Consider the following 55,897-nt stretch of genomic DNA (forward strand, 5'->3'; position numbering starts at 1 on the left):
CGGCGGGCCGGAGGCCGTCCGGGTGCTGCGCGCCGGGCAGTTGAGCAAGCGCGCGCTGCTGCTGCTCGCGCTGCTCCGGGCGGCGCCGGAGCACGAGGGTTACCGCGAGGCGTACGGGCGGGTGCGGGTGCTGCGGCGCGAGGACCGGGCGCGGTGGGAGGAGGTGCTGCTGCGGCCGGAGTTGGACGCCTGGGCGGCTGACTGCCTGCGTGCTGTCGCGGGTGGCACGGACGGTCCGTCGGGAAGGGCTGGTGAGTTGGGCGGCCTGGGGGAGTTTCTCCGGGCGGATGGTGGCCGGGCGCTGGTGCTGGAGTGTGACGGGCTGCGCTGGGCGCCGTCCGTCGACCATGCCGGGCCGCGCCGGGTGGACTACGGGCGCCCTCCGGCCGGGCCGTTGTCGGAGGCCGAACTCGCCTGCTGGGAGGAGCGGTTGTCCGAGGCCTGGCGGATCCTGGTGCGCCGCCACCGGCGCCACGCCGAGGCGGTGGCGGCCTGCGTCGCCACGGTCGTCCCGCTGCGCCCGGCCCCCGGTGGGGAGGCGGTCAGTGCGGCGGCCCGGCGGGCGTACGGGGCGGTGGCGGCCTCGCTGCCGGACGATCCGGTGTTGCTGGCGCTGGCGTTGGTCCACGAGTTCCTGCATGTCCAACTCGGCGCGCTGCTGGACCTGGTGCCGCTGCACCGGCCCAACGGCCCGGCCGTCTACCACGCCCCCTGGCGGCCCGACCTGCGTCCGGCGGGCGCGCTGTTGCAGGGCACGTACGCGCACCTGGGCGTCGCGGACTTCTGGTGCGCGGAGGCGGCCGCCGGCGCGGGTGGGGCGGGTCGTGCGGAGCGGGAGTTCGTGCGCTGGCGGGCGCACACCCTGGCGGCCGCCGGAACCTTGCTGGAGTGTGGCGAACTGACGGCGCAGGGGAGGGAGTTCACGGAGGAGTTGGTTCGTTCCGTCCGCGAACTGGGTGGTGGGGGGCGGCGTGGTTGAGCCGTTCGGGGGAGGGCCGTCGCGCCCCGGCGGGTGTGGATGAGGGGAATCTACCGGGGGATTCGTACGCTGACCCGGGTGGCGGCCCCGGCGCTCGGCCCGGTGACACGCTTCGGCGCGCGCCACGGCGAAGTGCGCGACCGCTGAACGGGTGAATTCTCGGGGGTTCTGCGGGCCGTCGTGCGACGTCGGCCGCCCGGGGAGCCCAACTTGAGTCCGCAAGGTGCCGCGCGGAGTCTTCGCGGGCACTACATTTGGTCTCAATCGGGTGGGCTTACCCGCCCTCGGCAGGTCCTAACCGCGCCTAAGGAAACGAATATGACACCGGTAACCAGCACCAAGCCGGCCGGCAAGCTCACTGACACTCAGGAGACGCCGGAACGCCCGTCCCTCGCCGACCTCGCCGCCCTCGGAGCGGGGGAACTCGCCTCCCGCCTCCAGCGCGCGCTCCCCGGCGCGGATTCCGGCCTCGTGCCGGTAGCGGCCTTCAACTCCTCGATCTGACCCGGCCCGGACCACCGAGCCGCGCCCAGACCGAGCCGATCCGAACGGATCTCCGAACAGTTCCATGACGACGTCAATTCCGCTGCCCCTGACGCAGTTCGTGGTCAAGATGCACAGCAGGTGCGATCTCGCCTGCGACCACTGCTACGTCTACGAGCACGCGGATCGCAGCTGGAGCTCCCGCCCGAAGGTCCTCGCGGACGGGATCCTGGCCAAGGCCGCCGAACGCATCGGCGAGCACGCGGCCGCCCACCGGCTGCCCGCCGTCCGGGTCGTCCTGCACGGGGGAGAACCCCTGCTCGCCGGCCCGGACCGCTTGCGCCGCGCCGCCGAGGCGTTCCGCGCGGCGCTCCCGCCCGGCTGTGCGCTCGACCTGCGCATCCACACCAACGGCGTGCTGCTGAGTCGCGCCTTCTGCACGCTGTTCGCGGAGCTGGACCTCAAGGTCGGCATCTCGCTGGACGGCGACAGGGCCGCCAACGACCGCCACCGGCGCTTCGCCGACGGCCGCACCAGCCATCCGCAGGTGCTGCGGGCCGTCGCACTGCTGAACGAACCCGAGTACCGGCACCTCTTCGCCGGGCTGCTCTGCACGATGGACGTCGAGAACGACCCGGTGGCCGTGTACCGGGCGCTGGCCGAACTCCGCCCGCCCGCCGTGGACTTCCTACTCCCCCATGCCACCTGGGTCGAGCCGCCCAAACGCCCCGAAGCCCTGGGCGCCACCCCGTACGCCGACTGGCTGCTGACCGTCCACCGGCTGTGGGAAGCGGACGGCCGCCCGTTCGCCGTACGGACCTTCGAATCCGTGCACCGGACCCTGCGCGGACTCTCCAGCCTCACCGAGTCGCTCGGGCTGGAGCCCTCGGACCTGGCGGTCCTTGAGACCGACGGCACCTTCGAGCAGGCCGACAGCCTGAAGACCGCGTACGACGGTGCGCCCGCCACCGGGATGAACGTTTTCGCGCACAGCCTCGACGACCTCGCCCGCCACCCCGGCATCGCCGCCCGCCAGTCCGGCCTGGCCGGACTGAGCGAGGCCTGCCGCGCCTGCTCCGTGGTCCGCTCCTGCGGTGGCGGGCTGTACGCCCACCGCTTCCGGAGCGACGATGGGGGAGACAGCTTCGACCATCCCTCCGTCTACTGCGGTGATCTCATGGCGCTCATCAACGGTCTCGCGGGGAGCGGCCCTTCGGCTGCCGTGCCGGTACGGGCGGGTGAACCGCCATTGCCCGCGGCCGAGTTGTTGCCACCCGGTGCCGAGCCGTTGCTGCCGGGCGCGCTCACGTCGTCGCAACTCGACGAACTCGCGCGCGGGTACGGCGGCGCGGACACCGTCGCCGCACTCGGCCGCTCCCAACTCGCTCTCACCCGGGCGATGCTGGCCGCCGCCTGGGACGCCTCCGGACAGGGGCGGCCCGAGGCGTGGGCCCTGCTGTCCGCACTGGACGTCGAAGCCCCCGCCGCTGTCGACGCCGTCCTCACCCACCCGTACGCCCGCGCGTGGGCGGCCCGGCGGCTCGCCGGCGACCTCCCGGTCGGGCTCGGCCCGCTGGCCGCGCTGGCCGCAGCCGCGGCGGTGCGGGCCGGGCGGGGGGACGCGGTGCCGGTGCCCGTGCGAGGCGGGTGGCTGCACCTGCCGACGCTCGGGCGGATCGCCGTACCGGACGGGGAGGTGGTGGTCACCGGTCGGCCGGACGGCTTCGAGGTACGGGCCTGCGACGGCTCGGTGCGCACGGGGCTGGACGAGCCGCTGCGACGGATCCGGCTGGCCGGCGGGTGGACCCTCGCCCTGGAGGACACCGACCCGCTGCGCGACTGCCACGACCACCCGGTCGCGGACCGGCTGCCCGGCGGCGAACTGCTCGACTGGACCGGCGCGTTGCGCGAAGCCTGGGAACTGCTCGGGCGGGACCTGCCCGCGTACGCGGAAGGCATCCGGACCGGACTGGCGACGGTCACCCCGTTGCGGCCGGGCCCGGCAGGCCGGGACGTCAGCTCGGCGGCCCGGCAGGCGTACGGCGCCGTCGGCATCGCCCGGCCGGCCACCGCGCCCACCCTCGCGCTCCTGCTCGCGCACGAATTCCAACACGTCAAACTCGGCGCCGTACTGGACCTCACGGACCTGTACGACCGCGACGACACCACGCTGTACTTCGCGCCCTGGCGGCCCGACCCCCGGCCGCTCGAAGGGCTGCTCCAAGGCACGTACGCCCACCTGGCCGTCACCGAGTACTGGGGCACCCGCACCCTCGCGTACGACGGCCTGCCCGGCGAAGCCGCCGACCGGACGCGCGCACAATTCGCGCTCTGGCGGCAGTACACCGCCGAAGCCGTGGAACGGCTCGCCGAGTCCGGAGCCCTGACCGGGACCGGCTTGCGCTTCGCCGACGGCATGCGTGCCACCGTCACACCCTGGCTCGCCCTGTCGCTGCCCGCCGCCGCCGAGCACGCGGCCGACCGGGCACGACACGAACGGGCCGGGGTCTGATCTCCCACTCCGCCCGCCCCCGGACCTCCCTCGCCCGGGGCCCTCAACCCCGGGGAACCGTCATCCTCACCGAACCCCGTGTCGGCAGCGTCGCCGTCGCCGACCCTGTCCGCTCCCACGTCCGCCCACTGCGCCGCGCATTCGCCGACCTCGGGGTCCGCCCGGGCATGGTGCTGCACGTCCAGGCGTCCCTGCGCACCCTCGGCCCGGTGCCGGGCGGGGCCGCCGGCGTGATCGACGCCCTGCTGGACATCCTGGGCCCCGACGGCACCCTGGTCGCCTACACGGCCACCCCCGAGAACTCCGCCACCTCACGCATCCACCAGGCCGCGGTGGCCGGACGCTCCCCGGAGGAAGTCGCCGACTACCAGGCCCGGATGCCGCGCTTCGACCCGTCCACCACCCCGGCGTCGCCCACCATGGGCGCCCTGTCGGAGGCCATCCGCACCCACCCCGGCGCGCTCCGCAGCCGCCACCCGCAGACCTCCTGGGCGGCGCTCGGCCGCCACGCGCAGGAGATCACCGGCCGACACCCCGACGAATGCCACCTGGGCCTCGACTCCCCCCTGGGTCGGCTCTACGACCTGGACGCCCGGGTCCTGATGATCGGCGTCCCGATCGACCGCTTCACCGCCTTCCACCTCGCCGACCTGCGGCTGCCCGACGTCCCCGTCCGCGAGTACCGCTGCGTGGGGGAGGACGGCTGGACGGCCTTCAAGGCACCGGACTTGGACGACCTCCACTTCGGCGGGCTGGGCGCCGAGGTCCTGCGCCTCGCCCACGGCATCACCACCGCCCACATCGGCGGCGCCACCTGCCGCCTCGTCCCGGTCCGGGAGGCCGTCGACTTGGCGGAGCAGATCCTCCGTCGCACCCGCACCACCTGAACCCGCCCGGTCGCCCGTCGCCCCGAACCGCCGTGCGCAGGAAGTCGGCCAGGCCGACTTCCTGCGCGGACCGAAGCCATCGGCCGAGGTGACCGACCAGGCCGGACAGAAGTGAGGCGCCCGATGACTTCCCCACCCCCGGTAGTACCGAGCGCGCTCACCGGCCGCTATCGGGCAGTGCGGCCCCGCGTGGACAACGGTCCGGGCCACCCCCCGGCCGAGAACGTGGAGACCGCCGTCGAGTTCGCCTTCCGGGCGCCGTCGCTGTGGCGGCTCGACTTCGGCGGTCGTGTCGTCGTCCACGATGGCAACCACGCTCCGTGGGTGTCGCCGGGGCTTTCCTTTCCCGGTGCCGGCTGGCCGTGGAGCTTCGACCCCGACCCTGCCCGGCTCGTCCTCCCCGTCCCGTCCGATCTTCGGGTCGGCCGTCGGATCCGGACCAACGGGCGGGAGGCCGTCCAGGCGGAGACAGCCGGGCCCGGGGGCGCGCGGCTGCACCTGGTGATCGACAGCGACACCGGCATGGTCCTGCGGGCGAGTGCCCCGGGTACGGCCTACACCGAGGAACTCACCGACCTCGGATTCCCCGGGTCGTTGCCGGACGAGCCGTTCGTCCGACCCGAGTACGACGAGGACCAGCCTGGTCGGTGGGAACGCATCCGCGAGTACTGCCGCACCCGGCCGCTGCCTGTGCCCGCCTCCTGGCCCGGCCCGCTCGGTCGTCCGTCGCCGATCGACGGGGACCCTGGCACCGGCTTTCTCGTCCTGGATCTCGATGCCCGGCCGTCGCCGGGCGCCCCGACGGCGGCCCAGCTGGTTCGCCAACCTCTGGACGACCCGCCGTACCTGTCCGGTTGGGCCCTCGATCCCGGTCACCACCTCCAGCGCTGGCGTGACCCTCACTGGCAGTGGACCCTCGTCCTCTCCGACCATCCGCTGACCGCCGGGCAGTTGGGCCGCATTCGTGAGGAACTGGCGGGCGCCGGTTAGGCACTCCGCGCCCGGGCGGTCAGGCCACGGGCACCTCGTCCCGCTCGGGGAGCTGCGTGCGTGGTCCGAAGAGCTGCTTGTCGTGGCCGGCCACAGTCAGTGTGCACTGGCCGTCCTCGCAGGAGCGCTGGAGGCGGCCCCGCGAGACGGTCTGCACCAGTCCGATCGCCCAGCACATCGGGCAGCCGCGCAGGGCGAGCAGACCGACCGGCAGCAGAACCAGGCTGAGCGGCCCGACCAGCGGCAGGAGGACGACCGAGCCGACCAGCGAGCCGAACCCCACCACACCGCGCACGAGATGCTCGGACAGGGACGTGCTCGCGAAATCGGGGCCCTCAGGCTTCGTGCCGGTCATCGTTCCCTCCAGAGACTGTGACGGGGGTGGCCTGCAGCGCCCGTTGGAGCGCCGTACGGGACCGGTGCAGACGGGACTTCATTGCGGCCATACTCAGGCCCAGCGCATCGGCGGCCATCCGGCCGCTGTAGCCCTGGACGTCCCGCATGATCAGCACGCGGCGCTGGTCCGGGGGCAGGGCGGCGACCGCAGCCGCCACCCTGGCCGCTTCCAGGCGTTGCAGGACCTCGTCCTCGGCCGAGGCCACCGGGGTGTCCTGCGAAAGGGGCACGGTGCTGTCCCGCAACCGGGCCCGCGCGCGCCGGAGGCACTCGTTGCGCACGATGCGGAACATCCACGACGCCAGGGCGCCGGAGGCCCGCAGCATGCCGATCTTGCGGTACAGGATGATCAGGGCCTCCTGCGCCGCGTCCTCCGCGTCCTCCGGGGAGGCGCAGAGGGATCGGGCGAACCGCTGCACGTTCGGGTGCGAGCCCGACACCAACGCGGCGATCGAGTCGACGTCGCCGCCCTGCGCTGCGGTGACCAGTTGCTCACCCGGCCAGGACGAGTCAGCCACGCCCGGCTCGCTTGCGCTTCACGACGAGCATGCAGGTGCAGAGCAGCACCAGGACGACGGTGATACCGATTCCGATGACCACGACTACCTCCGGTTTCCGTGCCCGACGTTTGCCGGCACGTCCATAAGAGGCGCGGGCCACCGAAAAGGATTCAGCCGATCAGCACCGTGCCCCGGCGGTGGGCCGCCGGGGCACGGGGATGCGGGTCTGGCGTGGCGGATCAGGAGGCGAGCCGCCAGAGGTGGTCGTCGAAGCCGGAGATGTAGCCGCCGGTCCACGAGCTGTTGTAGCAGGGGTACACGGTCAGGGGAAGGTTGTCGGCCCGGTCGCTTCCGTCTCCGGCCACGCCGGAGACGTCGAGGCAGAGACCGTCCTTGTAGTTGACGATCTCGTAGTCCTGGTTGCCGGTCACGTCGACGAAGTACCACTCCTGGTTGTCGCCCGCCGGGTTGGAGGCGCAGTTGTAGGTGTACAGCCGCGTGCCCGCCGGGTCGGAGCCGTAGTCGGGGAGGTCGAGGCAGTAGCCGCTCTTGGTGTTGACGAACTGGTACAGGGAGAGTCCGTTGACGGTGCGGGTGGACTCCAGGCTCCACATCTGGTTGTCGGCGGCGCCGAGCGTGCAGCGGAACTGGGTGACGGGGGTGTTCAGCGGGTTCGAGCCGTAGTTGGGCAGATCGGCGCACTTGCCCGTGGTGTCGTTGTAGAGCGCGTAGGTGCCGACGTAGGTGGCCGCGTGCGCGCTGGAGGCGAAGGCGAGAGGGGCGAGCGCCGCGACGCCGGCGACGGCGAGGAGGCGGGCGAACCTGGACTTGAGCATGCGGATTCCCCGATCGTGGGAGGGAAGGGCTGGGATTGCCGTGCCGGTTTCCGTGCGTGCGTGCGTGCCGGGCGCGGATGGCGCCGTGGTCGGGCACGGGATTCAGCGAACCGGATGACGTGCACGCCGTCGAATGATTCGATTCCGTTCGAAGACGATCGCGCTGCGGGAGGTTTTCGTGATCCGGATCAACCTGGGCGCGCGCGGTCTGGGCATGGTCAGGTTCGCCCTGTCACCCTTGGACGCGACGAATGATCTGCTCTTCGCCCTCAGCAAGTCGCCGCACCTGCTGGACGCGACCTGGCGAACCCAAGCCGTGCAAGCACTGTCGGAGCATCGGCTGGGTCTGTTGGCCGTAGTCGCCGGCGGCGGCCCGCTCGGCTACGCCCCGGACTTCTTACGGCCCGAACCGGCCGGATTCCAGGTCTGTCCGGACAGCGCGCTGCACCAGGTGGCCACCACACCGGCGGAGCGGGTCCGCTACGAGATGACGGGGGCCGTCGGCGGCCACGCATGGGACCAGAGCGTGGCCCGCAGGCCGCCCCGGATGCTCCTAGAGGCCATGGACCGGGGCGAGGAGTACCTGGCCCAGCGGATGGCCGTGGAACTCGAGCAGTTCTGGCATGCCGTCCTCGCGCCGCACTGGCCCGGTATGCGCGCCCGGCTGGAAGGCGATGTCGCCACCCGGGCTTCCGCGATCGCCCGGCACGGGATCGCGGATGCCGTCAACAATCTCGCCCCCAATCTGCATTGGGACGGTGGCGCGCTGAACGTGGGCCTTTCCGCCACCAGTTCCCACCGACTGAGTCTCGACGCCGACGGCACGATCCTCGTACCCAGCCTCTTCGCTCGCAGGGCGATCTTCTGCGCGGCCGAACCCCCGGGTGCGCCGGCTCCCCGCACGCCCCTGATCGTTTATCCGGCCGTGCCCGGCGACTGTCTCCCGCCCACGAGCAGCGAAGAACTGATCGGTACGACGCGCTTGCGACTACTGGCCGAACTCATCCAGCCCCGCGCCACCGGAGAGCTCGCCGGCCTCCTGCACCTGAGCCCCGCGACCGTCTCCTACCACCTGCAGATCCTCCACCGCGCGGGGCTCGTGCAACGCACCCGCCGATCGCGGACCGTCCTGTACCAAAGGCTCGCGGCGAAGCCCGGCTACACCGGTGGCCTCGGATGACCTGATCCCCGTGCCCCGGCGGAGGGCCGCCGGGGCACAGGGGATGGGGTCAGGCGACGAAGTGGTCGAACTCGCCGGCCTTGGCACCACGGATCCAGGCATCGAGCTTGGTGCGGGTGGTGGTGACGACGGTGGTTGGGGCGTCGGACTCGCGGATGTGGACGAGGTCGCCGTCGGAGGCGATCTCTACGCAGTTGGCCTGGTCGCCGCTGAAGCTCGACTTCTGCCAATTGAGCTGGCTCATGGTCACCTTCCTTGGACCTTGTAACGGATGTGCTGGATCAAGCCCATCGAGTCACGATAGGTGGCGGATGGTGCCGGCGTGGAAGCGGATAGGGGAGGAAGCGCCAGGCCCCTGATCCGGTCGAACTTCTGGTCAAACGCTGCCACGGACTCAGGATCTCCTACGAAGGTAGAGCCATGCGGGTGTTCGAGCAGAACCGTGTGGAGCCGGCTGTGCTGTCCTCGGACAAGCATGAACGGGGTATCGGTCGACGCATAGGTAGTGCAGTCGAACGGAAAAATCTGGATCGTCACGTTGGGCAGCCGACTCATCTCGATCAGATGGGTCAGCTGGTCGCGCATGACGGTCGGACCCCCGTACATCATGTGCAGGGCTGCCTCGTGGATCACTGCACGGAGCGGACGGGCGTTCTCGCGTGTCAGTAGCGCCTGGCGCTGGAGGCGAAATTCGACCTTCCTCTCGCTGTATCCGAGGATGACCTCGCTGTATGCCTTGGTCTGCAGGAGGCCAGGGATCAGAAGAGTCTCGTAGCTATCCAGGCTCGTGGCGCTCGCTTCCACCTCGGCCAGATCGAGGGCTGGAACGGTCACGTCGTGCTTGTACTCGGTCCACCAACCTTTCCCCGGGCTCTCGCTCATGGCGACGAGGCCGGCGCGGTACTCGGGGTCCGTGATGTTGCAGAGGTCGAGCCAGGCATTCAATCGCTCAAGATTGAGGCCAAGCCTGCCCGCTTCGGTGTGGCTGATGTTCGGGCCCTTCACGCCCAAGGCCTCGCCGATCTCCAAGGCTGAGAGGCCTGCCGCGTCTCGAACACGGCGAAGCTCCTCGCCGAAACGCCGCTGTCGTTCGCTGATCCCAGTCCTGAACCCCATGGACATGCCCTTCCCGCGATCTATGCCTACGCAAAGTGTAGAGGCATGTGCGGAACGTGTTGCAGAGTTGAGGCGGATTCATCTACAGTCCAATAACGCATCGTCAGCAGTGCCTGTCTGCACGGCACTCCTCTGCACCGCTGGGAGATTCCCCATGTGTGACCCCATGCTCAACACCCCCTCCCTCACCGTCTCGCGCGAGGTGTTGCGCGACGCCATGGTGCGCGCCGGGTACTCGGACCCCTCCATCGGGGACGCCGAACTCGCGCTCATGGAACTGATCGTGAACGCCTGGCGGCACGGGCTGACCGACTCGCCCGTCGTCACGGTCGTGTACTCCGACAGGACCCTCCGCGTCACGGTCGCCGACCGGAGCTCCGAGCTGCCGCAGCGTCAGAAGCCGACCGAACTCGCCGAGTCCGGGCGTGGACTGCAGCTGGTCGAGGCATTCACCCACCGGTGGGGCGTCGAGCCGCAGAAGTTGGGCAAGCGGGTCTGGTTCGAGTTGGACGGCGTCGCGTGAACGCGCTCCACCCGATCCACCCGGCCGATCCGGCCCTGGGGCATCTCGCCGGTCGGGACATCACCGAACTGATCGTGGAACTCCGCACCGAGGGGCGCGAGTTCGGTTTGCTCTGGCCGTCCGCCAAGCCTGGGGAGACCATTCTGGACGGCCGGGTCCTCGTCTCCCTCGGCAATGTTCCGGCCAGCACCGTCATCAATCTCCTGGCGCTGCTGCGCGAGTTCAAGCGCCACCGGGGGTAAGGCGCTCAGGCCGCCGCGAGTTCGCGGACCGTCGTGGCGATGGTGGCGAAGTCCTTGCGCAGGATCTTGGAGTGGTTGCTCGGGACCTTCGCGCTGACCTTGATGTTCGGGTTGCGGGCGAGCACCGGGTCGAGGCCGGCGCGGATGCCCTCCATCACCTTCGCGTCCCCGCCCAGATTGCCGCCGGTGGCGAGGACGTACCGGGTCGGTACGGCGACGCGGTCGAAGACCGGGTCGAGGAGGGCGGGCGCGCAGAGTTCGTTGAGTTCGATGTTGATCTCGGCGTGCTGGGTGGCGCTCATCCGGGCGGCCAGGCCGATGCGGCGGCAGATCGGAAAGAGTGGGCTCAGGAGCCGGAACAGCTTGCGGATCCGGGCCCTCGTGGCGTCGTCCAGCCACTCGTGCGCCATCGCGCCGTCCACGGAGACCACCGCCGCCACGCGGTCGGGGTGCCGGGCGGCCCAGTGGATGGCGAGCATGGCGCCGTAGGACCAGCCGACCAGGATCGGCCGCTCGATTCCCCGCGCGGCGAGGACGGCGTCGAGGCTGCGGACGGACGATTCGAAGGAGTAGTCGGAGGAGGTCCCGGACTTGCCGCGGGCGCGTTCGTCGAAGGTGATGTGCCGGTAGCCGTCGCCGAGTTCGGCGATGACGTGCTTCCAGTGCGACTGGTCGGCGTAGGAGCCGTTGAGGTAGACGATCGCCTGGCCGGGGCCGCCGGTGTCGGTCACGGCGAGGGCGGTGTCGTCGACCGGGACCCTGCCGGTCCAGGAGGAGTGCTTGATGCTCATGGCGTCCCTTTCCGGGGTTCGGGGGCTCAGAGGCTGCGGGCGGTGATGTCGCCCTGGGAGGTGGTGGCGCGGATGTCGAGTCCGGTGGTGCCGTCGTTGCGCAGGGCGTTGCTGATGCGGCCGTAGGCAGTGGCGGCGTCCAGGGCGGCGGAGACTCCGGGAGCGGCGCCGACGGTGATGTTGCCGGACTGGGTGCTGAGCACGACGGTTCCGCGCACGGCCTGGGTGATGCGGATGTCGCCGCGGGCGGCGGTGATCTCGGCGGGGCCGTTGAGTCGGCCGATCTCGATGTCGCCGTCAGTGGCGGTGAGGCGGACGCTCTCGGCCTCGTCGATCTTGATCTGGCGGTAGGCGCCGTCGAAGGCGAGGTCCCCGAGGCGGCCGACGACGCGCAGCTCGCTGGCGGCGGCCTTGCCCTCGACGCGGGAGCCGGCCGGCAGCTGGACGGTGACCTCGACCGAGCCGGCGCCGAAGAGCCCGCCGGTTTCGGGGGCCTGGATCCGCAGGACGCCAGCGGCGTAGGAGGCGGTGGTCTGCTCGGCGGTCTGGACGTCGCGGTTCTTGGCCGGGTTGGCGGGCCGGATCTCGACGGTGGTGTCGGTGCGGTCGGTGGCGATGAGCTGGACGCGGCCGGCCGGGATGTCGAGGACGGCGGTGATCGCGGCGGGGGTGTCGAACTTCTGCATCGTGCTCTCCTTCGTGAGGCGGCGGGCGCTCCGTGCGCCCGCCGTTTCTGACGATGGAAAAGCTACGTTGCGTTCGATGATCAGGCAACGCACTCGTTGCGCAAAATATGCATCGCTGCAGGTAGTTGCCGGGAAATCATTGCAATAGGCCTGCAGCTAACGCAACGTCATGCGTCTTCTTCATTGCAATGGCGTGAGGATGAACGCTATACGGGCTCCAGTCGCAGCCGCCGGAACGGCCAGGGGGCCGGTTCGGCGGGGCCGAACCAGACGCGGACGTCCTCGCCGGTGCGGACGGGCAGGGCGGGGAAGCCGTTCTCGGCGTGTTCGGTGCGGTGCAACGCGTGGGCCGGGGCGAGGTGCCGGGCGGCGTAGGCGTCAAAGGCGGCCGCGTCGGCGGGGTGGCAGACGGTGGCGAGCACCTCGCGCGCGCCCGGACGCGGGGCGAAGCCGGGGCCGCGCAGCAGCAGGACGTCATCGCTGTCGACCATGGTGGCGTTGGCCGCCTCGCGGTGCTCCCGCCAGACCGGGCCGTAGTAGAAGGCCTCCAGCGCGCGGCGGCGCTCGGACATGGAGGGGAAGGCCCGCAGCCAGACGAAGCGGTCCGGGTCGTCCAGGTCGCGGAAGCGGCCGCCGACGGCGATGCCGACCGCCTCCTGTCCGGTCACGAACTCGCGTTCGAAGAGCTCGATCAGGGTCTCCCGGGCGCCGGGGCGCAGGGTGTACTGGCGCAGTTCGACGATGCTCATGCGTCGAGACCGTCGAGACCGTCGAGACCGTCGAGACCGCCGAGGTCGCCGAGGCCGCCCACGGCCGGTCCGGTACGGGTGAAGTCCATGGTCCAGTTGTGCTCCCAGGTGCGGCCGCCGTCGGCGGAGAACTCCTGCTCCCAGCGGGCGGCGTCCGGGCCGAGCCGGTGCCAGGTGAAGTGCACCCGGATCGGGCGGCCGGCGTAGGTGTCCTCGCCGTGGAAGTCGCCTCGGTCGCTGGTGAAGCCGCCGACCACCGGGGGATCCAGCTGTCCGGTCCGACTGTCGGACCAGTAGATCGACCACTGCTCCGTCTCGCGGTCGAAGAGCCGCAGGGTCACGCCCTGGCGGCCCAGGGTGGGGAAGGTGATCTCCTCGATGTTCCCCGCGCCCCCGAACAGCGGCCGGACCACCGTGTGACCGGGGAACTCCTCCCAGGTGCCGTTGTCCGCGTCGGCGAGCGGGGTGGTGAGGCGGCGGTTGGCCACGCTCCAGGAGCCGTGAAAGAAGTCGAAGTCGTCCATGCGCCGCAGGTTAGGGGCACTCCACTGACACCCACTGTCAGTGGAACCAGGGGATACTGGGCGGCATGCGCGCGAGTCGGCTGGTCACCCTGCTCCTGCTGCTCCAGAACCGGGGCCGGATGACGGCCGAGCAGCTGGCCGGGGAGCTGGAGGTCTCGGTCCGTACGGTCTACCGGGACGTCCAGGCGCTCGCCGCCGCCGGCATCCCGCTGTACGGCGACGCCGGACACGCCGGCGGCTACCGGCTGGTCGACGGCTACCGCACCCGCCTCACCGGGCTGACCGCCGACGAGGCGCAGGCCGCCTTCCTCGCCGCGCTCCCGGGCACGGCCGCCGAACTCGGACTCGGCGAGGCGCTCGCCGCCGCCCAGCTCAAGCTGAGGGCCGCTCTTCCGGCCGAGCTGCGCGAGCAGGCCGGGCGGATCCAGGAGCGCTTCCTGCTCGACGCCCCGGGCTGGTACGGCGACGCGGACGACACCCCACACCTGGCCGCCGTCGCCGCAGCGGTGTGGGCGCGGCGGGCGGTGGTCCTGCGGTACCGGCGCTGGCGGGCGCCGGAGGAGGTCGAGCGGCGGGTGGAGCCGTACGGGCTGGTGCTCAAGGCCGGGCGCTGGTACCTGGTCGCCGGCGGGCCGTCCGGGATGCGGACCTACCGCGTCGACCAGATCATCGAACTCGCCATGACCGAGCAGGAGTTCGAAGCCCAGGGCGACTTCGACCTCGCCTCGCACTGGGCGGCCTACCTCGCCGACTTCCGGGCCCGGCTGCACACCGGCGAGGCGCTGGTCCGGCTCACCCCGGAGGGCGCCCGCCGCCTCGGCGTGACACCCACGGACGACGGTTGGACGGAGGCCCGGGTGCCCATCGAGTCGGTCGACCACGCGCACGGCGAGTTCCTGCGGCTCGGCGCCGACGTCGAGGTACTGGAACCGGCCGAACTTCGCGACCGCGTCGCCGCGACGGTACGGGCACTGGCCGCCCGCTATCCGGGGTGATCCTCAGGCGACGAAGTGGTCGAACTCGCCGGCCTTGGCGCCCCGGACCCAGGCGTCGAACTTGACGCGGGTGGTGGTGACGATGTGGGTGGGGTTGTTCGATTCGCGGATGTAGACGAGGTCGCCGTCGGAGGCGATCTCCAGGTAGTTGGCTTGGTCGCCGCTGGTGCTGGACCTCTGCCACTCAAGGTGTTCCACGGTTGCCTTCCTCGGGTCCTGTGGTGGACGTGCTGACAATATCCGCGAGCAGAGCGGCATGGGATTGGGAAGCCACTACGGTTTACCCGGACATCACACGGCGGCGGGGGTTGTCGATGCAGGGCGCGGTGATCGGTGGGCGCTACCGGATGGGCGAGCGCATCGGGTCGGGCGGCATGGGCGAAATCTGGAGCGCCCACGACACCAGGCTGGCCCGGGATGTCGCCGTCAAGCTGATCCTGCCGCGCTTCGACGGCATGGACGACAGTGCGGAGCAGGCCCGCTTCCAGCGGGAGGCGCGGCTCACCGCCCGGCTCCACCATCCGAACATCGTCGGTGTCCACGATTGCGGGATCCACCTGGAGGCCGGGCTGCCGATGCCTTTCGTGGTCATGGACCTCCTCGCCGGGCAGTCGCTCGCCGCGCTGCTGAAGTCCGGCCGGCGTCCTGGCGTCGCGGAAGTCGTGGACTGGGGCATGCAGGTCTGCGGGGCGCTGGCTGTGGCGCACCGCGAGGGCGTCGTGCACCGCGACATCAAGCCCGCCAACCTCTTCCTCACCCGCCGTGTCGACGGTACCGAGGCTGTCGTCGTCCTCGACTTCGGCATCGCGGCCTACCTGCAGGGGAACCACACCCAGCTCACCCCCGACGGATACATGATCGGCACCGCCGCCTACATGGCCCCCGAGCAGGCCAGGCGCGAGAGCGTCGACGGCCGTGCGGACCTGTACGCGCTCGGCTGTGTGCTGTACGAACTCCTCACTGGTGCGCCGCCGTTCGGCATCCATGCGAATCCGGGTGCCCTCGCGGCCGCCCACATGTACGAGCCGCCCGTGCCGCTGCGGCAGCACCGGCCCGACCTGCCCCACGGCCTCGACCGGTTACTGCTCCAGCTCCTCGCGAAGAGCCCGGCCGGCCGCCCCCCGTCGGCGCTCGCTGCCGCCGAGGCCCTCGCGGGCGCCACCGACGACCGGCTCCCCACCGCGGGGGAACTGACCGCGACTTACGACCTGGCCAATTCCCTCGGTCGGCTGGGGCGCCACGGGGAGGCGGCGGCGTTGCTGGACGGGTTGGCGGCGGACCGTGCTCGCGTCCTGGGCGCCGACCACCCGGACACCATCAAGGCTCGGCACAACCGCGCGTACAACCTGGGTGAGGCGGGGCGCCACCTGGAGGCGGCGGCGCTGCTGGAGCGGGTGGTGGCCGACCGGGCGCGCGTCCTGGGTCCTGATCATCCGCACACGCTCACGGCCCGCCACAACCAGGCCTACTACTTGGGTCAGGCAGGGCAGCATGCTCGGGCGGCGGCGCTGCTGGAAGGGGTGGTGGCCGACCGGGCGCGTGTCCTGGGTCCTGATCATCCGCACACGCTCACGGCCCGCCACAACCACGCGTGCAACCTGGGCGAGGCGGGGCGCCACCTGGAGGCGGCCGGTCTGCTGGAGCGGGTGGCGGCCGACCGGGCGCGCGTCCTGGGTCCGTCCCATCGGCTCACGGTCATGTCCCGCAGGAGCCATGCGGTCTACGCCGAGCGGATCGGGCGGTTCGGTTGACCGTCGGCCCGATCGGCCTCGTCAACCGGCCGTCGGTCGACTGCCGCGGCGGCATCGTTTCGGTCATGTCAATTCGTGCGAGTCGTTGTGCTATTCCATTGGGGTGTCAGTCGTTCCTACACTGAAGCCCCGCCGCACGGGGGCTGCGGGAGGCAGGTTGCCGACGGGCCCGGGGGAGGCGCGTGTGACTGACCGGGGCTGGGACGAGGACGACACCCGGCCGTACTTCTTCCTCTCCTACGCGCACACCCCGAAAGCCGGTGCGCGTGGCGCCGGCGACCCGAACCACTGGGTCCGGCAGCTGTACCGGGACCTCTGCGAGGCGGTGCTCCAGCTGACCACCGCCCCGGACGGGGTGCCGGTGGGCTTCATGGACGAGTCCATGCACCAGGGCGAGTTGTGGGCCGATCGGCTGTCCGACGAGTTGGCGAGCTGCCGGGTGTTCGTCCCGCTGTACTCCCCCCGGTACTTCAACAGCGTGCCGTGCGGTCAGGAATGGCACGCCTTCACCCGCCGTCCGGTCTATCCGGCGAACCTCGACTCGGAGCGCACCAGCGGCATCGTCCCGGTGCTGTGGGCGCCGATGAGCCGTTACCGGCTGCCGAAGGTGGCCAGTGAACTCCAGTTCAACCACGCGAGTTTCGGGCCCGACTACGCCACCGAGGGCCTGTACGCGCTGATGAAGCTCACCTACTTCCGTTCCGCGTACGAGCTGGCCGTGCACCGCCTGGCGGCCCGGATCGTGCAGGTGGCGGAGGAGACGGTGATCCCCGTCGGGCGGCGTCTCGAATTCAACACCCTCCCCAGTGCGTTCAATGTGACCGCCCCGACCAGGCAGCTGCGGATCTCGGTACTCGCCTACCACCAGGGCGAGTTGCCGGATGGCCGCAACCCCGACTACTACGGCGAGCGGCGCACCGACTGGCATCCGTACCGGCCGGTCGGCTCGCCCATCGCGCAGCACGCGGTGCGGCTGGCACGGCAGTTGGGGTTCCAGCCGACCGTGCACGAGTTCGACGACGAGGCCGCGTCGATCATCGAGGGCAACGCCGAGGCCCCCGGCCTGCTGCTGCTCGACCGGTGGGCGCTGCGCGATCCGCGCCGGCGCGAACTGGTGCGGCGCTTCGACCGCTCGGACGCCACCTGGGTGAGCGTGCTGGAGCCGTGGAACGCCGACGACCCGGAGTGCCAGGAAAGCGCGGGCGAGCTGGGCGACCTGAGCGACGACACGCTGCGCATCACCCGGCGGGCGGGCCGTCCGAGCTTCCTCGGCGCGACCGGCCCGGCCCGCGCGACCGGGCTGCATTCGCTGGAGGACTTCGACGACGCGCTGCCCCGGGCCGCGATGAAGGCCAAGTACGCCTTCGAGGGCCGTACCAGGGCCGAACCGGAGGAACCTCCGCCACCCCGGCCGAGTCTGCGGGACGCGTTCCGGCGCGGGGGAGGCGGGCCAGGGCCGGACGGCTCGGGCGAGGACCCCTTCGCCCAGGACGAGAACAACGGCGGCGACCGGAACAACGGCGGCGACCCGCACCGCGAGCGCGACCGGAACAACGGCGGTGACCCGCACCGCGAGCGCGACCGGAACAACGGCGGTGACCCGCACCGCGAGCGCGACCCGTACCGCGAGCACGACCCGTACCGCGACGACGGCGATGACCCCGATGACGGGATGGCGCCCCTGGGAGGACGAGGAAACCGATGACCGAGAACCGCACCAGGAACCTCCGCCTCGGGGGCCTCGCCGCCGCCGATCTGGTCGCCCAGCGCGAGGCCGAGCGGCGGGCCGCGGAGCAGGACCGCAACGGCCGGATCATCACCTTCTACTCGTACAAGGGCGGCACCGGCCGCACCATGGCCCTCGCCAACACCGCGTGGATCCTGGCCGCCAACGGCTTCCGCGTGCTCACCGTGGACTGGGACCTGGAGGCGCCGGGCCTCGCCAAGTTCTTCCACCCCTTCCTCGACCCGGCCTCCCTCGCCGGCACCACCGGGATGATGGACCTGATCGCCGAGTACCGCGAGGAGGCGCTGCGCCCGGTCGAGCACGCCGAGGGCTGGCACCTGGACTTCGCCCGGGTGCACCCGCACGCGCTGTCGCTCACCTGGCCGCACTTCCCGTCCACCGGCAGCCTGGACTTCCTCTCCGCGGGCCAGTTCAACCGGGACTACTCCGAGGCCGTCACCCACCTCGACTGGGACATCTTCTACGACCGCTTCGACGGCGGGCAGTTCTTCGACGCCCTCAAGGCCGACATGGCCAAGCGCTACGACTACGTGCTGATCGACTCCCGCACCGGCCTGTCCGACATCGCCGAGATCTGCACCGTGCAGATGCCCGACGACCTGGTGGTCTGCTTCACCCTGAGCGACCAGTCGATCGACGGTGCCTCCCGGATCGCCCAGCACATCCACGACCGCTACCGCGAGCGCGGCATCCGCATCCTGCCCGTCCCGATGCGCATCGACGAGGGCGAGAAGGAGAAGGCGGACGCGGGCCGGGCGCTCGCCCGGGTCCGCTTCGACGGCCTGCCCGCCGGCTTCAACGGCGAGGAACTCGCCGCGTACTGGGGCTCGGTGGAGATCCCGTACCGGCCGTTCTACGCCTACGAGGAGATCCTCGCGACCTTCGGCGACCAGACCGGCACCCCGACCTCGATGCTGGCCGCCTGCGAGCGGCTGACCTCCATGCTCACCGACGGCCGGGCCCCCGGCCTGCCGCCGATGGACGAGGCGGTCCGGCTGCGCTACGTGGACGCGTTCACCCGCCGCCGCCCGTCCGTCCCGGCCGACCTCTACCTCTCCTACGTCCCCGAGGACCGGATGTGGGCGGACTGGATCGAGTCCGTCCTCACCCGGGCGGGCTTCCGGGTGCTGCCCCGCGACCTCAGCGCCGGCACCGACCCGCGCGAGGAGACCGAGCGCGGCATCGACTCGGCGTTCCGGACGGTCGCCGTGCTCTCGCCCGCCTACCAGCGCTCCCCGCAGGCCCGGGCGCTGTGGGAGTCGGTGGTCAGCTCCGACCCGTCCGGGACCAGGCGCCAGCTGCTGCCCGTCCGGGTCGGGGACGTGCGGCTCACCGCGCCGTTCAGCAACCGCAACCCGGTCGACCTGGTCGGCCGCGACGAGACGCAGTCGATCCAGAGCCTGCTGCGCGCCCTCGGCCGCGGCGACGTCCCGCTCGAGGACGCGCCCAACGGCGGGCCGCGGTTCCCCGGCAGCAAGCCGTCGGTGTGGGACGTCCCGCCGCGCAACCCCTCCTTCACCGGCCGCGCCGCCGTCCTGGAACAGCTGCGCAACCAGCTGCGCGGCGGCATGGCGGCCGTCCTGCCGACCCCGCAGACCCTGTACGGGCTCGGCGGCGTCGGCAAGACCCAGGTGGCGCTGGAGTACGCCCACCGCTTCATGTCCGACTACGACCTGGTCTGGTGGATCGACGCCGAACAGACCGAGCTGGTCGCCCCGGCCCTCGCCGAACTCGCCCGCCGGCTCGGCCTGCGGGTCGGCGACTCGGTGACCGAGGCCGCCGAGGCCGCCCGCGAGGCACTGCGCCGCGGCGTACCCACCTCGCGCTGGCTGCTGATCTTCGACAACGCCGACGAACCCGCCGAGATCCGCCGCTTCTTCCCCGGCGGCTCCGGCCACATCCTGGTCACCTCCCGCAACCAGGCCTGGACCGGGCACGCCGAGGCCCTGGAAGTCGACGTCTTCACCCGCGGCGAGAGCGTCGAACACCTGTGCCGACGCGCCCGCAGCCTCTCCCGGCCCGACGCCGACCGGGTCGCCGAAGCCGTCGGCGACCTGCCGCTCGCCGTCGAGGTGGCCGCCGCCTGGCTGGACACCACCGGCACCCCGGTGGAGACCTACGTCACCCAGCTGCACGCCGAAGCCGCCCGCGCACTCGCCGTCGGCCGCCCCGCCGACTACCCCACCCCGGTCGCCGCGACCTGGAACGTCTCCATCGGACGGCTGCGCCAGCAGTCCCCGGCAGCGGTGCGACTGCTGCAACTGTGCGCGTTCTTCGCACCCGAGCCGATCTCGATGAACCTCTTCTACAGCGACCAGATGATCCGGGCGCTGGTGAAGTACGACGCCGACCTCAGCGACAAGTTCATGCTGGGCAAGGTCATCCAGGCGATCGGCCGCTACGCGCTGGCCAAGGTCGACGCCGGCAGCAACAGCTTCCAGGTGCACCGCCTGGTCCAGGCGGTGATCCGGGCCGGCATGACCGCCGACGAGCAGGAGATCGCCGTCCACGAGGTGCACCGCATCCTCACCGGCGCCCGACCCGTCCTCGGCGACACCGACGACCCGGCCAACTGGCCCGCCTTCGACGAGATCTGGCCACACCTGTCGCCGTCCAGGGCCCACAACTGCGACGAGGCCGACACCCGCCAGCTGCTCATCGACCGGGTCCGCTACCTGTGGAAGCGCGGCGAACTCGACCGCGCCCGCGACCTCGGCCACGCCCTCGACGCGGAGTGGACCAGCAAACTCGGCGAGGACGACCGGCAGACCCTGCTGCTGCGCTTCCAGCTCGCCAACGTGCTGCGCTCCCAAGGCAACTACGCCGAGGCGCTGGCCCTGGACGAGTCCACCCTGGAACGCCAGCAGGCGCTGCTCGGCGAGCACCACCCGTACACCCTGATGACGGCCGGCTCGCTAGGCGCCGACCGCCGGGCCCTCGGCCGGTTCCAGGCCGCACTCGACCTCGACCGCGAAATCCTCGACCAGTTCCGCGAGTTGTTCGGCGACGACAACCCGCGCACGCTCTCCATGGCGAACAACCTGGCGATCGACTACCGCCTGGTCGGCGACAGCGAGGCCGCCCGCGAACTCGACCAGGAGACCCTCGACCGGCGCACCGCCGTCCTCGGCCCCAAACACCCCTACACCCTGTCCACCAAGTCCAACCTGGCCCGCGACCTGCGCGAACTCGGCGACTACCGGGGCTCGGTGGACCTGCTGCAGGAAGTCACCTCCGACCTCGGCGACGTCCTCGACCCGGACCTCCCGGAGAACCTGCGCAACGCCAAGTCGCTGGCCGTCTCGCTGCGCCGCATCGGCCAGCTCGCCGAGGCCCGCCGGATCACCAAGGAGACCTACGAGCGCTACCTGGAGCGCTACGGCGCCGACGCCCCCGACGCCCTCGCCTGCGCGCTCAACCTGGCCGCCGACCACAGCGCCTCCGGCGACAAGGAAGCCGCCCGCGACCTCTGCTCCACCGTCTTCGAAGGCCACCGGAGGCTGTTCGGCGACGAACACCCGTTCACCCTGGCCTGCGCCAACAACCTCGGCATCTACCTGCGCGGCAGCGGCGACGTCCAGGGCGCCATCGAGCGCGGCCGGCTCACCGTCGAGGGACTGACCCGCTCGGTCGGACCGGAACACCCCTACACCCTCAACGCGATGATCAACCTGGCCAACGCCTACGGCGACGACGGGCAACTGGCGCTCGCCGAACAGCTCGGCCGGGCCGCCCACCAAGGGCTGTGCGAGCGCTACTCGGGGCAGCACCCGGACGCGGTGGCCTGCGAAGCCAACCTGGCCGTCACCCTGCGGACGGCCGGCCGGCACACCCAGGCCGCCGAGCTGCGGTCGCGATCGATCGCCGAGCTGATCCGGCAGTTCGGCGAGGAGCACCCCAACACGGTGTCGGCGCGCGGCTGGAAGCGGATCAACCGCGACCTGGAGCCGCAGCCGGTGTGAGTCCGCTCCGGACAGGGGCGGGGTACGCTGCCGAGCCATGGCCACCACCCCGCCCCCGGTCCTGGTCACCCGGCGCCTGGCGCCCGGTGTCATCGAACGGCTCACCGCCCGCCACGCCGTCACCCGCCACGACTCCGACCAGGCGATGGACCGGGCCGAGCTGCTCGCCGCCGTCCGCGGCCGGCAGGCCGTGCTCACCACCCTGGACGACCGGGTCGACGGCGAGTTCCTCGACGCGGCCGGCCCCGGGCTGCGGATCGTCGCCAACCACGCGGTCGGCTACCACAACGTCGACCTGGCCGCCTGCGCCGAGCGCGGGGTGCTGGTCTCCCACACCCCCGGCGTGCTCACCACCGCCACCGCCGACATGGCCTGGGCCCTGCTGCTGGCCGCCACCCGCCGCCTCGGCGAGGGCGAACGCCTGCTGCGCTCCGGCACGCCCTGGACCTGGGCGCCCACCTTCCTGCTCGGCCTGGAACTGGCCGGCACCCCGCTCGGCGTGCTCGGCATGGGCCGGATCGGCCAGGCGGTCGCCCGCCGGGCCCGCGCCTTCGACATGCCGGTCAGCTACCACAACCGCCGCGAACTGCCGCCCGAGCAGGCCGAGGGCGCCGACTGGAAGCCGCTGGAGGACCTGCTCGCCACCTCCACCGTGCTGGTCGTCACCTGCCCGCTCGGCGACGCCACCCGGCACCTGCTGGACGCCCGCCGGCTGGCCCTGCTGCCGCACGGCGCGGTGGTCGTCAGCATGACCGCCGGCGTGGTGGACGAGGAGGCGCTGGCCGCCGCGCTGGAGTCCGGCGCACTGTTCGCCGCCGCCGTCGACAACTTCGAGCACGAGCCCGCCGTCCCGTCCGCGCTGCTCGCCCAGGAGCGCGCGGTCCTGGCCCCGCACCTGGGCAGCGCCACCGTCGCCACCCGACAGGCGATGGGCGGCCTGGCGGTGGACAACATCCTGGCAGTGCTCGACGGCGAACCGCCGGTCACCCCGGTGCGGCCCTGAGCCGGTAGGGCTAACCCGCTGCCCAGGCCAGGGCGGTGGTCATCACCCGGAAGGCTCCGAAGTGCGCGGCGCCGGGTTCCAGGAAGAGCTCGGCGTCCGGGATGTGGTCGGCCAGCCAGCGGGAGTGGTCGACCGGGGAGAACTGGTCGTCGGCGCCGTGCCAGAGCCAGGTCGGCACCCGGACGGACCCGACGTCGAAGCCCCAGTCGGCGGTGAAGGCCAGCACGTCGTCGATCCAGCCGTCCGCGCCGTGCCGGAACGCCTCCCGGTAGTTGCTCTGCAGCATCCGCCGCAGTCCGCTGTCGGCCACCACCGCCCGGTCGGCGGGGGAGAGTTCGGTGCGCAGCCCGTTCAGCAGCCGGACCGGGTCGTCCTTGATCTGCCGGGAGCGGAACTCCATCGCGTCGGCGATCCGGCCGTGTCCGCGCTCGGCCTCCTGGTACGCGCGGACGTTGGACGGGGTCATCCCCGCGTACCAGTCCAGGCCGGCCGCGTCGCGCGGCGCGAGGCCCACCAGGACCGCGACCCGGCTGACCCGCTCCGGCAGCAGCGCGGCGCAGGCCAGCGCGTGCGGGCCGCCGCCGGAGCGGCCGAGCACCGCGAAGCTGTCCAGCCCGAACTCGTCCGCGATGGCCCGTACATCGGCCGCCGCCGCGTTCACCCGGCGGCCGAACAGCCGGGTCGAGTCGCCGTAGCCGGGCCGGTCGTACGAGATCAGCCGCACGCCCAGCCGGTACAGCACGGTGCTGCGCGGGTGCGGGCCGACCCGGCTGCCGGGCATGCCGTGCAGCAGGAACACCGGTCGGCCGCGTGGGTCGCCGAGGGACTCGACCGCGAGGGCGCGGTCGTCCGCGGTCTTGACCATCCGTAACGACACCTGCGGCCTCCTCAGTGTTCCCGGTCGATTCGGTGCTCCGGGGCGGGTCGGTGCTCCGGGTCGGTCCCCTGCCCCCGGTGGTGCTCGTGCTCCCGGTGGTCCTCGTCCTCCCGGTCGTTCTCGTCCTCCCGGTCGGTGGTGGTGCGGACCTCCCGGCGGGCCTGCCAGGTGGTGTGCTCGCGGGAGATCGCGTCCTCGGCGTCCCGGGCCAGCCGGGCCCAGATCTCCTCGGCCTCCGGCGCGTCGAGGTCCAGCTCGGCGAGTTGGCGCTGGATCTGGGCCAGCTCCTCGGCGGCCAGCGCGTACGCGGCGGCCAGCGGCCGGTACTGGCGCAGTTGTGCCCAGGCGGTGACCGAGGCGGCCACCGCCGAGACGGTGCCCAGCGCGTCGTAGGTGAACGCGCCGAGCGCCCGCAGCAGCGCGAGCACCAGCCCGAGCGCGGGCAGCAGCACGCCCAGCACCCCGGCCCAGTGGCCGGTCCGGGCGCAGTAGCGGGCCTTGGCGCGGTACCAGTCGTGCTGCACCTGGATCCGCTCGCCCAGGTACACCTCGCGGCGCACCGCCAGCGGCTGCTCGCGCAGGTCGCGCATCGCCGCGGTGATCTCCGCCGCGCTCCCGGCCTCGCTCCCCGTCCCGCTCCCGGCCCCGCTCCCCGGCACGGCCACCGGGCTGTCCCGGAAGGCGCCGAGCACCCGGCCGAGCTGGAAGCGGTACAGGCCCTCGGCGTCCGGCAGGGTGCGCGGCGGCGGCTGGTAGGCGTCGGCCCGGACGGCGTACTTCCAGACCAGGGTCTTCACCGACTCGGCGGCCGCCCGGCCTTCGTACCAGAGGCCCTGCGGGTTCTGCCGGCTGATCACCACCGCCAGCGCGACCGCGCCGAGGTAGGCGCCGGCGGCCGGCCAGGCCCAGGGCTCGCCGTCGGCCGAGCCGGTCGCGGCGGCGACCACCAGCAGGACCAGCTCCCAGGCGGAGAGCAGCACCGAGCGCCGCTGGCCGCGCAGCGAGGCCGCGTCGGCGGCCCAGAAGAACTCGGGCAGTAGGTCCCGCTCGCGCACCCAGCCGGTTCGTCCCGCACCAGACGCCATGTTCGGCCCCCACCCGTCGCTCCGGTCGCACCGCTCTCCTGCCCCGGGCGGCTTCCCGGTACGCCTGGCGCGGCCGGGGGTGGCCCGCAATGGCCGGGAAGGCCCGGTGGATTGTCCGGGACTCCCCGTGTTCGTTCCGGTACCGAGCGTGCGCGGCACCCCGGGGCTCGGTGGGTGCGGCTCAGTAGGTGTAGAGGACCCGCTCGGCGTTGTCGGCCATCTGCCGGGTGTTCCACTCGGTGCCGCCCGGGACGTTGCCGGAGCGGAACAGCGGCGGGGCGGGGGCGTCCCCGGCGGCCGCCCGGTCGGCGAGCCGGCCGACCGCCGAGGCGACCACGGCCTGCATCAGTGCGCTGGTCACGATGGTGGAGACCGGGCCGAAGGTGGTCTCGGCGCCCGGGTGGGTCAGCTCGCCGTCGCCGACCGCGATCTTGCTGTCCAGCACCACGTCGCAGTGGTCCTTCAGGTAGGTGCCGGAGGGGTGGGCGGAGGGCACCTCCTCCGGGTAGGCCAGCGAGGTCACCCCGATCACCTTCAGGCCGCGGTCCCGGGCGTACCGGGCCAGCTCGACCGGCATGACCTGGCGGCCGGACAGCGAGATCACGAACAGCAGGTCGCCGGTGGTCGCCGGGGTCAGGTCCAGGGTCGCGGTGGCCAGCCCGGAGACCCGCTCCAGGGCGCTGGACAGGGGAGCGGGCATCACCGTCACCCCGGTCGTCCCGGGCACGTTCAGCAGGTTCATCGGGACCAGCCCGCCGGCCCGGTAGACCACGTCCTGGGCCGGCAGCGAGGAATGTCCGGCACCGAAGGTGAAGACCCGGCGGCCCTCGGTCATCGCCTCCGCCAGCAGCGCGGCGGCGGCCTCGACGGTGTCGGCCTCCTCCTCGCGCACCCGCTGGAGGTGGGCGATCGCGGCGTCGAAGTACCTGCCGACCAGGTCGTTCATCGGGTGCCTCCGCTCTCTGCCGGTGAGGGAGCCGGCCGGGTGGGGCGGTCCTGGTGGTCCAGACCGCCGGTGGAGAAAGCTACGGCCAGCACGGTCGCGTCCCGGCCGTACCGCTGTCAACAGGAACGAAATCCCGTGCCCGAAGCCCCCGGGCGGCCCCGGTTGTCGCCTCGGTACGTCAGAATTGGCGATGAGGACACCGAAGAACGGAGCCAGCGGCGATGTCTGGGCTGATCGACACCACTGAGATGTACCTTCGCACCATCCTGGAGCTGGAGGAGGAGGGCATCGTCCCGATGCGCGCCCGGATCGCGGAGCGCCTGGAACAGAGCGGTCCCACGGTCAGCCAGACGGTCGGCCGGATGGAGCGCGACGGCCTGCTCCAGGTTGCCGGGGACCGTCACCTCGAACTCACCGAGGACGGCCGCCGTCTCGCGGTGCGCGTCATGCGCAAACACCGCATCGCGGAGTGCCTGCTGGTCGACGTGATCGGCCTGGAGTGGGAGCAGGTGCACGAGGAGGCGTGCCGCTGGGAGCACGTGATGAGCGAGACGGTCGAGCGCAAGGTGCTCGCCATGCTCGGCCACCCCACCCAGTCCCCGTACGGCAACCCGATCCCGGGCCTGGACGAGCTGGGTGACACCAAGGCCGAGGGCGAGGGCTTCGACGCCGGGCTCGTCCCGCTGGACACCGTCAAGCCGGGCGAGGCCGGGGCCGACGTGGTGGTCCGCCGGATCGGCGAGCCGATCCAGACCGACAGCGCGCTGATGAGCACCCTGCGCCGGGCCGGCGTCCGGCCGGGTTCCACGGTCAAGGTGAATGTCGGCGTCGGCGGTCTGCTGGTCGGCACCGGGGACACCGCGGCGGAGCTGGGCAAGGACATCGCCCAGCACGTCTTCGTCGCCCAGCCCTGAGGCGCCGACACCGTACGGCCGAGTCGGGCCCGCTGCCTCCCGTGCAGCGGGCCCGACTCGTCCTCCCCGTCCCTCCCTGTTCCCCTCCGCTCCCTCCCTGCTCCCTCCCCGGGTTCCCCTCCGGCGCCTCGCCCGGCTTCCCCGTCCGAGCGCCCCTTCCGGCATCCCCACGCACCGCAATTCCTCCCCTCGGCCGATCATGGCAATCCTTGAGCGCTGTCACTCGTACGAGGGGCTTCTGCGGTTGACCAGCGGGTACACCGAAGCCTTATCCGGACTTGCGCAATCCGGAATCGCGTGGTCGGGGCAGGTGTCATCCGGGCAGGTGTCATCTGGACGCGCGCCATCCGGACATACATATGACGGGCCCTGCCTCCGGTGGGAGACAAGGCCCGTCACTCGCGCGCGTTGTGTCGCGCGGTGCACGCCCTCGCCCGATAGGCGTAGGGCGGCCGTTCGGGGGAGGTGAACCGGCCGGGGGCGCGGCCCCGCTCAGCCCACCGCCGCCGGCTGGGCGGCCTGCGCGCCGTGGTGGGCGGGCGACTCGCGGCCGCAGGCGTACGCGAGCGGGCTGATCAGCTCGGCGGCGTCGGGCAGCCAGCGGTTGAGCGAGGAGGGGGAGCGGGCCCACTGGGCGTACCCGGTGGAGCCGATCCGGGACGGCGGGGCGACCGTCCAGTCCCCCTCGCCGCGGGCGACCAGGTCCAGCCGGCCGGGCGGCCAGCCGAGCTTGCGGAGCATCTCCGGGAGCTTGGCCGCGACCCCGGGCAGCACCAGGAAGTGCAGCCGACGGCCGATCCGCCCGGGTGCGGCGGGCAGTACCGCCACCGGGCCGAGCTGGAGGTCCATCCGCTCCATCCGGGCCAGCGCCAGGCAGCCGGCCGTCTCCGGCACGTCCAGGACGTCGAAGGAGCGGCCGGTGGGCAGCAGGATCGAGGCCTGGGGCCGCTCGGTCCACCAGCGCCGCACCGCGCCCGGCCCGGCGCTCGCCTTGCGGGCCCAGTCCGCGTCCATCGGGTGGGCGCCCGGCAGCGTGCAGCGCGGGTCGGCGCAGGAGCAGCGGGCGGGCCCGTCGCCGTCGATCAGCCAGGCACCCGGGGCCACCTCCCAGTGGCGGTTCTCGGCGTAGCCGACGGCTTCGATGAGCAGCGGGGGCAGACCGGCGTTCTTGTCCTGGCCGGAGGCGTCGGGGATGTCTTCCACGCGCTGCTCAACTACCGTGTGTGAGCCTGGTTACGGCCCGACGGTGCCCGGTTGGGCGCATCCCGGCAATGTCACCCGTTCCGGTTACTCGACCGAGTTGGGGCGGCCGAGGGCGGGCGCAGCGGGGGCGCACGGGAGCATTTCCCAGGGCGCAAGGGGGGTGCGGATCGTCACCGTGGGTATCCCGCTGGCGTTGCTGATCGCTAACCTGGTGTCAGATTCCTTGGACGGTCGGACAGTCGGCAGCAGATCAGCAGAATCGTCGCCCGCCGGCCGGGACCGGAGGGTGTGGGGAGGCGAAGCCCAATGGCCGCGAGACCACTCGTCGCACGACAGCCCAACGAGCGTCTGCAGCAACTGATCCAGGAGGCCAGCTGCTCCAACGCCGGCCTGGCCCGGAGGGTCAACCTCTGCGGTGCCGAGCACGGTCTGGACCTGAGGTACGACAAGACCTCCGTCGCCCGCTGGCTGCGCGGTCAGCAGCCGCGCGGGCAGGCGCCGGCGGTGATCGCCGAGGCCCTGGGCCGCAAGCTCGGCCGCAGCGTGTCGGTCGAGGAGATCGGCATGGCGGACGGCAAGAACCTGAGCTCGGGCATCGGGCTGCAGTTCGCGCCGACGCTGGGCGCCGCCCTGGAGCAGGTCTGCGAGCTCTGGCGCAGCGACGTCGGCCGGCGGGACTTCCTGACCGGGGCGACGGTCGCCGCCTCGGCGCTGGTGGAGCCCAGCCGGGACTGGCTGATCACCCCGCCGGACCCGGTGGTGGCGCGCACCGGCGGCCCCAGGGTCGGCCCGACCGACGTGGCCGCGATCAAGGCGACCACCGCGATGCTGGTCGACCTGGACCACCGATTCGGCAGCGGGCACGTGCGCCCGGTGGTGGTGCACTACCTCAACTCGGTGGTCTCCGGCCTGCTCGGCGGCGCCTACCGGGAGGAGACCGGCCGTCAACTCTTCGCCGCGGTGGCGAGGTTGACCGAACTGGCCGGCTACATGGCGGTGGACACCGGCCAGCCGGGGCTGGCCCAGCGCTACTACATCCAGGCGCTCCGGCTCGCCCAGGCGGCCGACGACCGCGGCTACGGCGGCTACGTGCTGGCCGCCTCGATGAGCCACCTGGCGGCCACCCTCGGCAACCCGCGGGAGATCGCCCAACTCGCCCGTGCCGCCCAGGAGGGCGCCCGGTCGGTGGCCACCCCGACGGCGATGGCGATGTTCTACGCCGCCGAAGCCCGCGGCCACGCCCTCCTCGGCGACGCCCGCTCCTGCGAGGCGGTGTCGGCCAGGGCGCTGGAGATGATGGAGAAGCGCCGCCCGGAGGACGACCCGGACTGGATCGTCCACTTCGACGACGCTTACCTCGCCGACGAGCTGGCCCACTGCCACCGGGACCTGGAACAGGCCGGCCCGGCCGAGCACTACGCCCGCCGGGCGCTCGACCTGCACCCGCCGACCCGGGTCCGGCGCCGCGCGGTGGACCTGGTGCTGCTGGCCACCGCCCAGTTGCAGCAGCGGGACCTGGAACGCGCCTGTGAGACGGGCACCCAGGCGGTCCGGCTGCTGAGCGGGCTGCGCTCCAACCGGGGCGTGGAGTACCTGGACGAGTTCCGGCGCCGGCTGGAGCCCTACCGGGAACAGCGGGTGGTCCGCGAGTTCCACGCCAGGGCGGACGCGGAGGCGGCCTGATCCGGCGGCGGCCGCGGATCGTCTGCGCAGGGAGCGTGACGGAGGTCCCGCCCACGTGGTCACCCGGTGAGGTGAACCGGTAGCGTGGGCGCGACGTCCAAGGAACTGTGATGCTCCCAAGAACCGACGAGATGTGGTCCGCCGTCAGCGCGCGGTCCTGCACAGGTGAGGAATCGCGTTGAGTCAGCGCCGCTCGTACCCCAACTCGGGTGACTTCAACCTGGACGACCTGTTCCGCCCCGAGCCCGGCCAGCCGCCGGGCCAGCAGGGCCAGCCGCAGGGCCAGCAGCAGTTCCCGGGCCAGCCGCAGGGCCAGCAGCAGTTCCCGGGCCAGCCGGGCCAGCAGCAGTTCCCGGGGCAGCCGCAGGGCCACTCCGCGGTGCCGCCGGTGGGGCAGCCGTCCGGGCAGCCGGAGTACCTCGGGGAGGGCGGGCACGCGCTGCCGACCCAGGCCGTGCCCGCGCAGCCGATGCCCGGCCAGCCGATGCCGGGCCAGCCGACGCCCGTGCCCGGGGCCCCGTGGGGTGCGCCGCAGCCCGGGTACGGCGTCCCGCAGGCCGACCCGGCCCCGGAGACCCAGTACCTGCCGCCCTACCCGGCCGGCGACCCGCAGGGGGGCGGCTACCCGGTGCCGCAGGCTCAGCCCGGCTTCCCGCAGCAGCAGCCCGCGCCCGGCTACCAGGCGTACCCGCCGGCCGCGCAGCCCCAGCCGGCCTACCCGGCGCAGGACTACGGCCAGGACCAGCACCAGGGCTACGCCCCGGATCGCGGGCAGGGCTTCGACGCGACCCAGGCCGGCGGGTCGGGGCGCGGCGGTCGCCCGTCCAACAAGCTGATCATCGGCGGGGTGGTGGCGGGCTGCGCGGCGGCCGGCATCCTGGTCGCCGTCCTGATGAGCGGCGGCACCGACACCAAGGACGGCAAGAAGACCACCCCGGTGGCCGCCACCACCACCGGCGTCCCCGGCACGGCGAGCGGGAGCGGCTCCGGCGCCGCCGTCGACCCGGACGTCAAGGCGCAGGCGCAGCCGCTGTCGGACCTGCTGGGCACCGCGAGCGACAGCCGCACCTCGGTGGTCTCCGCGGTCGCCTCGGTGCAGAAGTGCGACAAGCTGCCCGAGTCGCAGCAGGCCCTCACCGCCGCGGCCGGCAAGCGCCGCGAGCTGCAGACCAAGCTGGGCCAGCTGAAGACGGACAAGCTGCCCGGCGGCCAGCAGCTGGTCGAGCAGCTGAACGCGGCGTGGACCGCCTCGGCCCAGGCCGACGACGAGTACGCGGCCTGGGCGCAGGACGCGCAGGCCTCCTGCGACGCGAAGAAGCAGGACAACCAGCACTACAAGAACGCCGTCCAGGCCAGCGGCACCGCGACCACCGCGAAGAAGCAGGCCTCCACGCTCTGGAACACGATCGCCGGCCAGACCGGCCTGCCCAACCGCGGCGACGGCGACCTGTAACCCGGGAGTCGTGGGAGTCCGGGACCCGCGGGACTCGCAGGAGTCGCGGGAGGCAGCCGAGCCGCGGGAGACGCCGGACGGACCGAATCGGGGCGGGCCGCGACGGGCCCGCCCCTCGCGTCACGCCGGCGGACGGCCCCCGGTGAGCACCCAGCGGACGTCCACGAAGCCCGGTTGCTGCAGGGTCATCCGGCCGTTCTTGACCACCTGGTAGGTGACCCAGGTGTTCACCAGACGCGGCGACTCGGTGCTGGGCAGCATGTTGGTGGTGCCCCAGCTCAGCGGCGGGGTGACGCCGGTGTCGATGCCCTCTCCGGCGTCCAGCAGCCCGGTGACCGTCTTCGAGGTGACCGGCTTGCCGGCCTCCGCCAGCTTCTGCGCCACCGTCCGGAAGACCTCGTACGAGACCCAGGTGGTCTGCACCCCGGGGTCGGAGACGTCGATGGTGTTCCCGCCGGTGGTGTCGGCACGCACCACCGAGCGCAGCCCGTCCCAGATCTTCGCCGACTCCGGCGGGTACCAGCTGGTGACGTAGGCGCCGCCGAGCGGGCCGGGGTCGCCGCCGGTGGAGTCGACCACCGACTGCTGCACGCTGCCGATCACCGAGGCGATCCGGGTGTTCTTCGGGTTCAGCCGCCGGTAGGAGTCCAGCAGGTTGCCGGTCGGCTCGGCGGCCAGCGCGCTGGTGACGCAGTTGCCCGGCTCGTCCTTGCCGAGCGCCTTGCGGGCCACCGGGGTGTAGTCGGAGGACTGCTCGGGCGCCTTGACGTCCAGCAGCTTGATCCCGGCCGGCCGCAGCGCGCCGCCGAGGTAGCCGAGCAGGTTGTCACCGGCCGGGGTGTCCGGGCGGACCAGCGCCACGGCCTTGCAGCCGGCCTCGACCAGCTGACGGCCGTTGCCCGCGATCAGCGCCGGCAGGCCGCCGTCCACCGGGTAGGACAGCGGGCTGGAGAACTCGGGCTGGGAGAGCCCGTACCCGCCGATCAGCGGGATGCCGGCGCGCTCCAGGACCGGCATGAAGGCCTCGCCCCACTGGCTGTAGGAGCCGATCACGGCGACGGCCTTGGTGTCCACCGCCTGCTGGGCGCAGGCACGGGCGCCCTCGACGCTGTTGTGCTCGTTGCAGGTGATCACTCGCAGCCGGTGGCCGTTCAGGCCGCCCTTGATGTTGACGTCCTGGCCGATGGCGGAGGCGAGCGCGGTCATGCCCGGCCGGTCGGCGGAGCGGGTGCCGGACGGGGCCCAGGTCATGACCGTCAGGTCGTCGCCGCCGGCGGCATCGGCCGGTCCGCCGCACGCGGAGGCCGAGAGGAGGGTGGGGAGCAGCGCCGCGGCGGTCACGGCGGCGGCGATCGGGCGTCGGCGGCGACGCCGCACGATCGGGGGAGGGCCCTGGAACGAGTCCCTTCGGCTGGTCATCGATCTTCCCTCTCTCTGGGCGCACTCCGGCGCACCGGATCCAGCCAAGCCCCGGTGCCACACGCCGAGAGGGCAGAAGTGCGAACGGTCGGCAAACGGCGGCTGAAATCCGGATCGGTACGCGTGTAGATCGCGAGTGGAGTACGAACAGACGGGGAACGTACGATCGTTCACCATGTCCGTCAGCACAGATTCTTCGCACCGGTCCGCCCGAAACCCTTCTCGTCCGGGCCACCGCTCCAGCACGATGGGCGGCATGCTCAACGATCTGCCCTGGTGGCGCTGGCGAGCCCGACTCCGCTCGGCGCTGCACATGCTGTCCGACCCCGGTTTCCAGCAGGAGGCCTGGCTGACCGGCCGGGAGGGGTACGGGGACGTGACCGACGCCGTGTACCGGCTGGTCGAGGACACCTGGCTGGACCGCTGGTCCGCCGAGAAGTACGTGGGCACGATCTTCCGGGACTCCGCCGAGGCCGCGGTGGTCGACGTCGCGGTGCTGCGGGCGGTGCAGATGCTGCACGAGGTCGGCGCGGACGCCCCGGCCTCCGCCTACCTCGGCCACCCCGGCTGGCCGGAGGCCGTCCGGGCCGCCCGCGAGGCGCACGTGCTGCTGGCCGCCAACGACGGGGACGACCCGGACGCGACGCCCAAGTCGCTGGACGTGCTGCGCATCCTCACCCAGGTCTGAGACCCCGGTCCGACCCCGGCCGGGCTCCGGCCGGACGGTGCCGTCCCGCAGTACGGGCAGCGGGGCGGCGGCTGTCCAGGATGTGACACGCTGGACCGTCCACGCACGTCACGAACTCAGAACGGGATACCCCCAGTGGAACAGCAGCCGGCCGGCGCCCAGTACGTCCTCACGCTGTCCTGCCCGGACAAGCAGGGCATCGTCCACGCCGTGTCCAGTTACCTCTTCATGACCGGCTGCAACATCATCGACAGCCAGCAGTTCGGGGACGGCGACAGCGGGCTCTTCTTCATGCGGGTGCACTTCTCCGCCCCCGAGCCGGTCACCGCGGACAAGCTGCGGGCCAGCTTCGCCGCGATCGGTGCCTCCTTCGCGATGGACTGGCAGATCCACCAGTCCGAGGAGCGGATGCGGATCGTCCTCATGGTCAGCAAGTTCGGGCACTGCCTGAACGACCTGCTGTACCGCACCCGGATCGGCGCCCTGCCGGTGGAGATCGTCGCGGTGGTCTCCAACCACACCGACCTGCGGGACCTGACCGAGAGCTACGGGATCCCCTTCCACCACATCCCTGTCACCAGGGACACCAAGGCTGAGGCCGAGCAGCGGCTGCTGGACCTGGTCGCCAAGGAGGAGGTCGAACTGGTCGTGCTGGCCCGCTACATGCAGGTGCTCTCCGACCAGCTGTGCACCGAGCTGTCCGGCCGCGTGATCAACATCCACCACTCCTTCCTGCCGAGCTTCAAGGGCGCCAAGCCGTACCACCAGGCACACGCCCGCGGCGTGAAGCTGATCGGCGCCACCGCGCACTACGTCACCGCCGACCTGGACGAGGGCCCGATCATCGAGCAGGAGGTGGCCCGGGTCACCCACGACGTCAGCCCGGACCAGCTGGTCGCGCTCGGCCGGGACGTCGAGTGCCAGGCGCTGGCCCGCGCGGTGAAGTGGCACAGCGAGCACCGGGTGCTGCTCGACGGCGCCCGTACGGTCGTCTTCGCGTAAACCGCGCCCAAGCCGCCTAACCGCCGCGTAAACCGCTGTGTAAGCCGTGTAACGGCCTTTACGGCCGAGACAGCAGCGGGAGCGCGTGCAGCACCTCGCGGACCGCGGCCCGGTCCCCGTGCTCGCCGACCGGCAGCCGGTCCGGGTCGCGGTGCGCGGCGGCCAACTGGCAGAGCTCCAGGCCGTTCAGCACCATCGAGGCCACCGGCTCCCCGCCGGGCGCCCCCGCGTCCGGGTCGGCCGAGCCGTTCGTGCCTTCGCCCCCGTCCAGCGGGACCAGCCACTCGCCGCCCGCCGGGCCGTCGACCACCAGCCGCAGCCGCCGGGTGGTCCGGCCCCCGCCGTCCGGCGCGGCCGGCGCCCCGGCGTGCTCGGGACGGGCGGCGCGCAGGCCGGCCAGCGCCCGGGGGAGCAGCCGGACCACCAACTCCACCATCTGCCGCAGGTGCTGCGGCGCCGGCGGGTCGTACGGGTAGGCGACCGCGCGGGCCACGTCCTCGCCGTGCACGTAGCACTCCAGGGCGCGGTCCACGAAGGCGTCGCGCAGCGGCAGCACCGCGCAGCCGTAGTCGACCGGGGTGTTGCCCTGCGGGGCGAGCGCGGCGCTGCGCACCAGGTCGTGGGTCTGTCGCCGCCACCGGGAGCGCACCGACTGCGGTGGCAGGGCGCCCTGGTCGGCGAGCATCCGGGCGGTGCGCGCGGTGATCGCGCGGTACGGGCCGCCCTGTGGCGGGACGCGCGGCGCGGCGGGCGGCACGGCCGGGTCCTGCGACGGCACCCGGCGTTCGGCGGCCGGGGCGGGGACGCCCGGGGCGGTCGGCACCGGGTCGGGCAGGCCGAGGGCGAGCGCCAGGAAGCCGTCCACGGCGGTCAGCCGGCCGAGCACCTCGGCCGGGCGCAGCCGCTCGGTGCCGCCGTGCCACGGCAGTTCGGCGACCTCCTGCCACTCCTCCGGGCCGAGGTCGCGCAGCAGCGCGTCGAGCTTGGCGGTCTCCGCGGTGTACGGCATGCCCCAGGCGGGGAGGGGCAGTTGGGCCGGGCGGCGGGCCAGGCACCAGTCGAGCACCTGTTGGCGCAGCGAGCCGGGCTGGTCCAGCGGCTCGTCCAGGGAGAGCCAGCCGGCCGCGTCGCGCAGCCGGGCCGCCTCGTCGGCGCACTCCGGGCAGGCGCGCAGGTGCTGTTCCAGGTCGGCGGCGTCGCGGGCCGGGCAGGCGCCGAGGGCCCAGGCGCCGAGCAGCGAGCGCAGGGCGTCGTGCTGCTCCTCCGTGCTGCTCACGTCTCCCCGTCCCCGGCTTCGTCCTGGCGGGCGCGTTCCTCGGCCAGTTCGGTGGCCAGCAGCTCCAGTCCGAGCCGCATCCGCTGCTTGGCGGCCTGCTCGCTGATGCCGAGCAGCCGGGCCGTCTCCCGGTAGGTGCGGCCGTCGTAGTACGTCACCGCGATGGTCTCACGCAGGGGTTGGGGCAGGGAGTCGACCACGTACTGGACACGCGCGGCGGTGGCCACGGCGCGGATCTCCGCCTCGGTGCCCCGGGTGTCGCCGCCCGGCACGAGTTCGGTGGCCCGCCGTGCCCGCAGCCGTTCGACGGCGCGGCGGTGGGTGAGTGCGCCGAGCCAGGAGCGGAGCGTGCCCCGGGCGGGGTCGAAGTCCTCGGGGTGCTCCCAGACGTGGGCGAAGATCTCCCGGGTGAGCTGGACGGCGGCGGTCTGGTCGGCGAGTATCCGCCCGGCCAGGCCGTGCACCATCGGTGCGAGTTGGTCGTAGAGTTCGCCGAGCGCGGTCTCCTCGCCGCGGGCGAGGCGGCGCTGCAACTGCTCGTCCCAGCGCGGGGTCCGCTCCGGGGTGGCCATCGGGATCCACCCTCCTGCCCGGGGTCGCTGGCTTACCCAACGGTATCTTGCGGCCGGTCCGCGGCGGGAGGGAATCCGGCAAGAACGGAACCCGTCCTCGCGGATCGCTGTTTCGCGGTTTCCTTGTGTCGGTGGATCGCCGGGTGGGCGTGGAGCGCCGGCTCGGCGGGGATCTTCACATGGTGCGACGGTCGGCTGGTGGGACCGTCCGTCGTCGCCGCTGTTCGAGAGCCGCTGGACATATGTCGCACGGGTGGTTCGCGAGTGGCGGCCGGGGTGCCGGGGTCGTCCGGAGGTAGGTTCCCGACTGCGGGACCGGCGGGTCGGCCCGGGCCGGACGAGCGCCGGTACGAGGCTCGCGAGAGTGAGCGGGACAGTATGCACTGCCCTGTCCCCCGATCGCCGGAATATGCCGGAAGCGCTTGCTGCGGTCCGTCCGTCCGCCCATCCTGAGGCGTATTCGTGTCGCGGCCGGTGCGCGACCGACGGGTCGGCGCGGACGAGTGGGCGCGGGTGGACGGACCGGGCGATCGCCCGGGTGCGGCTCGGGTGGCGCCGGGCGGAGTGCGAGGGCCCGTCGGCCGGTCGATCCGGCCCGATCGGGACTTAGGCCGAACTGCGAGTGCAGGTGGTGGAGCGGTGCAGGTTCTTCAGGTACAGCTTGCGGTGCAGGCGGACCCCGCCGAGGTCGGCCGGGCTCGTCGGTGGGTGCGCTCGCGGCTGTTGAACCACGGGGTGGACCCGGACGCGCCGATGGCGGAGACGGTGGTGCTGGTGGTCTCGGAGCTGGTGACCAACGCCGTGGTGCACACCGGCTGTCCGGCCGTGCTGCGGCTCTGCCTGCCGGTGACCGAGAGCCCCGAGGAGGAGGCCCGGGCGGCCGGCCCGCTGCGGGTGGAGGTCGCCGACGCGAGCCAGGCCGCCCCGGCGCCGCGGCACGCCGGGCCGGACGAGGACGCGACCAACGGGCGCGGCCTGGAGCTGGTCGAGCTGCTCTGTGAGCGCTGGGGCTGGTACCCGGACGGCTCCGGCAAGCGGGTCTGGTGCGAGATCGGTTCCGACGCCCGGCCGGCCGATCCGCTGGCCGACGTGGACTGGGCGGCTTTGGCGCAATAGCGGCTTCCCCGGCGGCCCGGGAAGCGTGGCGATCACGGGAGCGATCACCGCTGCCGATCACCGTTGGCGATCACCGGCCGAAAGGTGACGCAACCATTCCGAATTTCGGACTACCCATTGACGTGACGTATCCGACTGATCACGCTTGGGTGCGGCTCTCCGTTGCGAGGGGACGCCGAGGGGTCGTCCGTCCACCGCCGCGGTGCCGCTGTCCAGGGGGATCGTGTCAGCGAGGGGGCCGCGGACTGTCGGTCACGGGCCGCTCCTCGGCGAGTGCGGAGGCCACGGCGCGGGTTCAGGGCCCGCGCATCGCGATTGGATGGCGGCGTGCCGTGCCGCGCTCGGGGTGCGCTCGGCCTGCCGCCATCCAATACGCCACCGGGGAGCGGCGGAATCCGGCCACTCGTCGCTGTTGCACGACCGCCGGAATCTGAGGACCTACCCGAGGACCTGTCCGAGGACCTCCCGGGGCGCCGCGCGGAAGGTGCGCCGGTAGGCGCTCGGCGCCACGTCGAGCCGGCCGCGCAGTTGCAGCCGCAGTGAGGCGGCGGTGCCGAAGCCGGACTCCCGGGCGATCTGGTCGATCGTCAGATCGGTGCGTTCCAGCAGCTGGCGGGCCCGCTCGGTGCGCTGGGTGGTGATCCACTGGCCCGGGCTGGCGCCGGTCTCCTCGCGGAAGCGCCGGGTGAAGGTCCGGACGCTCATGCCCGCCCGGTCGGCGAGCCGGCGCAGCGCGAGCGGCTGGTCCAGGTGCTCCAGCGCCCAGGCGCGCACCGCGGCGGTGCCGTGGCCGTCGGCGTCCACCGGGCTCGGGGCCTCCACGTACTGTTTCTGGCCGCCCTCGCGCCACGGCGGCACCAGGCAGTTGCGGGCCACCGCGTTGGCCACCGCGCTGCCGTGGTCGCGGCGCACCACGTGCAGGCAGAGGTCCACCCCGGCGGCGACCCCGCCGGAGGTGAGGATGTCGCCGTCGTCGGTGTAGAGCACGTCGGGGTCGAGCCGCACCCGGGGGAACAGCCGGGCGAAGCGCTCGGTGTAGCGCCAGTGGGTGGTGGCCGGGCGGCCGTCCAGCAGTCCGGCGGCGGCCAGGATGAAGGAGCCGGTGCAGATCGACATCAGCCGGGTGCCGGGCCGGATCCGGGCCAGGGCGGCGGCGATCGCCGGGGTGAAGCAGGCGTCGGCGACCGCGGGGCCGGAGTCGGCGGAGGCCGGGATCACCACCGTGTCGGCCCGCGCCAGGAGTTCGGGCCCGTGGTCGACGGCGACCCGGAAGTCGGCGCTGGTGGCGACCGGCCGCCCGTCCAGGGTGCAGGTGGCGACCGCGTAGAGCGGCTGCCCGGCCGGGTCCTTGGCGCCGCCGAAGATGCGGGCCGGGATGCCGAGTTCGAAGGCGATCACGCCCTCCAGGGCGAGTACCGCGACCAGGTGCGCCATGTCGTCCCCTCAGGTGTCGGTGGGTCCGGGCCAGCGTACGCGGGGCCGTGGCCCGATTCTTGCGAAAGCTGTCATTCAGGCCACTCGTCCGGGCCGCGGCGGCCCGGAACACTCCTCGTGTGACCGAACGCAGCGCCCTCACCCCCGTACCCGCCCCCGATCCGACCGCCCCCGATCCGGTTGGCGGGCCCGCACCGGCCGAGCGCCCCCGGGTGCACTACGCCTGGGTGGTGGCCGGCGTCGCCCTGCTCGTCCTGCTCGGCTCGGCCGGCTTCCGGTCCACGCCGAGCCTGATGATGGACGCCCTGCACAACGAGTTCGGCTGGTCGCTCGCAACGATCTCCCTCGCCACCTCCGTCAACCTGACCCTCTACGGCCTCACCGCCCCCTTCGCCGCCGCCCTGATGGACCGGTTCGGGGTGCGCCTGGTGGTGGTCTGCGCGCTGCTGACCATCTCGGTCGGCTCCGGGCTCACCATGCTGATGCGCGAGCCCTGGCAACTGGTGCTCTGCTGGGGCGTGCTGGTCGGCCTCGGCAGCGGCTCGATGGCCGGGGCCTTCGCCACCACCATCACCGGCCGCTGGTTCCGGGACCGCCAGGGCCTGGTCACCGGTGTGCTGACCGCCGCCGGCGCGGCCGGCAACCTGGTCTTCCTGCCGGTCGGCGCCTGGCTGGTCGAACAGCACGGCTGGCGTTCGGCCGTGGTCGTGGTCTCGCTCGCCGCCAGCGCCGTCGCCGTCCCGGTCCTGCTGCTGATGCGCGAGCGGCCCGCCGACCTCGGCCTGCTCCCGTACGGCGCGACCGAGGAGCCGCCCCCACCGGTCACCGACGGCCGCGCGCTGGCCCGCTCGGTGCGGGTGCTGCGCGACGCCGCCCGCACCCGGGCGTTCTGGCTGCTGGCCGGCTCCTTCGCGATCTGCGGCGCCACCACCGCCGGCCTGGTCGGCACCCACTTCATCCCGGCCGCGCACGACCACGGCATGCCGGTCACCACCGCCGCGAGCCTGCTCGCCCTGATCGGCGTCTTCGACGTGCTCGGCACGATCTTCAGCGGCTGGCTCACCGACCGGGTCGACTCCCGGGTGCTGCTGACGGTCTACTACGGGCTGCGCGGCCTGTCCCTGTTCCTGCTGCCGCAGCTGCTGGCCGGCTCGCTGCACCCGCCGATCCTCGCCTTCGTGGTCTTCTACGGCCTCGACTGGGTCGCCACCGTGCCGCCGACCGTCGCGCTGTGCCGCCGGAACTTCGGCGAGGACGCCCCGATCGTCTTCGGCTGGGTGCTGGCCAGCCACCAGATCGGCGCGGCCGTCGTCGCCGGACTGGCCGGCCTGGCCCGCGACGCGCTCGGGAACTACGACCTGACCTGGTACGGCGCCGGCGGGCTGTGTGCGGTCGCGGTCGGGCTCTGCCTGGCCCTGCGCACCGGACGGACCGACCGGGCGGTACCGGTCCTCCCGTAGGACTGTCGGGCCGGAGAACTAGGCTCCGCCTCATGGCGCTCACCTTCACCCTGGACCCGAAGCTCGACCCCGACCTGCGGACGGACATCGTCCGGCTCTGGACCGACGTCACCAACGCCGGCGGCGCGGTCGGCTTCGTGGCGCCGGTCACCGAGGACGAGGTGTGGGACACCGCCGACCGCCAGTTCGCCGAGGTCGGGCCGGACGGCCCGGACCGGCTGCTGGCCGCGCACGACGGCGACACCGGCCGGCTGGTGGGCGTGCTGTTCTTCCAGTCGATGCGCTTCGGCCCCATGGAGCACTGGCGGATGCTCAAGCGGGTCATGGTGCACCCCGACTGCCAGGGCCGCGGCTACGGCGCCGAGCTGCTCGCCGAGGCCGAGCGGATCGCCAGGCAGTGGGGCCTGCAGTCGCTGCGGCTCACCGCGCGCGGCGGCCTGGGGCTGGAGCGCTTCTACGCCCGCAGTGGCTACCGCGAGGTCGGCCGGGTGCCGGCCGCGATCCGGGTCGCCCCCGGGGACGACCGCGACGACATCACGATGTGGCTCGACCTGCGCCGACCCGCCACGGACGGGTGAGAACAGCCGGGGCGGGTGACCCGTGCCCTACGCCGGCCGTCAGGCATGCTTGACTGGAGGACCGCCCCCGCCCGGCCCGCCCCCGTGCAACGAGAAGGATGTGTCCCAGTGAGCAGCACCGGCCCGGAGAAGTCGCACGCCACGCTCCGCTACACCTCCATGCGGGTCAGCATCTTCCTCGGCTGCCTGCTGGTGGCCCTGCTGCTCGGTCACTTCCGGGTCATCCCGGTCAGCGGCGAGGCGGGCATGATCTTCCTGTTCCTGCTGGCCGCGGTCGCCTCCGCGCCGCTCAGCTACGCGCTGCTGAGCAGGCAGCGCGACGAGATGTCCGCGCAGATCAGCGGCAAGGTCTCCGGGATGCGCAGCCGTACCGCCGAGCGGATCGCCGCGCAGAACGCCGAGGAGGACGCCGCCGACGACGCCGCCCGCGCGGCGACCGCCGGGCAGAGCTGACCCCGGCCCCACTCTCGACCGCCGACCCCGCCGCAGCCGCCGTGCCCGCCACCCCAGACTCCGCGCCGCCCGGGCAGCCGCCTGGGCGGCGGTCCGATCAGCTGTCCGGTCAGCCGTCCGGTCAGGCACCTGATCAGGTGCCCGCCGAGAGTGCGCTCGGGACCTGGCCGGCCCCCGTCCGTCGGCCCACCGGGCGGGACGTGGCCCGGCTCGCCGGGGTCTCCCAGGCCACCGTGTCGCTGGTCTTCTCCGGTGCCGAGGCCGGCCGCCGGGTCTCCGAGGCCACCCGGCAGCGGGTCCGCGAGGCCGCCCGCAGCCTCGGCTACCGTCCGCAGGCGGCCGGCCGGCAGCTGCGGCTGGGCCGCAGCGGGATGATCCTGCTCGCGGTGCCGAACCTCCAGGGCCCGTTCTTCGGTCGGGTGCTGGAAGGCGTTCACCAGGAGGCCGGCCGCAACGGCCTGGCGGTCGTGGTCAGTTCGGGCTGGGGCAGCGCCACCCTCGCCGAGGCCGCCACCGCCGGCCGCTTCGACGGCCTGCTGATCTGCTCCCCGGACGACAGCCAGCTCGGCGAGCTGCCCGCCGACACCCCCGCCGTCTTCCTGGACGCCGACCCGGGCACCGACCGCGCCCGTCCGACCGTCGAGCTCGACGTGGCCGGTGGGATGCGCGCCGCCGTCGAGCACCTGGCCGCCCTCGGGCACCGCCGGATCGGCCGGCTGCGCTCCACCCACGCCGCGTACACCTTCCGGGTGCGGCAGGCCGCCTTCGAGCGGGCGGTACGGGAACTCGGGCTGGACGTCGTGGAGTTGGGCGTGAGCCTGAACGAGGGGCACCGGGCCGCGCGGACCGTGGCGGACCGGCTGCTGGCCCGGGCGGACCGGCCGCACGCGGTGATCTGCGACGACGACGTGGTCGCCTCCGGGGTCTACCAGGCCGCCGCCGAGCTGGGGTTGCGGGTGCCGGAGGACCTGTCCGTGGTCGGCATGGACAACGTCGCGGTGTCAGCGCTGCTCGCCCCGCCGCTGACCACCGTCGACCTGCCCGGCGAGGAGCTGGGCCGGGCGGGCGCGGCCGCGCTGGCGGGCCTGCTGCGCGGGGAGCGGGTGGAGCCGGTGGCGCCGCTGGCCACCTCGCTGGTGCTGCGGGCCTCGACCGCGTCGGCCTGGCCCGTCGCCACCTGACCCACCTGACCTACCTGACCCACCTGACGTACCCGACGCATCTGACGTACCTGACTTGACGTCACCAGTGCATCCATCTTGTCGGATCAGTCCGAACAGGCGGTTACTGGTCGGTCCCTCTCGCGTCGCAGGCTCGGGAGAAACGGCGGACGATGAGATTCCGCCATGCGGACGTCCCGACCACGAACCCCACGCCTGCCCAGAGCGGCCCGACTGGCCGCGGCCTTCGGCCTCTTCGCGGCCACCCTGCTCACCGGCACCCTCACCGCCCCGCCCGCCGAGGCCGCCGTCCCTTCACCAAAACGGTCGACAGGGCCAGGGTGGCGCCCGGCGATAACGTCACCTACACCCTGCGCTACACCTGCTCGGTGCCCGACTGCACCAACGGCCGGATCACCGACACGCTCCCCGCCGGGATGGAGTTCGTCGGCTGGACCCCGGACGCGACCACCGTCGACATCGCCGTGGGGGTGGGCTCGGCCCACCGGGGCGGGCCTCAGCCCACCGGGACGGGCTGGGCCAGACGGGGTGCGGCGGGCACCGGGTGGAACCAGCGCCGGGCACCGAGCAGCAGCAGCCCGCCGAGCGCGATCCCGCCCGCCGCGCACAGCGCGACCGGGCGCAGCGAGTCCTCGGCCAGGTTGCCGGAGACCGCGTAGCCGAGCGAGTTGCCGGTGGCGAACAGCGTCACCAGCCAGGCGAAGGCCTCGGTGACGGTGCCGGTCGGCGCGAGCTCGGCGACCAGGACGAACGCCGCCGCGAGCAGGGGCGCCAGCATGACCCCGGACAGGAAGGCCAGCGCGGCCATCGGGTACGGCCCGGGCAGGGCGACCAGCGGCAGGTAGGAGGCGGCCATCGCGAGCGCCATCACCCAGGTGCGGGTGGCGGTGGTCTGGCGCCACTTGACCGCGCCGTAGGCGAGCGCGCCGAGCAGTCCGCCGAGCGCGGCCAGCGCCAGCAGGGTGCCCGCGCCGCCCGGGAGCGCGCCGGTGTGGTGCTCGGCGTAGGCGATGAACAGCACGTTCTGTGCGCCGACCGCCCAGCCGGCCCCGGCCAGTCCGACCAGCAGCAGCACCAGGCCGGGGGAGCGCAGCGGTCCGAGCAGTCCGGCGGAGTGCTCGCGGACCGGGGCGCGCCAGGCCTTGGCCGGTGCGGCGGTGGCCACGATCAGCGCGCCGGCCAGGCCCAGCCCGGCGGCCACCCAGAGCGCGACCACCGGGCTGAACAGGCCGGCGATCCCGGCGACGGCCAGCGGCCCGGCGACGTAGAGGATCTGCTGGGAGGCGGAGTCGAAGGCGTAGGCGGTGTCGAGCTGCTCCTCCTCGACGACGTCCGGCCAGAGCGAGCGCAGGCAGGGCTCCAGCGGGGGCATGGCGAGGCCGGCGATCGCGGCGCCGACGGGAGCGGCGAGCGGGGAGCCGGGGGCGAGAGCGAGCAGGGCGTACCCGCCGCCGGCCACCGCGGCCGCGACGAGCAGGACGCGCGGCTGCCCGGTGCGGTCCACGATCCGTCCGAGCACCGGCCCGCCGACGGCCGCCGAGATCGCGTACGCGGCGGTGGCCAGCCCGATCCGCCCGTACGGCGCGCCGGCCTCGCGCAGGGCGAGGGCGATCACCAGGGCGGTCATGCCGGCGGGCAGGCGGCCGAGCAGGGTGCCGAGGAGCAGGCGGGTGACGTGGGGGGCGCGGAGCAGGGCGAGGTAGCCCATCGGCGTCTTCTCCGGTCTGGGCAGGCGAGGGCAGGGACGTCGTCAAAGTTATACGTATAACTGCTCGGCGGTCAATCGGGCCGCCACTCGGGGCTGATGGGGCGTCAGTCTCGTTCGTGCCCGGAGCGCGGGTTCGGCGTGGGGTGCGAGAGGGAGGGGGTTGGGCGCGATCTCAAACAAGTACTTTGAACATCTCAAACCTTTACTGCTAACGTATCGGCCATGTCAGCCTCAGACGCACTGCGGATGCACGGCCCGGGCCCGCTGCCCGGCGCCGCCCGCCCGTGCGCTCTGACCGGTGCTGTGGACAGCCCGCGCCGTTGTCGCGCCATGAGCTGTACTGCCCTGGGCTGTACGTCCCCGAGCTGTATCGCGGCGGCACGCCCCTGACCGGGGGCCCGGCCCCTTCCCGTCCGGCCCCGCGCCGTGCCGCCTGCTCCACCCCACACCTCATCGTCAGCAACGCCCTCCCCCGGAGACGCTCCCCCATGTCCACAGCGCCCGAGGCGACCTCGTCGCCGTCCGTGCTCGCCCGTATCCGCAAGACACCGTTCTGGGTGCAGATCGTCGCCGGCCTCGTGCTCGGCGTCGGCCTCGGCTACCTGGCCCGGGCCGCCGACATCTCCTGGCTGGCCACCACCCTGGAGACCATCGGCAAGATCTTCGTCCAGCTGCTCAAGCTGGCCGTCCCGCCGCTGGTGTTCACCGCGATCGTGGTGAGCGTCGCCAACCTGCGCAACGTCACCAACGCGGCCCGGCTGGCCACCCGCACGCTGCTCTGGTTCATGATCACCTCGCTGATCGCGGTCGGCATCGGCCTGGGTCTGGGCCTGCTGACCAACCCCGGCAAGGGCACCAACCTCAAGACCGAGGGCCTCAAGGCGCTCGACTCCAAGGGCACCTGGATCGACTTCCTGACCGGGATCTTCCCGACCAACATCGTCGACGCCTTCGCCAAGGTCAACGTGCTGCAGATCGTCTTCATGGCGGTCGTGGTCGGCGCGGCGATCATCAAGCTCGGCGCCAAGGCCGAGCCGGTCCTCAAGCTCAGCGAGTCCGTGCTCGAGCTGACCCAGACCGCACTGTGGTGGGTCATCCGGCTCTCCCCGCTCGGCACCCTCGGTCTGATCGGCAAGTCCGTCGCCAAGTACGGCTGGGACCTGCTCAAGCCCTTCGCCACGCTGACCCTCGACATCTACGTCGGCTGCGCGCTCGTCCTGTTCGTCGTCTACTCGCTGTTGCTGCGCTTCGCCGCCGGCCTCAACCCGCTGCACTTCTTCAAGGGCGCCTGGCCCGCGATCCAGCTGGCCTTCGTCTCGCGCTCCTCGGTCGGCACCCTGCCGGTGACCCGCCGCGTCACCGAGCGCCTCGGCGTCCCGAGCGAGTACGCGTCCTTCTCGGTGCCGTTCGGCGCCACCACCAAGATGGACGGCTGCGCCGCGATCTACCCGGCGATCGCCGCGATCTTCGTCGCCCAGGTCTACAACATCGAGCTCGGCATCAAGGACTACATCCTGATCGCGTTCGTCTCGGTGGTCGGCTCGGCCGCCACCGCGGGCCTCACCGGCGCGATCGTCATGCTGACGCTGACCCTGTCCACCCTGGGCCTGCCGCTGGAGGGCGTCGGCCTGCTGCTCGCCATCGACCCGATCCTGGACATGATGCGCACCGCGACCAACGTCGCAGGTCAAGTTCTGGTGCCGGTCGTGGTCGCCGCGCGGGAGAAGATCCTCGACGTCGCCGCGTACAACGACCCGCAGGGCGACCTGCTGGACGAGCCGGCCGGCGCCCCGGCGCAGGCCTCGGCCAAGGCTGCCGTCGCCGCCTGACGTTTCACGGCGCACACGGCGTACACGGCGTACCAACGGAAGGGCCCTTCCCCCGGTGGGGAGAGGGCCCTTCCGCGTGCCCTGCTGCCTTTCGGGCCCGGCCCCAAAGGCAGGGGGCCCACCGAAAGGCGGGCCCCCTTGGGTACTGCTCTTGTGTGCTCATGGTGACGGCTGCCAGCCGTCGATGGACCCGTCGGGGTCCCGAGCGATCAGATCATCAGAGGATGGTCAGACAGCGGTGACGTTCTCCGCCTGCGGGCCCTTCGGACCCTGGGTGACGTCGAAGGTGACCGTCTGGTTCTCCTCCAGCGAACGGAAGCCGTTCGCGTTGATGGCGGAGTAGTGAACGAAGACGTCCGGGCCGCCGCCCTCCTGGGCGATGAAGCCGAAGCCCTTCTCAGCGTTGAACCACTTGACGGTTCCCGTGGCCATGCCGTTCTCCTTGCGATGCGTGTCGGGGGCCACACCGTGTGACGCCCGGTCCGCTGCGCTGATCGCCCTGCCTCCGGACGAGTCCGAAGTTTTTCGATATTGCTGAAAAACTACAAAAAGCCTGCGGTTACATGCTCCGCAGGCTTCAAGTACTGCAAGGGGAATCAAACTGCAACTGAGGGCAACGCTAGCATGCGGCAGCTGTGACGACCAGAGGTCACTTACGGCGCCGAGGAGGCGTGTCGGAAGGGCTGGAGCGGGCGTGGAAAGGGGCGTTGGGGACGTGTGAGGGCGTGTCGGGTGGCCGGTGCGAGCCGTCGTGAACGGCGGGCATACGCTGCGGGAAGGCGTACGAACAGCAAGGGAGCGGCGCAGTGGCAGCACCGGACGCACAAACACCGGACGCGCGAACGCGGGAGCCCCAGAACACCCCGGGCGGGGACAACACCCCGGTCAGGCCTCGGGTCGGCCATATTCAGTTCCTGAACTGCGTCCCCCTCTACTGGGGACTCGCCAGGACCGGCAATCTGCTCGATCTGGACCTCACCAAGGACACCCCGGAGAAGCTCAGCGACCAGCTCGTCGCCGGCGCCCTGGACATCGGTCCGATCACCTGCGTCGAGTACCTGCGCAACGCCGACGACCTGCTGGTCCTGCCCGACATCGCCGTCGGCAGCGACGGCCCGGTGATGTCCTGCCTGATCGTGAGCAAGGTGCCGCTCGCCGACCTCGACGGCCGCCGGGTCGCCCTCGGCTCCACCAGCCGCACCTCGGTCCGGCTCGCCCGACTGCTCCTGGAGGAGCGCGAGGGCGTGCACCCGGACTACTTCAGCTGCCCGCCGGACCTCAGCGCGATGCTCGTCGAAGCCGACGCCGCCGTCCTGATCGGCGACCCGGCACTGCGCGCCTACCTCGGGCAGGCCGCCGACCTCGGGCTGACCGTCCACGACCTCGGCGAGATGTGGAAGGAGTGGACCGGCCTGCCGTTCGTCTTCGCGGTCTGGGCGGTGCGCCGCGAGTTCGCCCAGCGCTGCCCGGAGCTGACCGCGGCCGTGCACCGGGCCTTCCTGGAGTCCCGCGACCTGTCGCTGGTGGAGGCCGCCAAGGTCGCCGAGCAGGCCGCCCGTTGGGAGACCTTCGAGGCGGACGTACTGGAGCGGTACTTCAGCGAGGCGCTCGACTTCTCGCTCGGCGAGCGGCAGTTGGCCGGCGTCGCCGAGTTCGCCCGACGGGTCGCGCGCGACAGCGGCTTCGCGCCGGACGTGGCGGTGCGGCTGCTGGAGCCGGCCCGGCTGCCGGTGGGGTGAGGAGTCGGCCCCGCCGCCGAAGGGCTGAGGAGTCGGCGGGCTGAGCGGACGCTCCCGGGCGCGGGTGTGCGGTGTCCGAACCGTGACGAGAACGGGGTCCCCCCGGGGAACCCGGCCGGTACGGTTCGGCACGGGCAGTGAGCCCGCCGAGGGGAGCGTGCAGGATGCAGCCGCTGGAACCGGACGATCCGCGCGAGGTGGGCGACTACCGGTTACTGGGGCGGCTCGGGGCCGGCGGCATGGGCCGGGTCTACCTCGGGCGGACGGCGGGCGGACGCACCGTGGCCGTCAAGACGGTCCGCCGGGAGCTCGCCGTGGACGCCCGGTTCCGCGCCCGCTTCCGGCAGGAGGTGGACGCCGCCCGCAAGGTCGGTGGGGAGTGGACGGCGCCCGTACTGGACGCGGACACCGAGAGCGTCCAGCCCTGGGTGGCCACCGGCTACGTCGCCGGCCCCTCGCTGGGGGCCGCCGTCCGGGAGTTCGGGCCGCTGCCCGAGCCGACCGTACGAGCCCTCGGCGTCGGGCTGGCCGAGGCGCTGGCCCACGTGCACGGACTCGGTCTGGTGCACCGGGACGTCAAACCGTCCAACGTGCTGCTCACCCTCGACGGCCCCCGGCTGATCGACTTCGGCATCACCCGCGCACTGGACGGGACCAGCAGTCTCACCGGGACCGGCAACCCGATCGGCTCGCCCGGCTTCATGTCACCGGAGCAGGCGCGGGGAGAGAAGGTCGGGGCGGCCACCGACGTGTTCTCGCTCGGCGCGGTGCTCGCGTACGCGGCGAGCGGGACGCTCCCCTTCGGGCGGGAAGCGGTGCCGGCGGTGATGGTCTACCGGATGGTGTACGAGTACCCGGAACTGTCCGGGACGAGCGAATCGCTGCGCTGGATCCTGCTCGACTGCCTGGCCAAGGACCCGGATGCCCGCCCGACGCCCCGGCAGCTAGGTGCCTGGCTGGACGACGACAGGACGGTGGCCGCGCGGCTGGAACAGGGCGAGTGGCTGCCCGCCGGGCTCGCGGCGGCGGTGGGGCGCAGTGCGGTCCAGCTGCTGGACCTTGACGCGGAAGGGGGACCCGCGGGGTCCGCGGCGGCCGGGCCGGTGCCGCCGCGGCCGGCGGGGAGGCCTTCGGCGGGGAAGCCTTCGGCGGGGGCCGCCGCGGCGCCGCCGACTTCGCCGCCTCCGCCGCTGCGGCCCTCCGCGCCGCCGAAGCCTTCCCCGGCGCCTCCCAACGCGTCGTCGTTCGTGCCGCCGTCGCCCGGGGCGGCCGCGCCCCCGGGATTCGGGCCGCCGCCGAGGACGGTGCCGATGCGGGGCCCGCGCCGGGGCAGACGGCGTCGGTGGGTGGTGCCGGTGGTCGTGCTGGGCGTGCTGGGCGTGCTGGCCCTGGCCGTGGTCGGCACGGTGTTCCTGCGGTTCCTGGTGGCCGAGGCCGACCGGACGACCGCCTCCGGCGACCACACGGCGCCGCCGCTGGTCGCGCCGCTGGTCGCGCCGACGGTTCCCGGCGCCGTCGGGCGGAACCTCGTACCGGCGGCGTTCCTCGGCACCTGGCGCGGCGATGTCAGCGTGGTCGGCGGCGGCGTCATCGGCGTCATCACCGTCGCCGTCGGCCAGGGCGGGATCGGGGACGAGAGCACCACGACCCGGATCGACGGCCCCACCGGGACGGTGTGCGAAGGCGCCTGGACGCTTCGGCTGGTCTCGGCGACGAAAGTCGTGTACACCTCGCGGCTGGTGGCCACGTCGAGCGCCGGGGCGTGTCAGAACGTCGCCGTCCCCCGCATGCTCACCCTCCTGCCGGGCGGCACCCTCCGCTATGACATCACCGACGGCACCACCACGACACAGGCCGGCGTGTTGCGGAAAGCGGGCTGACGCGGGCGGCGGAATCCGCTGGCGTAGGCTGGTTCGGCCGTACCCGGACGCCCCGTTGTCCGTGTCGGCGGCGCAGGCAGCAGCACCACCCGAGCGCCACCCGCGTACCACCCGAGTAGAGAGAAGGCCGTCAGGTGACCGAGCTCGCAGCGACCACCCTCGATGCGTCCAGCACCGACCTGCAGGCCGTGCTCGACCGGGCCGCCGCCGGCGGCCGGATCACTCCGGAAGAGGCGCTGGAGCTCTACCGCTCGGCGCCGCTGCACGCGCTCGGCTCCGCCGCCGACGCGGTGCGCCGCCGCCGCTACGCCGGTACCGAGCACATCGCGACGTACATCATCGAGCGGAACATCAACTACACCAACGTCTGCGTGACGGCGTGCAAGTTCTGCGCCTTCTACGTGCCGCCGAAGAGCGACAAGGGCTGGTCCCGCGAGCTCGACGAGATCCTGCGCCGCTGCGCCGAGACCGTCGAGCTGGGCGGCACCCAGATCATGTTCCAGGGCGGCCACCACCCGGACTACGGCGTGGAGTACTACGAGCGCGCGTTCTCGGCGATCAAGGCCGACTTCCCGCAGCTGGTGATCCACTCGCTGGGCGCCTCCGAGGTCGAGCACATGTCCCGGATCTCCGGCGTCTCCATCGAGGAGGCGATCACCCGGATCCACAAGGCGGGCCTGGACTCCTTCGCCGGCGCCGGCGCCGAGCTGCTGCCGGAGCGTCCGCGCAAGGCGATCGCCCCGCTGAAGGAGTCCGGCGAGCGCTGGCTGGAGATCATGGAGGCCGCCCACGGACTCGGCGTGGAGTCCACCTCCACCATGCTGATGGGCACCGGCGAGACCAACGCCGAGCGGATCGAGCACCTGCGGATGATCCGCGACGTGCAGGACCGCACCGGCGGCTTCCGGGCCTTCATCCCCTACACCTACCAGCCGCAGAACAACCACCTGAAGGGCTCGACCCAGGCCACCGTCTTCGAGTACCTGCGGATGATCGCCATCGCCCGCCTGTTCCTCGACAACATCGCCCACATCCAGGGCTCCTGGCTCACCACCGGCAAGGAAGCGGGCCAGCTGTCCCTGCACTACGGCGCGGACGACCTCGGCTCGGTCATGCTGGAGGAGAACGTCGTCTCGGCAGCCGGTGCCAAGCACCGTTCCAACCTCACCGAGCTGATCCACCTGATCCGGGCCGCCGACCGCGTCCCGGCGCAGCGCTCGACCACGTACGAGCACCTGCGGGTGCTGGTCGACCCGGCCGACGACCCGGTCGACCCGCGGGTCGCCTCGCACATCGCCTCCACGGCGATCGAGGGCGGCACGGCGCACCCCGAGCTGAAGATCCTGAACAACAACTGAGGACGCTCCCCCCGCCGTGCTGACCCTGCACCGGGCCGCGTTCGTGCTGCCCGACCCGGCCGATCCCACCGCCCCGTCCATCGCGGACGGGGCGGTGGTGGTGCGCGGCGAGCACGTCGAGGCGGTCGGGCCGTACGAGGAGCTGCTGGCGGCCCACCCGGGCGCGCGGGTACGGGACTGGGGCTCGGCGCTGCTCGCGCCCGGGCTGCGCAACCCGTACGGGCACTGGCTGTTGGAGCGGGCCTACCACCCGGATCCGCGGGAGGAGATCGGCGTCGAGCCGGTGGCGGACGGGTTGGTCGGATCCACGGACGAGGTGCGGTGCGGGGCGAGCGCGCGGCGCGGGCTGCAGCGGATGCTCGGGTTCGGGGTGACGGCGGTGGCCGGGCCGTTCGAACGGGCGTCGGTGCGGACGGCGGTGGCGCGGTCGGGGCTGGCGGGGCTGCCGGGCTCCCCGGGTTCCTCGGGCTTCTCGGGTTCCTCGGGCTTCTCGGGTTCCCCGGGCTTCTCGGGTTCCTCGGGTGTTTCGAGCGATGCCGGTGCGGGGCCGTTGGATCCGCTGGCCGTGCTGCCGTTCGCGGAGGCCGTGTACGGGCGGGTGGCGGCCGGGGGCCGGGCGGACTTCGCGGTGTTCGCGGTCGCGGTCTCGGCCTCGGTCTCGGTCTCGGCAGGGGTCCCGACTGTGGTCGCGGCTGTGGTCCCGGCGGCGGGGGAGGGGCGTGCCGAGCCGGTGGCGGGCGGGTGCCTGGCCACGGTGCTGGGCGGGCGGTTGGTGTACCGGCGGCGCTGAGCCTGTCCGGCGGGGGCCTTAGGGGGGAGCTGCGGGCGTCGGCGGCGCCAGTGTGACGTACTCGTCAGTAGTCGGATTTCCTTGCGGCACAACGGACTTTCTTCGTGTGCACCCGAACTCCGGCGCCGGTGACGGGGAGTGATTGTCCCTTCGCCGTGACCTGAGGGCCCGCCAGCGGATACGATCCCGGACAGCTCACATCCGCACCCTCACCACATCACCGCCCGTGCCCGCGGGCGGCGGGGCCGCGTCCCCGGTCCCGAAGGCAAGCCAGGACAGGAACCATGCGAACCGCGACCGTTCCCCCGCCGCGCGTCCCGCGGTTGGGCCGTGGTTGGTACCTCGCCGCCCTGCTCAGCGCCGTGCTGGCCGTCAGCATGTGCCTGCTGGGTTGGCGTCAGGCCGACCAGGCCGACCGGATCGAGGCGCACCCGGTGAGAGTCGAGGGCGTCGTCACCCAGCTCCCGACCGGCGGCGGCACCTACAGCGCCGTCAGCTACCGGGTCGGCGGGCAGCCGCACACCGCGGCCGCGCTGCCGCTCGCGGACGGCATCAAGATCGGCGACCCGGTCTGCCTGGAGCACGCGGCCGACGACGCGGGCGCGGTGCGGATCTGCGGCGACACCTACCCGCAGCCGGTCGGCGTGGGCCTGGCCCGGTTCAGCGTGCCGGTCGCCGTGGTGCTCTTCGTGATCTGCGTGCTGCGCATCTGGCGCTACCGGAAGGCCGTCGCGATCCGCGCCGGGCAGGGGCGGCTGGCCGCCAACCTCGCCCTGGCGACGGAGGCGCTGGCGGACGGGATGCCCGCGATAACGCACGGCAAGCGCTCCCGCCGGAAGCGGCGCGCGGGCGGGCGGCGCGGGCAGCACTGAGGGAGCGGCTCGGCAGCCGGTGGGTGTGCCCCGTCGAACGCGGGGTGACCCTCGGCGGCCCGTCGGGGACCCGTTGGTGACCCGTTGGTGACCCGCTGGTGCGCCCCGTCGGAGGCCCGTCGGCACGCCCCGTTGGTCGGGGTGTCCGTGGAAGGGTGAACAATGGGGGCGTGACCCGAGCCTCTCTGGACAAGCAGCCGCACGAAGTCGCCGCCATGTTCGACGACGTCGCGGCCAAGTACGACCGCACCAACGACGTGCTCTCCCTCGGCCAGGCCCGCGCCTGGCGCCGGGCGGTGGCCGAGGCGGTGGCCGCCGGACCGGGGGACCTCGTGCTCGACCTCGGGGCCGGCACCGGTACCTCCTCGCTGCCCTTCGTCGAGGCCGGGGCCCAGGTCGTCCCGTGCGACTTCTCGGTCGGCATGCTCACCGAGGGCAAGGCCCGCCACCCCGAGCTGGCGCTCACCGCCGGGGACGCCACCCGGCTGCCGTTCGCCGACGGCACCTTCGACTCGGTGACGATCTCCTTCGCGCTGCGCAACGTCCAGGACACCGACGAGGCGCTGCGCGAGATGCTTCGGGTCACCAAGCCCGGCGGCAAGCTGGTGATCTGTGAGTTCTCCACGCCGACGTGGACGCCGTTCCGGACGGTCTACACCGAGTACCTGATGCGCGCGCTGCCGCCGGTCGCCACGGCCGTCAGCAGCAACCCGGAGGCGTACGTCTACCTCGCCGAGTCCATCCGGAGCTGGCCGGACCAGCCGGGCCTGGCCGCCAAGCTGCAGGAGAGCGGCTGGTCGAAGGTCGCCTGGCGGAACCTCACCGGCGGGATCGTCGCGCTGCACCGGGCGTACAAGACCGCGTAGTCGCCGGGGCCGGGCGGTCGGTCGGCCGGGACGGTGTCGCGGCCGCGCTCCCGGGGCGCGGGCGCTTCCGGCGGCGTGAGCGGAACTAGACTGCCGGAGACAAAAGCCGCCGTCCCCCGCCGCAGCTCCAGGAGTGTGTCCACGTGTCCGAGACCGCAGCCGATCTGACGAAGCCGGACGCCCCGGTGGAGAGCACGGCCGACGTCATCGTGGTCGGCGCGGGCCCGGCCGGATCCACCACCGCCTACTACCTGGCCCAGGCCGGGCTGGACGTGCTGCTGCTGGAGAAGACCGCCTTCCCCCGCGAGAAGGTCTGCGGCGACGGCCTGACCCCACGTGCCACCAAGCAGCTGGTGGACATGGGCATCGACGTCTCCACCGAGAACGGCTGGCTGCACAACAAGGGCCTGCGCATCATCGGCGGCGGCGTCCGCCTCGAGCTGGACTGGCCCGAGCTGTCCTCCTTCCCCGACTACGGCCTGGTCCGCAAGCGCGCCGACTTCGACGAGCTGCTGGCCCGTCAGGCCGAGAAGGCCGGCGCGCGGCTCTACGAGCGCTGCAACGTCAGCGGGCCGCTCCTGGACGAGCGCACCGGGCGGATCGTCGGCGTCACCGCCAAGCTCGGCGACGAGAAGCGGCCGGTCACCTTCCGCGCCCCGCTGGTGGTCGCCGCCGACGGCAACTCGACCAGGCTCTCGCTCGCCATGGGCCTGCACCGGCGCGAGGACCGCCCGATGGGCGTCGCCTACCGCACCTACTTCACCTCGCCGCGCCACGACGACGACTACCTGGAGTCCTGGCTGGAGCTGTGGGACACCCGCGAGGGGCAGCGCAAGCTGCTGCCCGGCTACGGCTGGGTCTTCGGCATGGGCGACGGCACCTCCAACGTCGGCCTCGGCATCCTCAACTCCTCGCCGGCCTTCGGCGAACTGGACTGGCGCGAGGTGCTCAAGGCCTGGTGCGCCGGCATGCCGGAGGAGTGGGGCTGCACCCCCGACAACATGACCGAGCCGATCCGCGGCGCCGCGCTGCCGATGGCCTTCAACCGGCAGCCGCACTACACCCGCGGCCTGTTGCTCGTCGGCGACGCGGGCGGCATGGTCAACCCGTTCAACGGCGAGGGCATCGCCTATGCGATGGAATCCGGCCAGATCGCCGCCGGGGTCATCGTGCAGGCCCTCGCCCGGGTCACCGACGGCGGCCGGGAGCGCGCCCTCCACGCCTACCCGCGCACCCTCAAGGACGTGTACGGCGGCTACTACACGCTGGGCCGCGCCTTCGTGAAGCTCATCGGCAACCCGAAGGTGATGCAGATCGCCGCCCAGCGCGGCCTCACCCACCCGATGCTGATGCGCTTCACCCTCAAGCTGCTCGCCAACCTGACCGACCCGCAGGGCGGCGACGCGATGGACCGCGTCATCAACGGGCTCGCCCGGGTCGCGCCGAACGCCTAGTCCGGCATGTGGCGCCGGCCGCTAGCCCGGCTCCGCCGCCGTCTCCGGGGGCCCGTCGACCGGGCGCCGGGAGGCGGCGGACCGCTGTTCGACGTAGGCCAGCCGGTCTGCGAAGACCCGGGCCGCGTCGGGGGTGAGCGTCCGCAGGGCGACGAGGGCGGTGAAGACGACGTCGCAGAGCTCGTGCTGGACGTCCTCCCAGCTGTGGGTCACCCCCTTGCGCGGGTTCTGGCCGGTGGCGCCGATCACGGCCGCGCCGACCTCGCCGACCTCCTCGGAGAGCTTGAGGATCCGCAGCAGGCGCTCCTCCTGGGGCGACTGCGTGCTCTGCCCGTCCAGCCATGCGACCAGGTGGTCGACGCTCTCCCAGATCCGGCTGTCCATGCGGCGCTGCTCCCCTGCGGTGTGGTTGGTGCTGCCACCGTACGGGAGCTGCGCGGTGCGGTGCGGCGGTCGGTCGGCGGGCAGGGAGGCGGGCGTCGGGCGGTCGGCGCGACGGTCGGGTCGGCGGGCAGAGGGGCAGTCGGCGGGCGGTCGGCGGCGGGCCGGGGTCGCCCCGGGTCGGCCCGGGCTGCCCGACCCGCCTTCGGTCAGCGGGTGCTGAGCTTCACGTGGCGGATGTTCACGGGGAGGTTGGGGAAGCCGTCGCCGGGGTTGTTCTGGTCGTCCTCGCCGCCGGCGGCGATCTTCTGCAGGACGTCCAGGCCCGCCGTGATCCGGCCGAACGGGGTGTAGGCAGGGGAGAGCTTGGTGTCCTTCCAGACGAAGAAGAACTGGCTGCCGTTGGTGTTCGGGCCGGCGTTGGCCATGGCGACGGTGCCGGCCGGGTAGGTGGCGCCGGTCAGGTTCTCGTCCGGGAAGGAGTAGCCGGGCCCGCCGCTGCCCGTCCCGGTCGGGTCGCCGCACTGCAGGACGTAGATCCGCTGGGTGGTGAGGCGGTGGCAGTGGCTGCGGTCGAAGTAGTCGTGCTCGGCGAGGAAGCGGAACGAGAAGGTGGTGCAGGGCGCCTTGTCGGTCAGCGCCTCGAAGGTGATCGCGCCCTGGCTGGTCCGCAGCGTCGCGCGGTAGGGCTGGGCCGCCTTCTTCGCGTCGAAGACCGGGATTCCCTTGAAATTGTCGGCCGGTACAGCTGGTGTGTAGGTGCAGCCGGCGGCGGGGGTGGTGGCCGCGGGGGCGGAGGTGCCCGCGACGGCGGTGCCGGTGCTCGCC

Annotated in this window: 53 protein-coding genes and 1 pseudogene (2 of these 54 running past the window's edge); 32 read left to right on the plus strand and 22 right to left on the minus strand. The window is 72.7% G+C overall.

Annotated features, from left to right (window positions below; all coding sequences use genetic code 11):
• The 5 genes from ACZ52J_RS07035 to ACZ52J_RS07055 all read left to right on the plus strand — a co-directional run.
• Positions 1-979, plus strand: the 3' portion of a protein-coding gene (locus tag ACZ52J_RS07035) for an aKG-HExxH-type peptide beta-hydroxylase (RefSeq protein WP_465616454.1). The gene continues 134 nt to the left of window position 1, outside the view; the window shows 979 of its 1,113 coding nt (coding positions 135-1,113); its start codon lies off the left edge, out of view; it ends in the stop codon at positions 977-979.
• A 318-nt stretch (positions 980-1,297) separates the two neighbouring features.
• The gene (locus ACZ52J_RS07040) at positions 1,298-1,483 is read left to right on the plus strand and encodes a hypothetical protein (protein WP_465616456.1); all 186 of its coding nucleotides are present in this window, start codon (positions 1,298-1,300) and stop codon (positions 1,481-1,483) included.
• Positions 1,484-1,547: 64 nt separating this feature from the next.
• A complete protein-coding gene (locus tag ACZ52J_RS07045; protein ID WP_465616458.1) occupies positions 1,548-3,974 on the plus strand; it encodes an FxsB family cyclophane-forming radical SAM/SPASM peptide maturase in 2,427 nt (808 codons plus the stop codon).
• Positions 3,975-4,141: 167 nt separating this feature from the next.
• Entirely contained in the window at positions 4,142-4,861 is a 720-nt protein-coding gene (locus ACZ52J_RS07050) for an AAC(3) family N-acetyltransferase (RefSeq protein ID WP_465616460.1), read from the plus strand.
• Between the two features lie 123 nt (positions 4,862-4,984).
• Positions 4,985-5,851, plus strand: a complete 867-nt coding sequence (locus ACZ52J_RS07055) for a hypothetical protein (RefSeq protein ID WP_465616462.1) — start codon at positions 4,985-4,987, stop codon at positions 5,849-5,851.
• 19 nt (positions 5,852-5,870) lie between these two features.
• On the opposite strand, the gene ACZ52J_RS07060 is transcribed toward ACZ52J_RS07055, so the two are convergent.
• From ACZ52J_RS07060 to ACZ52J_RS07070, 3 genes are all read right to left on the minus strand, one after another.
• Complete coding sequence (locus ACZ52J_RS07060; protein WP_465616464.1) at positions 5,871-6,206, minus strand: hypothetical protein; 336 nt, start codon at positions 6,204-6,206, stop codon at positions 5,871-5,873.
• Complete coding sequence (locus tag ACZ52J_RS07065; protein ID WP_465616466.1) at positions 6,187-6,765, minus strand: RNA polymerase sigma factor; 579 nt, start codon at positions 6,763-6,765, stop codon at positions 6,187-6,189. The genes ACZ52J_RS07060 and ACZ52J_RS07065 overlap by 20 nt, the downstream gene beginning before the upstream one ends.
• A 221-nt stretch (positions 6,766-6,986) precedes the next feature.
• Positions 6,987-7,583, minus strand: a complete 597-nt coding sequence (locus tag ACZ52J_RS07070) for an RICIN domain-containing protein (protein WP_465616468.1) — start codon at positions 7,581-7,583, stop codon at positions 6,987-6,989.
• Positions 7,584-7,761: 178 nt separating this feature from the next.
• On the opposite strand from ACZ52J_RS07070, the gene ACZ52J_RS07075 reads away from it, so the two are divergent.
• A complete protein-coding gene (locus ACZ52J_RS07075) occupies positions 7,762-8,763 on the plus strand; it encodes an ArsR/SmtB family transcription factor (protein WP_465616470.1) in 1,002 nt (333 codons plus the stop codon).
• Positions 8,764-8,812: 49 nt separating this feature from the next.
• On the opposite strand, the gene ACZ52J_RS07080 is transcribed toward ACZ52J_RS07075, so the two are convergent.
• Both ACZ52J_RS07080 and ACZ52J_RS07085 read right to left on the minus strand, forming a co-directional pair.
• Positions 8,813-9,007 (minus strand): DUF397 domain-containing protein, encoded by a 195-nt coding sequence (locus tag ACZ52J_RS07080; RefSeq protein WP_465616472.1) that lies wholly within the window; start codon positions 9,005-9,007, stop codon positions 8,813-8,815.
• A 2-nt stretch (positions 9,008-9,009) separates the two neighbouring features.
• Positions 9,010-9,885, minus strand: coding sequence for a helix-turn-helix domain-containing protein (locus ACZ52J_RS07085; protein ID WP_465616474.1), 876 nt, complete (start codon positions 9,883-9,885; stop codon positions 9,010-9,012).
• Between the two features lie 148 nt (positions 9,886-10,033).
• Between ACZ52J_RS07085 and ACZ52J_RS07090 the strand changes: the two genes are divergently transcribed.
• Together ACZ52J_RS07090 and ACZ52J_RS07095 are read left to right on the plus strand one after the other, a co-directional pair.
• Positions 10,034-10,402 (plus strand): ATP-binding protein, encoded by a 369-nt coding sequence (locus ACZ52J_RS07090; protein ID WP_465616476.1) that lies wholly within the window; start codon positions 10,034-10,036, stop codon positions 10,400-10,402.
• A complete protein-coding gene (locus ACZ52J_RS07095) occupies positions 10,399-10,644 on the plus strand; it encodes a hypothetical protein (RefSeq protein WP_465616478.1) in 246 nt (81 codons plus the stop codon). Before ACZ52J_RS07090 ends, ACZ52J_RS07095 begins: the two co-directional genes overlap by 4 nt.
• A 5-nt stretch (positions 10,645-10,649) precedes the next feature.
• On the opposite strand, the gene ACZ52J_RS07100 is transcribed toward ACZ52J_RS07095, so the two are convergent.
• From ACZ52J_RS07100 to ACZ52J_RS07115, 4 genes are all read right to left on the minus strand, one after another.
• Positions 10,650-11,435, minus strand: a complete 786-nt coding sequence (locus ACZ52J_RS07100) for an alpha/beta fold hydrolase (RefSeq protein WP_465616480.1) — start codon at positions 11,433-11,435, stop codon at positions 10,650-10,652.
• Between the two features lie 26 nt (positions 11,436-11,461).
• A complete protein-coding gene (locus ACZ52J_RS07105; protein WP_465616482.1) occupies positions 11,462-12,121 on the minus strand; it encodes a DUF4097 family beta strand repeat-containing protein in 660 nt (219 codons plus the stop codon).
• A 206-nt stretch (positions 12,122-12,327) separates the two neighbouring features.
• Positions 12,328-12,870, minus strand: coding sequence for an NIPSNAP family protein (locus ACZ52J_RS07110; protein ID WP_465616484.1), 543 nt, complete (start codon positions 12,868-12,870; stop codon positions 12,328-12,330).
• Positions 12,867-13,394, minus strand: coding sequence for a hypothetical protein (locus ACZ52J_RS07115; protein WP_465616486.1), 528 nt, complete (start codon positions 13,392-13,394; stop codon positions 12,867-12,869). Before ACZ52J_RS07115 ends, ACZ52J_RS07110 begins: the two co-directional genes overlap by 4 nt.
• A 65-nt stretch (positions 13,395-13,459) precedes the next feature.
• Here ACZ52J_RS07115 and ACZ52J_RS07120 point away from each other — a divergent pair, with 65 nt between their 5' ends.
• Positions 13,460-14,389, plus strand: a complete 930-nt coding sequence (locus ACZ52J_RS07120; RefSeq protein ID WP_465616488.1) for a helix-turn-helix transcriptional regulator — start codon at positions 13,460-13,462, stop codon at positions 14,387-14,389.
• A gap of 3 nt (positions 14,390-14,392) precedes the next feature.
• Here ACZ52J_RS07120 and ACZ52J_RS07125 read toward each other — a convergent pair whose 3' ends face one another.
• On the minus strand, positions 14,393-14,587 hold the full coding sequence (locus tag ACZ52J_RS07125; protein ID WP_360494612.1) for a DUF397 domain-containing protein: 195 nt from the start codon (positions 14,585-14,587) through the stop codon (positions 14,393-14,395).
• A gap of 20 nt (positions 14,588-14,607) precedes the next feature.
• Between ACZ52J_RS07125 and ACZ52J_RS07130 the strand changes: the two genes are divergently transcribed.
• The 4 genes from ACZ52J_RS07130 (at position 14,608) to ACZ52J_RS07145 (ending at position 22,852) form a co-directional block, all read left to right on the plus strand.
• Positions 14,608-16,140: a serine/threonine-protein kinase gene (locus ACZ52J_RS07130; protein ID WP_465616490.1), complete on the plus strand. Its 1,533-nt coding sequence runs from the start codon at positions 14,608-14,610 to the stop codon at positions 16,138-16,140.
• Between the two features lie 184 nt (positions 16,141-16,324).
• The gene (locus ACZ52J_RS07135) at positions 16,325-17,845 is read left to right on the plus strand and encodes a TIR-like protein FxsC (RefSeq protein WP_465616492.1); all 1,521 of its coding nucleotides are present in this window, start codon (positions 16,325-16,327) and stop codon (positions 17,843-17,845) included.
• A complete protein-coding gene (gene fxsT / locus ACZ52J_RS07140) occupies positions 17,842-21,849 on the plus strand; it encodes an FxSxx-COOH system tetratricopeptide repeat protein (RefSeq protein ID WP_465616494.1) in 4,008 nt (1,335 codons plus the stop codon). The genes ACZ52J_RS07135 and fxsT overlap by 4 nt, the downstream gene beginning before the upstream one ends.
• 37 nt (positions 21,850-21,886) lie before the next feature.
• Positions 21,887-22,852, plus strand: a complete 966-nt coding sequence (locus tag ACZ52J_RS07145; protein ID WP_360494603.1) for a 2-hydroxyacid dehydrogenase — start codon at positions 21,887-21,889, stop codon at positions 22,850-22,852.
• A 10-nt stretch (positions 22,853-22,862) separates the two neighbouring features.
• On the opposite strand, the gene ACZ52J_RS07150 is transcribed toward ACZ52J_RS07145, so the two are convergent.
• The 3 genes from ACZ52J_RS07150 to ACZ52J_RS07160 form a co-directional block, all read right to left on the minus strand.
• Positions 22,863-23,717, minus strand: a complete 855-nt coding sequence (locus tag ACZ52J_RS07150; RefSeq protein ID WP_360494600.1) for an alpha/beta fold hydrolase — start codon at positions 23,715-23,717, stop codon at positions 22,863-22,865.
• A 23-nt stretch (positions 23,718-23,740) separates the two neighbouring features.
• Positions 23,741-24,814, minus strand: a complete 1,074-nt coding sequence (locus ACZ52J_RS07155) for a DUF4231 domain-containing protein (protein WP_465616496.1) — start codon at positions 24,812-24,814, stop codon at positions 23,741-23,743.
• A 181-nt stretch (positions 24,815-24,995) separates the two neighbouring features.
• On the minus strand, positions 24,996-25,760 hold the full coding sequence (locus tag ACZ52J_RS07160; protein ID WP_465616498.1) for a sugar isomerase domain-containing protein: 765 nt from the start codon (positions 25,758-25,760) through the stop codon (positions 24,996-24,998).
• A gap of 221 nt (positions 25,761-25,981) precedes the next feature.
• On the opposite strand from ACZ52J_RS07160, the gene ACZ52J_RS07165 reads away from it, so the two are divergent.
• Positions 25,982-26,674, plus strand: coding sequence for a metal-dependent transcriptional regulator (locus ACZ52J_RS07165; RefSeq protein ID WP_465616500.1), 693 nt, complete (start codon positions 25,982-25,984; stop codon positions 26,672-26,674).
• Between the two features lie 492 nt (positions 26,675-27,166).
• On the opposite strand, the gene ACZ52J_RS07170 is transcribed toward ACZ52J_RS07165, so the two are convergent.
• The gene (locus tag ACZ52J_RS07170) at positions 27,167-27,877 is read right to left on the minus strand and encodes a bifunctional DNA primase/polymerase (RefSeq protein WP_465616502.1); all 711 of its coding nucleotides are present in this window, start codon (positions 27,875-27,877) and stop codon (positions 27,167-27,169) included.
• Between the two features lie 306 nt (positions 27,878-28,183).
• Between ACZ52J_RS07170 and ACZ52J_RS07175 the strand changes: the two genes are divergently transcribed.
• Positions 28,184-29,560: a transcriptional regulator gene (locus tag ACZ52J_RS07175; protein WP_360494589.1), complete on the plus strand. Its 1,377-nt coding sequence runs from the start codon at positions 28,184-28,186 to the stop codon at positions 29,558-29,560.
• A gap of 178 nt (positions 29,561-29,738) precedes the next feature.
• Positions 29,739-31,013, plus strand: a complete 1,275-nt coding sequence (locus tag ACZ52J_RS07180; protein ID WP_465616504.1) for a hypothetical protein — start codon at positions 29,739-29,741, stop codon at positions 31,011-31,013.
• Positions 31,014-31,133: 120 nt separating this feature from the next.
• Here the strand turns inward: ACZ52J_RS07180 and ACZ52J_RS07185 are convergent, their stop codons facing one another.
• Positions 31,134-32,432 (minus strand): ABC transporter substrate-binding protein, encoded by a 1,299-nt coding sequence (locus ACZ52J_RS07185; protein WP_465616506.1) that lies wholly within the window; start codon positions 32,430-32,432, stop codon positions 31,134-31,136.
• Between the two features lie 256 nt (positions 32,433-32,688).
• On the opposite strand from ACZ52J_RS07185, the gene ACZ52J_RS07190 reads away from it, so the two are divergent.
• Complete coding sequence (locus tag ACZ52J_RS07190) at positions 32,689-33,120, plus strand: SCO4402 family protein (protein ID WP_465616508.1); 432 nt, start codon at positions 32,689-32,691, stop codon at positions 33,118-33,120.
• 135 nt (positions 33,121-33,255) lie between these two features.
• Positions 33,256-34,122: a formyltetrahydrofolate deformylase gene (gene purU / locus ACZ52J_RS07195; protein WP_465616510.1), complete on the plus strand. Its 867-nt coding sequence runs from the start codon at positions 33,256-33,258 to the stop codon at positions 34,120-34,122.
• A 58-nt stretch (positions 34,123-34,180) separates the two neighbouring features.
• On the opposite strand, the gene ACZ52J_RS07200 is transcribed toward purU, so the two are convergent.
• Both ACZ52J_RS07200 and ACZ52J_RS07205 read right to left on the minus strand, forming a co-directional pair.
• A complete protein-coding gene (locus ACZ52J_RS07200) occupies positions 34,181-35,398 on the minus strand; it encodes an anti-sigma factor family protein (RefSeq protein ID WP_465616512.1) in 1,218 nt (405 codons plus the stop codon).
• A complete protein-coding gene (locus ACZ52J_RS07205) occupies positions 35,395-35,970 on the minus strand; it encodes a sigma-70 family RNA polymerase sigma factor (protein ID WP_360494574.1) in 576 nt (191 codons plus the stop codon). The genes ACZ52J_RS07200 and ACZ52J_RS07205 overlap by 4 nt, the downstream gene beginning before the upstream one ends.
• A 639-nt stretch (positions 35,971-36,609) precedes the next feature.
• Between ACZ52J_RS07205 and ACZ52J_RS07210 the strand changes: the two genes are divergently transcribed.
• On the plus strand, positions 36,610-37,086 hold the full coding sequence (locus tag ACZ52J_RS07210) for an ATP-binding protein (protein WP_465616514.1): 477 nt from the start codon (positions 36,610-36,612) through the stop codon (positions 37,084-37,086).
• A gap of 438 nt (positions 37,087-37,524) precedes the next feature.
• Here ACZ52J_RS07210 and ACZ52J_RS07215 read toward each other — a convergent pair whose 3' ends face one another.
• A complete protein-coding gene (locus ACZ52J_RS07215; RefSeq protein ID WP_465616516.1) occupies positions 37,525-38,520 on the minus strand; it encodes a GlxA family transcriptional regulator in 996 nt (331 codons plus the stop codon).
• A gap of 119 nt (positions 38,521-38,639) precedes the next feature.
• Between ACZ52J_RS07215 and ACZ52J_RS07220 the strand changes: the two genes are divergently transcribed.
• The 5 genes and pseudogenes from ACZ52J_RS07220 to ACZ52J_RS07240 form a co-directional block, all read left to right on the plus strand.
• Complete coding sequence (locus ACZ52J_RS07220) at positions 38,640-39,980, plus strand: MFS transporter (protein WP_465616518.1); 1,341 nt, start codon at positions 38,640-38,642, stop codon at positions 39,978-39,980.
• A gap of 32 nt (positions 39,981-40,012) precedes the next feature.
• On the plus strand, positions 40,013-40,558 hold the full coding sequence (locus ACZ52J_RS07225; RefSeq protein WP_465616520.1) for a GNAT family N-acetyltransferase: 546 nt from the start codon (positions 40,013-40,015) through the stop codon (positions 40,556-40,558).
• A gap of 108 nt (positions 40,559-40,666) precedes the next feature.
• Complete coding sequence (locus ACZ52J_RS07230; protein WP_360494559.1) at positions 40,667-41,011, plus strand: DUF4229 domain-containing protein; 345 nt, start codon at positions 40,667-40,669, stop codon at positions 41,009-41,011.
• A gap of 137 nt (positions 41,012-41,148) precedes the next feature.
• Positions 41,149-42,192, plus strand: coding sequence for a LacI family DNA-binding transcriptional regulator (locus ACZ52J_RS07235; protein ID WP_360494556.1), 1,044 nt, complete (start codon positions 41,149-41,151; stop codon positions 42,190-42,192).
• 152 nt (positions 42,193-42,344) lie between these two features.
• Positions 42,345-42,653: pseudogene (locus ACZ52J_RS07240) on the plus strand (hypothetical protein); the annotation flags it as partial.
• A gap of 35 nt (positions 42,654-42,688) precedes the next feature.
• On the opposite strand, the gene ACZ52J_RS07245 reads toward ACZ52J_RS07240, so the two are convergent.
• The gene (locus tag ACZ52J_RS07245; protein WP_465616522.1) at positions 42,689-43,900 is read right to left on the minus strand and encodes an MFS transporter; all 1,212 of its coding nucleotides are present in this window, start codon (positions 43,898-43,900) and stop codon (positions 42,689-42,691) included.
• 488 nt (positions 43,901-44,388) lie between these two features.
• On the opposite strand from ACZ52J_RS07245, the gene ACZ52J_RS07250 reads away from it, so the two are divergent.
• Entirely contained in the window at positions 44,389-45,729 is a 1,341-nt protein-coding gene (locus tag ACZ52J_RS07250; RefSeq protein WP_465616524.1) for a dicarboxylate/amino acid:cation symporter, read from the plus strand.
• Between the two features lie 228 nt (positions 45,730-45,957).
• On the opposite strand, the gene ACZ52J_RS07255 is transcribed toward ACZ52J_RS07250, so the two are convergent.
• The gene (locus ACZ52J_RS07255) at positions 45,958-46,161 is read right to left on the minus strand and encodes a cold-shock protein (RefSeq protein WP_097236595.1); all 204 of its coding nucleotides are present in this window, start codon (positions 46,159-46,161) and stop codon (positions 45,958-45,960) included.
• 374 nt (positions 46,162-46,535) lie between these two features.
• Between ACZ52J_RS07255 and ACZ52J_RS07260 the strand changes: the two genes are divergently transcribed.
• The 7 genes from ACZ52J_RS07260 (at position 46,536) to ACZ52J_RS07290 (ending at position 54,688) form a co-directional block, all read left to right on the plus strand.
• Complete coding sequence (locus ACZ52J_RS07260) at positions 46,536-47,468, plus strand: menaquinone biosynthetic enzyme MqnA/MqnD family protein (RefSeq protein WP_465616526.1); 933 nt, start codon at positions 46,536-46,538, stop codon at positions 47,466-47,468.
• A gap of 164 nt (positions 47,469-47,632) precedes the next feature.
• Entirely contained in the window at positions 47,633-49,348 is a 1,716-nt protein-coding gene (locus ACZ52J_RS07265) for a serine/threonine-protein kinase (RefSeq protein WP_465616528.1), read from the plus strand.
• 134 nt (positions 49,349-49,482) lie between these two features.
• Positions 49,483-50,706 carry a cyclic dehypoxanthinyl futalosine synthase gene (gene mqnC, locus ACZ52J_RS07270; protein ID WP_360494543.1) on the plus strand — a complete coding sequence of 408 codons (1,224 nt, stop codon included), beginning with the start codon at positions 49,483-49,485 and terminating at the stop codon, positions 50,704-50,706.
• 16 nt (positions 50,707-50,722) lie between these two features.
• A complete protein-coding gene (locus ACZ52J_RS07275) occupies positions 50,723-51,496 on the plus strand; it encodes an amidohydrolase family protein (protein ID WP_465616530.1) in 774 nt (257 codons plus the stop codon).
• Positions 51,497-51,780: 284 nt separating this feature from the next.
• Positions 51,781-52,368, plus strand: coding sequence for a hypothetical protein (locus tag ACZ52J_RS07280; RefSeq protein WP_360494537.1), 588 nt, complete (start codon positions 51,781-51,783; stop codon positions 52,366-52,368).
• 170 nt (positions 52,369-52,538) lie between these two features.
• Positions 52,539-53,234, plus strand: a complete 696-nt coding sequence (locus tag ACZ52J_RS07285; protein WP_360494534.1) for a demethylmenaquinone methyltransferase — start codon at positions 52,539-52,541, stop codon at positions 53,232-53,234.
• Between the two features lie 143 nt (positions 53,235-53,377).
• Positions 53,378-54,688, plus strand: coding sequence for a geranylgeranyl reductase family protein (locus ACZ52J_RS07290; RefSeq protein WP_465616533.1), 1,311 nt, complete (start codon positions 53,378-53,380; stop codon positions 54,686-54,688).
• 21 nt (positions 54,689-54,709) lie between these two features.
• Here the strand turns inward: ACZ52J_RS07290 and ACZ52J_RS07295 are convergent, their stop codons facing one another.
• Both ACZ52J_RS07295 and ACZ52J_RS07300 read right to left on the minus strand, forming a co-directional pair.
• Positions 54,710-55,072, minus strand: a complete 363-nt coding sequence (locus tag ACZ52J_RS07295) for a MazG-like family protein (protein ID WP_360494528.1) — start codon at positions 55,070-55,072, stop codon at positions 54,710-54,712.
• Positions 55,073-55,278: 206 nt separating this feature from the next.
• Positions 55,279-55,897 carry the 3' portion of a peptidylprolyl isomerase gene (locus tag ACZ52J_RS07300; RefSeq protein WP_465616535.1) on the minus strand. It continues 95 nt past the right edge of the window, so only the last 619 of its 714 coding nucleotides appear in the window; its start codon lies beyond the right edge, outside the window; the stop codon is at positions 55,279-55,281.

Source organism: Kitasatospora sp. NPDC034035 (genome assembly GCF_055575755.1).

Coding starts and splice junctions, on each gene's coding strand:
- ACZ52J_RS07040 (WP_465616456.1), top strand. CDS start 1,298: ATGACACCGGTAACCAGCACCAAGCCGGCCGGCAAGCTCACTGACACT.
- ACZ52J_RS07045 (WP_465616458.1), top strand. CDS start 1,548: ATGACGACGTCAATTCCGCTGCCCCTGACGCAGTTCGTGGTCAAGATG.
- ACZ52J_RS07050 (WP_465616460.1), top strand. CDS start 4,142: ATGGTGCTGCACGTCCAGGCGTCCCTGCGCACCCTCGGCCCGGTGCCG.
- ACZ52J_RS07055 (WP_465616462.1), top strand. CDS start 4,985: ATGACTTCCCCACCCCCGGTAGTACCGAGCGCGCTCACCGGCCGCTAT.
- ACZ52J_RS07060 (WP_465616464.1), bottom strand. CDS start 6,206: ATGACCGGCACGAAGCCTGAGGGCCCCGATTTCGCGAGCACGTCCCTG.
- ACZ52J_RS07070 (WP_465616468.1), bottom strand. CDS start 7,583: ATGCTCAAGTCCAGGTTCGCCCGCCTCCTCGCCGTCGCCGGCGTCGCG.
- ACZ52J_RS07080 (WP_465616472.1), bottom strand. CDS start 9,007: ATGAGCCAGCTCAATTGGCAGAAGTCGAGCTTCAGCGGCGACCAGGCC.
- ACZ52J_RS07085 (WP_465616474.1), bottom strand. CDS start 9,885: ATGTCCATGGGGTTCAGGACTGGGATCAGCGAACGACAGCGGCGTTTC.
- ACZ52J_RS07090 (WP_465616476.1), top strand. CDS start 10,034: ATGTGTGACCCCATGCTCAACACCCCCTCCCTCACCGTCTCGCGCGAG.
- ACZ52J_RS07100 (WP_465616480.1), bottom strand. CDS start 11,435: ATGAGCATCAAGCACTCCTCCTGGACCGGCAGGGTCCCGGTCGACGAC.
- ACZ52J_RS07105 (WP_465616482.1), bottom strand. CDS start 12,121: ATGCAGAAGTTCGACACCCCCGCCGCGATCACCGCCGTCCTCGACATC.
- ACZ52J_RS07110 (WP_465616484.1), bottom strand. CDS start 12,870: ATGAGCATCGTCGAACTGCGCCAGTACACCCTGCGCCCCGGCGCCCGG.
- ACZ52J_RS07115 (WP_465616486.1), bottom strand. CDS start 13,394: ATGGACGACTTCGACTTCTTTCACGGCTCCTGGAGCGTGGCCAACCGC.
- ACZ52J_RS07120 (WP_465616488.1), top strand. CDS start 13,460: ATGCGCGCGAGTCGGCTGGTCACCCTGCTCCTGCTGCTCCAGAACCGG.
- fxsT (WP_465616494.1), top strand. CDS start 17,842: ATGACCGAGAACCGCACCAGGAACCTCCGCCTCGGGGGCCTCGCCGCC.
- ACZ52J_RS07145 (WP_360494603.1), top strand. CDS start 21,887: ATGGCCACCACCCCGCCCCCGGTCCTGGTCACCCGGCGCCTGGCGCCC.
- ACZ52J_RS07150 (WP_360494600.1), bottom strand. CDS start 23,717: ATGGTCAAGACCGCGGACGACCGCGCCCTCGCGGTCGAGTCCCTCGGC.
- ACZ52J_RS07155 (WP_465616496.1), bottom strand. CDS start 24,814: ATGGCGTCTGGTGCGGGACGAACCGGCTGGGTGCGCGAGCGGGACCTA.
- ACZ52J_RS07160 (WP_465616498.1), bottom strand. CDS start 25,760: ATGAACGACCTGGTCGGCAGGTACTTCGACGCCGCGATCGCCCACCTC.
- ACZ52J_RS07165 (WP_465616500.1), top strand. CDS start 25,982: ATGTCTGGGCTGATCGACACCACTGAGATGTACCTTCGCACCATCCTG.
- ACZ52J_RS07175 (WP_360494589.1), top strand. CDS start 28,184: ATGGCCGCGAGACCACTCGTCGCACGACAGCCCAACGAGCGTCTGCAG.
- ACZ52J_RS07185 (WP_465616506.1), bottom strand. CDS start 32,432: ATGACCAGCCGAAGGGACTCGTTCCAGGGCCCTCCCCCGATCGTGCGG.
- ACZ52J_RS07190 (WP_465616508.1), top strand. CDS start 32,689: ATGCTCAACGATCTGCCCTGGTGGCGCTGGCGAGCCCGACTCCGCTCG.
- ACZ52J_RS07205 (WP_360494574.1), bottom strand. CDS start 35,970: ATGGCCACCCCGGAGCGGACCCCGCGCTGGGACGAGCAGTTGCAGCGC.
- ACZ52J_RS07215 (WP_465616516.1), bottom strand. CDS start 38,520: ATGGCGCACCTGGTCGCGGTACTCGCCCTGGAGGGCGTGATCGCCTTC.
- ACZ52J_RS07225 (WP_465616520.1), top strand. CDS start 40,013: ATGGCGCTCACCTTCACCCTGGACCCGAAGCTCGACCCCGACCTGCGG.
- ACZ52J_RS07245 (WP_465616522.1), bottom strand. CDS start 43,900: ATGGGCTACCTCGCCCTGCTCCGCGCCCCCCACGTCACCCGCCTGCTC.
- ACZ52J_RS07250 (WP_465616524.1), top strand. CDS start 44,389: ATGTCCACAGCGCCCGAGGCGACCTCGTCGCCGTCCGTGCTCGCCCGT.
- ACZ52J_RS07255 (WP_097236595.1), bottom strand. CDS start 46,161: ATGGCCACGGGAACCGTCAAGTGGTTCAACGCTGAGAAGGGCTTCGGC.
- ACZ52J_RS07265 (WP_465616528.1), top strand. CDS start 47,633: ATGCAGCCGCTGGAACCGGACGATCCGCGCGAGGTGGGCGACTACCGG.
- ACZ52J_RS07280 (WP_360494537.1), top strand. CDS start 51,781: ATGCGAACCGCGACCGTTCCCCCGCCGCGCGTCCCGCGGTTGGGCCGT.
- ACZ52J_RS07295 (WP_360494528.1), bottom strand. CDS start 55,072: ATGGACAGCCGGATCTGGGAGAGCGTCGACCACCTGGTCGCATGGCTG.